The organism is Billgrantia campisalis, assembly GCF_022341425.1.
Taxonomy (GTDB): Bacteria; Pseudomonadota; Gammaproteobacteria; order Pseudomonadales; family Halomonadaceae; genus Halomonas; species Halomonas campisalis.
Window position 1 is genome coordinate 1 of record NZ_JABFUC010000021.1, and the last position, 46,722, is coordinate 46,722.

The window sequence follows — 46,722 nt, forward strand, 5'->3', positions numbered from 1 at the left end:
GTTCGAGGTTCGAGGTTCGAGGTTCGAGGTTCGAGGTTCGAGGTTCGAGGTTCGAGGTTCGAGGTTCGAGGTTCGAGGTTCGAGGTTCGAGGTTCGAGGTTCGAGGTTCGAGGTTCGAGGTCGAGGTTGCTCAGTGCAGGGTCGGTGGCGGCGTCTCGTCGCCGGCGAGCAGCGCTTCCACCTCCGGCGGCTCGAAGCGATAGTGGGTGTGGCAGAAGTGGCACTGGGTCTCGATAGCGCCCTGTTCGGCGAGGATCTCACGTAGCTCGCTCGCCTCCAGGCTGAGCAGGGCGTCGGCGAGACGCTCCCGGGAACAGCTGCAGCCGAAGCGCAGCGCCTTGGGGTCGAAGACCCGCACCGTCTCCTCGTGGTAGAGGCGGCGCAGCACCTCGAGGGGCGCAAGGCCGAGCAGCTCCTCGCGCTTCACGGTGTCGGCGAGATGCACGGTGCGATCCCAGGCATCCCGGTCCCGGTTCTGCGTCTCGTCGGGCAGGCGCTGCAGCAGCAGCCCACCGGCGCGCTCGCCGTCGGCCGCCAGCCATAGCCGGGTGGGGAGCTGCTCGGACTGGGCGAAGTAGGCCTCCAGACAGCCTGCCAGGCTGTCGTGATCCAGCGCCACGATCCCCTGGTAGCGGCTGCCCTCCCGCGGGTCCAGGGTGATCACGATCTGGCCGTCGCCGACCAGCTCGCGGAAACCGAGCCCCTCCTCGGGCAGGGTCTGGTCCTCGGCCAGGCGGGCGATGGCGCGCAGCTCGCCGCCGGGGTTGGACTCAGCCATCAGCAGCGCGAGCACCCCCTGGCCGCGCACCTCGATGCTGAGAATGCCGTCGAGCTTGACGGTATCGGTGAGCAGCGCCACCGCGGCCAGCAGCTCGCCGAGCAGGCGATTGACCGCCGGGGGATAGGCGTGACGGTCGAGCACCTCGCGGTAGGCCCGCTCGAGGGTGACGATTTCGCCGCGCACATTGGTATCGTCGAAAAGGAATCGCTGGATCTGGTCGGTCATATCGAATCTGCGAGGTATGAAGAGTGAGTGGAGACGTATGAGGAACTAGTCCTCACCGCTCTCCTTGAAGCGTCGGATATCGCGACGCTGCTTCTTGTCGGGGCGCTTGAGCGGATGCTGCATGGCCTGGTTGGTGAGCCGCCGCGCGTCGGCCTCCCGCTCCCGCCGCTGGGCGCTCTCCGGCGTTTCACGGTAGAGCTCACGGGCCTCGGGGGCGCCGCGACGCTGGTCGGAGAGCGCCACCACCTCCACCTCCCAGATATCCCAGCCCTGGGGTACGCGAACGATGGCGCCGAGCTCCACGGCCTTGCTGGTCTTGGCCCGGGCGCCGTTGTAGTGCACCTTGCCGCCCTCGATAGCTTTCTTGGCCAGGGCGCGGGTCTTGAAGAAGCGCGCCGCCCACAGCCACTTGTCGAGTCGCACGCTACTCATCGGCGCCCTCCCCGTTCGTCGCCTGCTGCCGCTGCCCAGGCGGCCGGTGATCGGGGAGGATCGCCGCGAATCGGTCCAGGGCGATGAACTCCTCGAGCTCCTTTTCCGGGCGGGTGCTGTCGGGCTGCTTGATGCCCAGCAGGTGGCGCACCCCATATTCACGGGCACTCTCCAGTACCTCGGGATTATCGTCGATGAACAGGGTGCGCTCGGGGTCAAAGGGCTCCACCTCCTGCAGCGCGAACCAGAACTCCTGGGCCTCCTTGGGCACGCCGACATCCGCCGAGGAGACGATGGCGTCCAGATACTCCTCGAGGCCGGTGAGCGGTAGCTTGAGCTCGAGGCTCTCCCGGTCGGCGTTGGTGGCCAGCACCACCCGGGGATGGGCCTGCTTGAGCCACTGGAGGAAGTCCAGGGCATCGCTACGCAGGCCGATCAGGTGCTGCACCTCGCGCTTGAGGGCGAGGATATCCACGCCCAGCTCGCGGCTCCAGTAGGCCAGGCTGTACCAGTTGAGGCTGCCCTTCTCGCGGATGATCCGCGAGCGCAGCGTCTCCTGGGTGGCCTCATCCAGGCGGTGCAGTTCCACGTAGCGACGCGGCAGGTGCTCCAGCCAGAAGTGGCTGTCGAAGTGCAGGTCCAGCAGGGTGCCGTCCATGTCCAGCAGAACGGTATCGATGGCGCGCCAGTCGATCATCGCGGCTCCGGGTGGCATCGAGTCAGGGGGAAGGCATGCTATTGTACCAGCCAGTCCTGTCACGCAGAAATGGAGTTCCCATGCCCGATTCCCAGTGGCCGCCGAAACCCCGGGTGCTGTCCTGCCAGTCGGTGGCCAGAAGCCGCCTGTTCCACGTCGAGTCGCTGGAGCTGCGCTTCGCCAACGGCGCCGAGCGGACCTTCGAGCGCCTGACCGGCAGCGACCAGGGCGCGGTGATGATCGTCGCCATGCCCGACCCCGAGCACGTGCTGTTGATTCGCGAGTACGCCGCCGGCTTCGAGGACTACGTGCTGACCCTGCCCAAGGGGCTGATTGACCCCGGCGAGGACGTGATCAGCGCCGCCAACCGCGAACTGATGGAGGAGTGCGGCTTCGGCGCCGAGCGCATCGAGCCGCTGGTGGAGCTGTCGCTGGCCCCCAACTACATGCGCCACCGCATGCAGGTACTGCTGGCCACCGAGCTCTACCCCCGGCGCCTGCCCGGCGACGAACCGGAGCCGCTGATCGTCGAGACCCACGCCCTGGAAGAGCTGCCCGCCCTGCTGCTGCGCGAGGACTTCCACGAGGCGCGGGCCATCGCCGCGCTCTACATCGCCCGGGACACCCTGCGCCAGCGCCAGGAGCAAGACATGCCGCCGAGCTGGTAGCCGGCTCAGCCGCGGTGGCCGTGCAGGCGACGCAGGCTACCGCCCTCCTTCAAGCGTATCCAGCGCCCCTGGCGATAGCTATCCAGCCCCGCCTCGAGCAGGGTCATCACCGTCAGCGCCTCATCCACGGTCACCGGCGGCGGCCCCTGCCCCGCCAGCGCCGCGGCCATACCGGCATAGTAGGCCGGATAGTCACCCGCGGGGGCAGGGAATTCCCGGCTGACCAGGGCCACGCTGTCGTCCTCGCCCTCGTTGACGGTCAGCGTACCCGGGCGTTCATCGACACCCCAGCCGGGCGCCGGGGCGCGCCCCTCGTGCAGCCAGGCCTCCTGGGGGTCGCCGCTGTACTTCACGAAGCTGCCGCGGGTCCCGTGCAGCGCCGCCCGCGGGGTGGGTTCGGCCACCAGCGAGCTGGCCTGCAGGCTGACCCTCAGGCCGTCATACTCCAGCAGCGCCAGGAAGTCGTCGTCGATCTCCGCCCCCTCGCGGGAAGTGGCCAGCTCCAGCAGGATCGCCCGAGGCCTGCCGAACAGCTGCACCGCCTGGTCGAGCAGATGCGGCCCCAGGTCGAACCAGATGCCGCTGCCGGGACGGTGGTGGTCGCGCCAGCGGTCGCTGACCGCGGGGCGAAAGCGGTCGAAGCGCAGCGCCAGCGACACCGGCCGCCCCAGGCAGCCGCTCTCCAACACCGACTTCAAGGCCAGGAAATCACTGTCCCAGCGGCGATTGTGAAAGACGCTGAGCAGCCGCTCGGCCTTTTCCGCCTGGGCCTTGAGCAGCCGCGCCTCGGACAGGCTCACGGTGAACGGCTTGTCGACGACCACATGCTTGCCGGCGGCCAGGGCCGCCTTGGCCAGCGGGAAGTGGGTATCGTTGGGCGCGGCAATCACCACCAGGTCGATATCGGAACGGGCCAACAGCGCCGCCGTCTTGGCGACCACCGCCACCTCGGGCAGCGCCTGCTGCACGCGTGGCGGGTCGCTGCTGACCACCGCCAGCAGCTCGAGGTCCTCGGCCGCTTGAATCAGCGGCGCATGAAAGACCCGGCCGGCACTGCCGAAACCGACCAGGCCGACACCGTAGCTGTGCTTGATCATCGAACGCGCTTCCCTGCCGGGTGACGGCGAGCCGGGCGGACGGCCCCGCTCGCCGACAGGTCTCAATCGAGCTTGGAGAGGTCGCGCACCGCGCCCTTGTCGGCGGAGGTGGCGAGCATGGCGTAGGCCTTGAGCGCCGCCGAGACCTTGCGCACCCGCTCGATGCTGGGCTTCCAGGCGGCGGCGCCCTTGGCCTCCTCGGCCTCGCGGCGGGCGGTGAGCTCGGCGTCGGTCAACTTGACGTTGATGGCGCGGTTAGGGATATCGATGTGGATGATATCGCCGCTCTCGACCAGCCCAATGGCGCCCCCCGCCGCGGCCTCCGGCGAGACGTGGCCGATGGAGAGCCCGGAGGTGCCGCCAGAGAAGCGCCCGTCGGTGAGCAGCGCGCACGCCTTGCCGAGTCCCTTGGACTTGAGGTACGAGGTCGGGTAGAGCATCTCCTGCATGCCGGGGCCGCCCTTGGGGCCCTCGTAGCGGATGATGACCACCTCGCCCTCTTTCACCTTGCCCTCGAGGATATGCGCCACCGCCTGGTCCTGGGACTCCACCACGTGGGCCGGGCCCTCGAAGACCAGGACGGAGTCGTCGACGCCGGCAGTCTTCACCACGCAGCCGTCGCGAGCGATGTTGCCATAGAGCACGGCGAGTCCGCCCTCTGTCGAGAAGGCGTGCGCCAGGTCGCGGATGCAGCCACCGGCGCGGTCACCGTCCAGGCTCGGCCAGCGTGCGCTCTGGGAGAAGGCCACCTGGGTCGGCACCCCGCCGGGGCCGGCCCGGTAGAACTCCACCACCTCGGGGCTCGGCGAGCGCATGATGTCCCACTCGTTGAGGGCGTCCTCGAGGGTGTCGCCATAGACGGTGGGCACCCGGGTATCCAGCACGCCGGCGCGGTCCAGCTCACCGAGGATCGCCATGATGCCGCCGGCCCGGTGCACGTCCTCGATATGGTACTGCTGGGTATTGGGGGCCACCTTGCACAGCTGCGGCACCTCCCGGGACAGGCGGTCGATATCGGCCATGGTGAAGTCGATCTCGGCCTCCTGGGCGGCGGCCAGCAGGTGCAGGATGGTGTTGGTGGAGCCACCCATGGCGATGTCCAGGGTCATGGCGTTCCTGAACGCCGCCTTGGCGCCGATGGCCCGCGGCAGCAGGTGCGCCTCGTCGCCCTCGTAGTAGCGCTTGGCCAGCTCGACGATGCGGTGGCCGGCATTCTCGAACAGGCGGCGGCGGTCGGCATGGGTGGCCACCACGGTGCCGTTGCCGGGCAGCGCCAGGCCCAGGGCTTCCATCAGGCAGTTCATGGAGTTGGCGGTGAACATGCCGGAGCAGCTGCCGCAGGTGGGGCAGGCGCTGCGCTCGACCTCCGCCAGGGTCTCGTCATCGACGCTGTCGTCGGTGGCCATCACGATGGCATCCACCAGGTCCAGACCGTGGTCGAGCAGCTTGGTCTTGCCCGCCTCCATGGGGCCGCCGGAAACGAAGATCACCGGGATATTGAGCCGCATGGCGGCATTGAGCATCCCGGGGGTGATCTTGTCGCAGTTGGAGATGCACACCAGGGCGTCAGCGCAGTGGGCGTTGACCATGTACTCGACGCTGTCGGCGATCAGGTCCCGGCTCGGCAGCGAATAGAGCATGCCGTCGTGGCCCATGGCGATGCCGTCATCCACGGCGATGGTGTTGAACTCCTTGGCCACCCCGCCGGCCTTCTCGATCTCGCGGGCCACCAGCTGCCCCATGTCCTTCAGGTGCACGTGCCCGGGCACGAACTGGGTGAAGGAGTTGGCCACGGCGATAATCGGCTTGTGGAAGTCGTCATCCTTCATGCCGGTGGCGCGCCACAGGGCGCGGGCGCCGGCCATGTTGCGGCCGGCGGTGGTGGTGCGGGAACGATACTCGGGCATGGTGTCCTCTTTATGCTCAGTCACGCCGTCTTCCGCCATCCGGGATGGCGCACGGTCTGGGTGTCCAGGTGAACCGCCGATTCTGGCATGGGCGGCTCGCGCTTGCCACAAAGCAGGCACGCAACAGGCCTTCCAGCGGGGACTCGCGGCTTTGCCGGCGCTCTCAACCGAACACCACCTTCGCCACGTCCTTGTAGCGCTTGGCGAAGTGCACCGTCATGCCGGCCTGGAGGTAGTCGGGCAGCTCGTCGTAGTCGCGGCGGTTGGCGTCGGGCAGGATCACCTCGAAGATCGCGCTGCGCCGGGCGGCGATGATCTTCTCGCGGATGCCGCCCACCGGCAGCACCTGGCCGGTCAGGGTCAGCTCGCCGGTCATCGCCAGGGCGCGGCCGACGGCCTGGTGGCGGGCCAGCGACAGCAGCGCGGTGGCCATGGTCACCCCCGCCGAGGGGCCGTCCTTGGGGGTGGCGCCCTCGGGCACGTGCAGGTGCACGAAGGCCGAGTCGAAGAAGTCGCTGTCGGCGCCGTACTCCGGCAGATGCCCCAGCACGTAGCTGTAGGCGATATTGGCCGACTCCTGCATCACCTCGCCGAGCTTGCCGGTGAGCTTGAAGCCGCGGGTCAGGGAGTGGACCTTGCCGGCCTCGATGGGCAAGGTCGCCCCGCCCATGGCGGTCCAGGCGAGTCCGGTGACCACGCCCTCCCCCTTGAGCACCTGCTCCTGGCGGAACACCGGCGCGCCGAGGTACGCCTCGAGGTTCTTCACCGACACCTTCACCGTCTGCTGGTCGTGCTCCAGCATCTTGACCGCCGCCTTGCGCACGATGCGGTGCAGCTGCTTCTCGAGCTGGCGCACCCCCGCTTCGCGGGCATAGCCCTCGATCACCTGCTTGAGGGCCGCGTCGGTCAGGTTGATGCGCTTCTTGGGGATCTTGTCGCGCCTGAGCAGCTTGGGCCAGAGGTGGTGCTTGGCGATGGCGACCTTCTCCTCGGCGATATAGCCGGAGAGGCGGATCTGCTCCATGCGATCGAGCAAGGGCCCCGGGATCGAATCCAGGGTATTGGCGGTGCACACGAAGAGCACCTTGGAGAGGTCCAGGCGCACGTCCAGGTAGTGGTCGAGGAAGTCGACGTTCTGCTCCGGGTCGAGCACCTCGAGCAGCGCGGAAGCTGGGTCGCCCTGGAAGGACTGGCCGAGCTTGTCGATCTCGTCGAGCATGATCACCGGGTTCTCGACCTCGACCTCCTTGAGCGCCTGGACCAGCTTGCCGGGCATGGCGCCGATGTAGGTGCGGCGATGCCCCTTGATCTCCGCCTCGTCGCGCATGCCGCCCACCGAGAAGCGGTAGAACTGCCGACCCAGCGCCTCGGCGATGGAGCGGCCCACCGAGGTCTTGCCCACCCCGGGCGGGCCGACGAGCAGCAGGATCGAGCCGCCCACGTCGCCCTTGAAGGTGCCCTCGGCGAGAAACTCGATGATCCGCTCCTTGACGTCCCTGAGGCCGTCGTGGTCCCGGTCGAGCACCTGGCGCGCGTGCATCAGGTCGAGCTGGTCATCGCTGTGCACGCCCCAGGGCATGGAGGTCAGCCAGTCCAGGTAGTTGCGGGTGGTGCCGTATTCCGGCGAGCCGGTCTCCAGCACCGAAAGCTTGTCGAGCTCCTCCTCGATGCGGGTGAGCACCTTGGGCGGCACGACCAGCCCCTCGAGCCGGTCGCGGAAGGTGTCGACGTCGTTTTCCCGGTCGTCCTTGGAGATGCCCAGCTCGCGCTGGATCACCTTGAGCTGCTCACGCAGGAAGAACTCCCGCTGGCGCTCCTGCATCTGGGCGTTGACCTGCTCGCTGATCTCGGTCTGCAGCTGGGCGACATCGATCTCCTTGCGCAGCAGCGGCAGCACCCGCTGCATGCGGTCGAGCACCGGCAGCGTTTCCAGCACGGCCTGCAGCTCATGGCCCTTGGCGGAGGTGATCGCCGCGGCGAAGTCGGTCAAGGGGCCCGGCTCGTGGGGGCTGAAGCGGTTGAGGTAGTGCTTGAGCTCCTCGCCGTAGAGCGGGTTGATCGGCAACAGCTCCTTGATGCCGTTGATGATCGCCATGGCGTAGGCGCGGGTCTCGTCCTCCTCGGCCTCCACCGGCTCGCGGGGGTAGCTCACCTCGACCAGATAGGGCGGCTCCTTGGAGAGCCAGCGAGTGATGCGAAAGCGCCGCAGGCCCTGAGCGATAAACTGCAGCTGCTGATCCTCCCCCTGCAGCTTGTGCACCTTCACCGCGGTGCCGATCGCCGGGAAGTGGTCATGGGCCAGGTCCTCCACGCCAGCATCGCCGACGAAGGCCACCCCCAGCGTATGGTGGGGGGTCTTGCCGACGCGCCGGATGGTCTCCTCCCAGCGCTCGCGGTTGATCACCAGCGGCTGCACCTGGGCGGGAAAGAAAGGACGGTTGTGGATCGGCAGCAGGTAGATGCGCTCGGGCAGGTACTCGCTGGCCGGCACCACCGCGTGCCGTGAGGCATCCTCCCCCTCGCCGTCCGAACGCAGCGCCTCGTCCCGAGGCTCCTCGAAGGCTTCCTGCCAGTCCCGCTCGTCGTGATCGTGTTCGCTCATGGCATCCTCCCAAAGGCAATGCCCTGTGGAATGCGGGCGAGGCACGGCAACTTCAAGTCAAGACGGCAGTTTTCGGGCTCTTCACACTTTGGCGTGAAACGGCTTAGTGGGAGCTTCAGCTCGCGAAGTAGCGCGCAGCGCTACCAAAGGGGCGCCTGCGGCGCCTTCGCCCGGCAGAGTCGAGACGTCGAACCGCGGCCTCCCACAGTCACAGTGCACCTCCTACAGAACTGACGTACGCTAATTTGCGATGAACCAGTTGTCGGGCAGCGCCTAGCGCCATAGGGGCGGCAGCGGGCGACTGTTCACCCGCACCTGACCGCGGCCGATATCGATCTGCAGGGTGCGGGTATCCAGCGGCAGTCCCAGCCAGAGCGCCGCCACGGTGGGCAGGTCGTACCAGGTGAAATCGCCGTCGAGTCGCCGCCGCCACTGGGCCTGCATGGCCGGGTCGTCGAGCTCGACTAGGCTCAGCGGCTCCAGGCGCCGCCCGTCGAAGAACAGCGAGCCGTCGATGCGCGCCGCAAGCCCGGTCATGGGGCTGTCGAGCTCGAGCTGCATCACATCGAGGCGCGGCGAGTCCTGGAGGACATCGAGCAGCTCGGGCTCGAGCAGCGCCAGCGCGGCTCGCCACTGGAGGTCGTGATGGCCGCTGGCCGCCAGGTCGCGCAGCCGCAGCATGGCGACCCGCAGGGAGTCGGCGTGCAGGCGCGACAGCTCTGCTTCGAGCTCGCCGGTGAGCAGCACCTGGTCGGCGCTATACACTTCGCCCAGGTCCAGGTCGAGACGCAGCCGCAGCTCCTGGTCATCCAGCGTCATGCGGTTGCTCAGCGCCAGGTCCCGGGCGTCGAGTCGCAGCTGCGGCTGATGCCAGGCCAGGGAACTGACGCTCAAGCGGTCGGTCTGGGTAAAGGTGTGGGCCCGCGCGGTGTAGGCGTAGCGGCTGTTGAGCACGCTGGGGCCGACCACCAGGCGGGAATCGCCGTCGCTGAGCTGCCAGTCGTCCAGCTCGGCGCGCAGCTGCCAGCTGCCCTGCTCGCCGCTGACGGTGAGCCGCCCGCCGTCGAAGGTCAGCTCCCGCTCCTGCTGAGTGATGCGCAAGGGGGAGAGCCGCAGGCCCGCCTCCAGGGTGCCGGTCAGGGTACGGTAGGTCGCCTCCCAGCGCGGTGCCGAGGAGTCCAGGGAGTCGCCGAACAGGCGCTTGCCCTCGGGACCATGGCGCAGCACCGCCTCACCGCCCAGGTGAGTGCTGAGGATGCCGTGGCGGGCCCGATAGCCAAGCTCGAGCCGCCAGGCATCGCCGAACAGCGGCTGGAGCTCGATGCGGCCGGTGGAGGACCACCAGCCCTGTGAGACGTCTTGGCGCTGCACGGCCAGGTCGCCGCGCGCCTCCAGGTCATCCAGGGCGCGCTCCAGTTCGCGCTCGAACAGCAGGCTCGAGGCGGCCTGCCCGGCCATCCAGCCCAGCACCATCACCGCGAGCAGAGGGACGATGAGACGTTCCTTGCGCATCTTTCTCCTCCTTGTCGCTTCCCTACTTACCTCACGCGCTTTTCAATGCAGCCAGAGCCACAGGTGCATCGTGCTCCAGGCGTAGATCCCGGCCAGGACGTCATCGATCATGATACCGAAGCCACCGGCCACGCGGCGATCCGCCCAGCGGATGGGCCACGGCTTGAAGACATCGAAGATCCTGAACAGGATGAACCCCCACAGCGCCGCTTCCCAGGAGAATGGTACCGCGGCCATGGTGATCCAGTAGCCGACGAATTCGTCCCAGACGATGCCCGAGTGGTCATGCACACCCAGGTCGCGGGAGGTCTTGTCGCATAGCCAGATGCCCGCCACGAAGGAGACCGCCACCAGCAGCAGGTACCAGTTCAGCGGCAGCTCGGACATCAGCCAGTAGAAGGGAATCGCCGCCAGGGTCCCGAAGGTCCCCGGCGCCCAGGGCACGGCGCCGCTGCCGAGCCCGAAGGCGAAGAAATGCACGGGGCGTCGCCAGACGCTTGGCGGACAGCGGTTCATGCCCCCCCCCCGCGGTCGCCGGGCGGGCCGGCCCGGAAGTGCTGCCAACCCGCCAGGCCGATCTCGCCCGCGCCGGTCAGGCCGGGCTCGGCGGTGACCCGCCCGATCGGCGTCAGCGCCAGGCCCTGGCGGGCCAGTCGCCGGCCGGCCTCGGCCACCGCGTCCTCAGGCAGGCTGACCAACAGCTCGTAGTCGTCGCCACCGCGCAGGGCGGCCTCGCGGGCCCCCTCCCGGCCCAGCGCCGCGACCAGGCCCTCGGCCAGGGGCAGCGCCTCGACCTCGACCCGGGCGCCGACACCGGAGGCGTCGAGCACATGCCCCAGGTCGGCCAGCAGGCCGTCGGACACGTCGATGGCGGCGCTGGCCAGGTCGCGCAGCGCCAGGCCGGCTGCCAGCCGCGGCTGGGGGCGCAGGTAGCGGGCCAGCAGCGGGTGGTCCGGGTCGCGCTCGCCGCGCTGCCAAGCCGCCAGGCCACCGGCGCCGCCGCCCAGGGCGCCGGTCACCGCCAGCACCTCGCCGGGGCGGGCGCCGCCGCGGGTCAGGGCCTGGTCATAGGGCACCTCGCCCATCACGGTCACGCCGATGGACAACGTGCCACCGGTCACGTCGCCGCCCACCAGGGCGGTGTCGGTGGCCGCGCAGAGCGCATGGAAGCCGCGGGCGAAGTCGGCCAGCCAGGCGTCGTCGGCGTCGCGCAGCGCCAGGGCCATCAGGCACCAGCGCGCCTCGGCGCCCATCGCCGCCAGGTCGGAGAGGCTCACCGCCAGCGCCCGGTGGCCGATGGCCTCGGCGGGGGCGTCGGCGGGGAAGTGCACGTCGGCCACCGAGGTGTCGACGCTGACCGCCAGCCGCTGGCCGGCGCGCGGCGTCAGCAGCGCGCAGTCATCGCCCACGCCGAGCGCCACGCCGGCCTCCGGACCGGAGGCGGCGGGCGTGAAATGGCGGGCGATCAGGTCGAATTCACTGGCCACCTTGGCACCTTCAGCGACGACGCGCGCTGACCTCGGCGCTGCGCAGCCGCGCGGCCAGCTTGTCGAGAATGCCATTGACGTACTTGTGGCCGTCGGTGGCGCCGAAGGACTTGGCCAGCTCGACCCCCTCGTTGATCACCACCCGGTAGGGCACCTCCAGGCGCTTCGTCAGCTCGTAGGCGCCCAGGCGCAGGATCGCCAGCTCGATGGGGTCCAGGTCCACCAGGCGCCGGTCGAGCAGCGGGGCGATGGCCGCGTCCAGCTCGGCACGGTCGCGCACCACGTTGTGCAGCAGCTCGTGAAACAGCGCCTGGTCGGCGATCTGCATCACCTTGGACCAGTTCTCGTGGTCCTCCAGGTCGTCGTCGGGCAGCTGGCCGCGAAACTCGGCCTCCACCGCGGTGATCGACTTGCCAGTCATCTGCCACTGGTAGAGCCCCTGAACGGTCAGCTCGCGAGCCGCATGGCGCGCCTGCTGGCCCGCCGAGGGGGGACGGGGTGAGCGTGCCGCGCTCATCGCTCGTCTCCTGCGTCGGACTCGTCGTCGCCCAGGCCGCGCAGCAGCGAGACCATCTCCATGGCCGCCATGGCCGCCTCGGCGCCCTTGTTGCCGGCCTTGGTGCCGGAGCGCTCGATGGCCTGCTCGATGGAGTTGACGGTCAGCACGCCGTTGGCCACCGGCGTCTCGAACTCGAGCTGCAGGTTGCCAAGCGCGGCATTGCAGCCGCCCGCCACGTACTCGAAATGCGGGGTACCGCCGCGAATCACCGCGCCCAGGGCGATCACCGCGTCGGGGCGGGCGACCCGCAGGGCGCGCTTGACCGCCAGCGGCAGCTCCCAGGCGCCCGGCACGTGAACGATGTCGATGTGCTCCGGGTCCACGCCGTGGCGGGTCAGGCTGTCGACGGCGCCCTCCACCAGGCTGTCGACCACGTGATGATTGAAACGGCCCACCACGATCACGTAGCGGCCGTCGACGTCAACGAAGTTGCCTTCGAGTTGAGACAGGGTATGCATCCGGAATGTCCTGCTGAATTCGATTTAAGGTTCTAGTCGCCAGCCGCCTCAGGCGTCGGAGGCGGCGTCATGCTCGCCCGGCCCGACGAGCTCGACCACTTCGAGGTCGAAGCCGGACAGCGCGGAAAATTTCCACGGCGAGCTGAGCAGGCGCATCTGCCCCACCCCGAGGTGGCGCAGGATCTGCGAGCCGGTGCCGATGGTCAGGTAGTTGCCGGCGCCGTCGGAGTCGCTGGTGCGCGGCGGACGGCGGCGCTCGAGGAACACCTCCAGGTAGTCGCGCAGGTCCTGGCGCGGCCGGCCGTCGTCGAGCAGCACGAAGACCCCGTGCTCGGCGGCGGCGATCTGTTCGATAGCGCCGTGGGCCGTCCAGCTGCCGCCCTCGCCCTTCTGCAGGCAGAGCAGGTCGCGCATCACGTCGGCCAGGTGCACCCGCACCGTGGTCAGCTGCTCGGGATGCGGGCGCCCCTTGACCAGCGCCAGGTGGTGGGTGCCCTGGATGCTGTCGCGGAAGACGTGCAGGGTCAGCTCGCCGAAGGCGGTCTGCACCGGGGTCGCCTCGAGGTGCTCGACGGTGTGCTCGTTGTGGATCCGGTAGTGGATCAGATCGGCGATGGTGCCCATCTTCAGGCCGTGCTCGGCGGCGAAACGCTCGAGCTCGGGGCGCCTGGCCATGCTGCCGTCGTCGTTCATGATCTCGCAGATCACGCCGCTGGGGTCGAAGCCGGCCAGCGCCGCCAGGTCGCAGGAGGCCTCGGTATGGCCGGCGCGGCGCAGCACCCCGCCCGGCTCGGCCATCAGCGGGAAGATGTGGCCGGGCTGGACGATATCCTCGGCCCGGGCGTCGGGGGCCACCGCGGCCTGCACGGTGCGCGCCCGGTCGGCGGCGGAGATGCCGGTGGTCACGCCGGTGGCCGCCTCGATGGAGAGCGTGAACTTGGTGCCGAAGCCGGAGCCGTTGTCGCTCACCATCAGCGGCAGCTTGAGCCGCTCGCAGCGCTCGCGGGTCATCGGCAGGCAGATCAGGCCACGCCCGTGGCGGGCCATGAAGTTGATATGCTCCGCCTCGACCTTCTCGGCGGCCATGATGATGTCGCCTTCGTTCTCGCGGTCCTCGTCATCCATCAGGATGACCATCTTACCCTGACGGATGTCCTCGATCAGGTCTTCGATGGGGGCCAGGCCCCCCTGGGAAGATTGCGCCATGGAATCTCCGAATGAGTCAGCGTGCGGGGCGTCGCACGGCCGCAACAGCCGTGTTGCCGAAGGTCGACGCCCGGCCTCGAATGGGCGTCAGGGTACCTTGGCGCGGCCCCGGGCGCCAGTAATGAGCCGCCGGGGCTGTTCTGGTGACAGGCCTGCGAGCGGGGCCGGCCTTCCGGAGGCGCTGTAAATACTTCCCTGTACGCTACCGACGCCCTGCTACGCTCTCGCGTCCCGCTCCGCTTGCAGGTCCGGTGCTGGCCATCCATGGCCAGCCCGTTCGGAGCAGTGCTCCTCACCCCTGGCGTAGGACCTCCTCTTAGGCCTATCCCCAGCGCCACTTAGCGGGTGGCCAGTGCAGGCTCAGGCCGGGCGGTAATGCGCCAGTCGCGGCCGATGGCCCGGATGTCGAGGATCTCCAGCGGGCGCTGCTGGGCCATCCGCTCGAGCCCCGGCAACGCGAACAGCGGCCGCGCCTCGCCGCCGAGCAGGGTCGGCGCCACGAACAGCTGCATCTCGTCGACCAGGGCGGCATCGAGCATGGCGCCGGCGAGCGTCGCGCCGGTCTCCAGCAGCACCTCGTTGGCCTGCTCGTGGGCGGCCAGGTGGCGCAGCAGCGCGGCCAGGTCGACGCGGCCATCCTCCCAGGGGGGCAGGGCCAGCACCTCGGCCCCGGCCGCCTCCAGACCCCGGCGCTTGTCGGCGTCGCAGCCGCTCACCGTGGCCACCAGGGTGCGCCCCGGCTCGCGCAGGCAGGCGGCGGCCAGCGGCAGGCGCAGCCGGGTATCGACCACCACCCGCAGCGGCTGGCGCTCGGCCACGGCCTCGGCGTTCGCCAGGCCCAGCTGGTCGGCGCGCACGGTGAGCCGGGAGTTGTCGAAGATCACCGACTCCACCCCGGTCATCACCGCGCTGGAGCGGGCCCGCAGCCGCTGCACCTCGCCGCGGGCGTGGGGCCCGGTGATCCACTGGGACTCGCCGGAGCGCATGGCGGTGCGGCCATCCAGGCTCATGGCCATCTTCAGGCGCACGAAGGGACGGCCCTGGGTCATGCGCTGGATGAAACCGGGATTGATCGCCCGGGCCTCCTGCTCCAGCAGCCCCACCTCCACCTCGATGCCGGCCTCGCGCAGCATGGCAATGCCGTTGCCGGCCACCCGGGGGTTGGGGTCGGCCATGGCCACCACCACCTTCTTTACCCCGGCCTCGATCAGCGCTACCGCGCAGGGGCCGGTGCGGCCGTGGTGGGAGCAGGGCTCCAGCGTCACATAGGCGGTGGCGCCACGGGCGGCCTCACCGGCGGCGCGCAGCGCATGCACCTCGGCATGGGGCTCGCCGGCGCGCTCATGCCAGCCTTCGCTGACGACGCGCCCCTTCTTGACCAGCACGCAGCCCACGCGGGGATTGGGATCGGTGGTATAGAGCCCGCGGCGGGCCAGCTCGAGCGCCCGGGCCATCCACTCGGCGGGAATCGGTCTGGGCATGGCTCAGCGCTCGTCCTCGCCGCCGCCCAGCGCCGGGCCGGGCTCCTGGGACAGCCGGTCGATCTCGGCGCGAAACTCGTCGATGTCCTGGAAGCGGCGATAGACCGAGGCGAAGCGGATGAAGGCGACCTGATCCAGCCCCTTGAGGGCCTGCATGACCGCCTCGCCGATGACGCGGGCCTGGATCTCCCGCTCGCCCCGGGCGCGCAGCTGCTGGCGGATACGCTCCACCGCCGCCTCGATGGCCTCGGCGCTGACCGGGCGCTTCTCCAGCGCCCGCAGCATGCCGGCGCGCAGCTTGGGCTCGCTGAAGGCCTCCCGGGAGCCGTCGGCCTTGACCACCCTGGGCATCACCAGCTCGGCGGTCTCGTAGGTGGTGAATCGCTCGCCGCAGGAGGAGCACTGGCGGCGGCGACGCACCTGGTCGCCCTCGGCCACCAGCCGGGAATCGGTCACTCGGGTATCGTGGGCGCCACAGAAGGGGCAATGCATGGTAGGGGTCCCAACGCGAAGCGGGCCGCGGCGAGGCGGGCCGCACAGGAAACAAGGTGACCGTAGTGTAACCTTTCGAGGGCGGATTTTGCGATAATCCCAGCCTTGGCCCCTGGGCCACTGGCCAGAGATCACCCACAAGGATATCGCCATGCGAGCACACCTCACCCCCGGCGCCCTGGCCTTCGGCCTGCTGGCGCTGGGCGTCAACGCCCCGATCGCGGCCGACGACTGGCCGGCCCCGGTTCGCGCCCTTATCGACCAGGGCCTCGAGGTTCACGGCACTTTCGACGCCCCCGGCGGGCTCACCGGCTTTGCCGCCAGCCACCAGGGCCGCGAGATGGCCGTCTATCTTACCGCCGACGGCGAGCACGCCGTCGTCGGCACCCTGATCGACGCCGAGGGCAACGATCTCAGCGAGGCGCCGCTGGATGAGCTGGTGCGCGCGCCCCAGGAAGCCGGGGTCTGGGCGCAGCTGGAGGCGAGCGCCTGGATCGCCGACGGCAGCGACGACGCGGCGCGGGTGCTCTACACCTTCACCGACCCCAACTGCCCCTACTGCCGCCGGTTCTGGGAGACCACCCGGCCCTGGGTGGAGGCCGGCGAGGTGCAGCTGCGCCATATCATGGTCGGCATCCTGCAGCCCGACAGCCCGGCCAAGGCCTCGGCGCTGCTTGGCGCCGACGACCCCGAGGCCGCCCTGCACGCCCACAGCGGCGGCGACGATATCGCCCCCTCGGCCCAGCCCCGGGATATCGAGGACAAGATCTATCGCAACAACCAGCTGTTCGATGAGCTCGGCCTCTACGCCACCCCCACCAGCGTTTTCCGTCACGGGGACCGCCTGGAGCGGGTGGACGGCATGCCCGAGGAGGAGCGGCTGGTCGAGATGATGGGGGGCGAGGCGCCCTGACCGGAGGCCGGCAGGGGCGAATGCCGTTCCACCACAGTCTGCGATGAACCTTATTCCCGGGCGGGTATCGCCCGGGCCAGGAACCAGCCGGCGACCATCGCCACCAGCATGGCGAACAGCGGCGCGGTCAGCCCGCCAACCGAGGCGATGGCCGGCCCCGGGCAGTAGCCGGAGAGCCCCCAGCCGATGCCGAACAGCGCCGAGCCGCCGATCAGCCGGGCGTCGAGGTCCTGGCGGGTGGGCAGCTGGAAGGCGTCGCCGAGCAGCGGCCGCAGGCGCCGGAAGACCAGCCGATAGCCGATGAAGGTGGTCACCACGGCCCCGCCCAGCACGAACATCAGGGTCGGGTCCCAGGCACCGGCGACATCCAGGAAGCCCAGCACCCGGGCCGGGTCGGTCATGCCGGCCAGCGCCAGCCCCAGGCCGAACAGCAGCCCGGCGATATAGCCCATGACGGTACGCAGGGTTTCGGTCTTCATGCGCCACCTCCCATCACATGACGGACGACATAGACGGTGACGATGGCACAGACCAGAAAGGTCACAGTCGCCACCATAGAGCGCGGCGACAGCCGGGAGAGGCCGCAGACGCCGTGGCCGCTGGTACAGCCGCTGCCAAGCCCGGTGCCCATGCCCACCAGCACCCCGGCCAGCAGCATCAGCCCCACCCCGCCGGCCGGGGCCCCGACCACCTCGCCGGGGGCGCCGGCCACATTGCCCAGGCCGCCGCCCAGGGCCATCAACAGCAGCGGACCGCTGATCAGGCCCAGCACGAAGGCCACCCGCCAGGCGCTGTCGCCCTTGGGGCGCATGGTGATGAGATTGCCGACGATGCCGCTGATGCCGGCGATACGGCCGAGAGTTGCCATCAGCCAGATGGCGGAGAGTCCGATCAGCACGCCGCCGACCAGCCCCTGTAGGCTTGCGATCCAATCCACGTTTAGGTTCCTCCAGAATCAGTATCAGTGTGTTTTTTTTGCGTCACAGCGGTCTTTTAGATTGGCTTAATGGGCGTGCCGACCGGCTGGCCGCAGCGCGCGCCCATGCCCGACTCGGCCCCGTGCAGAGAGCGCCAGGCATCGAAGGTGCTCAGAAACACCCGACCGGTCAGTTCGTGGCAGAAGGCGGTGTGCTGCAGCCGGTCCATCACCGGTCCCTTGACCTCGGCGAGGTGCAGCGACACCCCGGCATCCTTGAGCCGCGCACAGATCACCTCCAGGCTCTCCAGCGCCGAGGCGTCGATGACATTGACCGCCTGACAGGCCAGCACGATGTGCTGAAGGCTCGGCTGGCGCGCTGCCAGCGCCATCACGGTGTCTTCCAGGTAGCGGGCGTTGGCGAAGTAGAGGCTCTCGTCGACGCGCAGAATCGCCAGCCGTTCGTCGGTCTCCACCTGATGGCGCTGCACGTTGCGAAAGTGCTCGGTGCCGGGCACCCGCCCCACCACCGCACTGTGCGGACGGCTGGTGTAGTAGAGATGCAGCGCCAGCGACAGGACCACCCCGGCCAGGATGCCGCTCTCGACCCCGCTAACCAGGGTGACCGCGATGGTCACCAGCATGGCCGCGGCGTCGCAGCGGGAGTAGCCCCAGGTGCGCCGGATGGCCGCCAGGTCCACCAGCGACAGCACCGCCACGATGATGGTGGCCGCCAGGGTGGCGATGGGCAGATAGGCGATCAGCGGCGTGAGCAGCAGTGCCGCCGCACCGATGCCCACGGCGGTGAAGGCCCCGGCCGCCGGGGTCTCGGCGCCGGCGTCGAAATTGACCACCGAGCGAGCGAAACCGCCGGTCACCGGCATGCCGCCGGTGAACGATGCGGCAATGTTAGACGTGCCAAGCCCTACCAGCTCCTGGTCCGGGTCGATGCGCTGGCGGCGCTTGGCGGCGAGCGTCTGGCCCACCGACACCGACTCGACGAAGCCGATGACGCTGATCAGCAGGGCGGCCATGAACAGCTCGCGCCACAGCTGCAGCTCGACACCCGGCAGGGTCAGCGGCGGCAGGCCCGCGGGCACCTCGCCCACCACGGCGACGCCGAGTTCGTCCAGTCCCAGCCACCAGGTGGCAAGCGTGGTCACCGCCACGGCGAGAATCGGCGCGGCCTTGGTGAGCATGTCCGCCGGCCGTGCCGGCACGCCGAGCTTGACCAGCCCGCCCTTGAGCCAGCGCCGTGCGGCATAGAGAAACGCCAGCACGGAGACACCGATCGCCAGGGTCGGGGCATTCACCCCGCCCAGGCTCGCGGCCAGGCTCGCCCCCAGCTCCAGCAGGTTATGGCCGGCGGCCTCCACCCCCAGCACATGCTTGAGCTGGCCGGCGGCGATGATCAGGCCGGTGGCGGTGATAAAACCCGAGATCACCGGGTGGCTGAGAAAATTGGCCAGAAACCCCAGCCGCGCCACCCCCATCAAGGTGAGAATCAGCCCCGACATCAGCGCCAGCACCAGGGCAGCGCCGAGATATTCCGGCGTCCCCTGGGGCGCCACCTGTCCCACCGCGGCCGCGGTCATCAGCGAGACTACCGCCACCGGCCCCACCGCCAGGGTGCGGCTGGTGCCGAAGATCGCGTAGATCACCAGCGGCGCAATGCTGGCGTAGAGCCCCACCTCCGGCGGTAGCCCGGCCAGCATGGCGTAGGCCAGCGACTGCGGGATCAGCATGATGGTGACGATCACCGCCGCCAACAGGTCGCTGCCCAGCGTGCGTCGGCCATAACCGGGCAACCACTGCAGGATGGGCAGGTAGCGCTTGGGGTTCATCGATCAGCGCTTCCCGGCAGCGGCTTCCAGCAGCGGACGGCGCTCCTCGAGATCGTGGCCCGCGGCGCGGGCCGCGGCCAGCAGCGCCGGAATGTCGCAGGACTCGCCCTGGCTACGGGCATGGGCCCAGAGGTGGACGGCACGCTTGCCGGTTCGGCAGAAGGCCAGAACCGGCGCGGGCAGGCTGCCCAGCGCCTCACCGAAGGCCTCGATATCGGCCTCGCTGTACTCGCCCGGAGTCACCGGGATGCAGCGCCACGCCAGGCCCAGTTTGGCGGCCTTCTCGCGCAGGGCGCGGTCGTCCGGATGATCCTCGGCCTCGCCCGGGCGACGGTTGCAGATCACCGCACGGAAGCCGCGCCGGGCGACTTCCTCCAGATCGGCAGGGGTCACGGCATCGGTAATCGCGAAACCGGATTCAAGCTGATGAATCTGCATGGCTTTGTCTCCTGACCAGCTCAGAACTTGTTGATCGGCACCTTGAGGTAGACCTGGCCGTTGTCCTCGGCGGGCGGCATATGGCCGGCGCGCATGTTGACCTGTACCGAAGGGATGATCAGCTTCGGCATGTCGAGGGTGGCGTCACGCTCGGTGCGCATCTTCACGAACGCCTCCTCGCTGGTGCCCTCGTGGACATGCACGTTGTGAGCGCGCTGTTCGGCCACGCTGGTCTCATGCTGGTAGGTTTCGCGACCCGGCGCCCTGTAGTCGTGACACAGGAACAGCCGCGTCTCTTCCGGCAGGGCCAGCACCTTCTGGATGGAACGGTAGAGGGTGCGGGCATCACCGCCGGGGAAGTCGCAGCGGGCGGTGCCGTAATCGGGCATGAAGAGGGTATCGCCGACGAAGGCGGCATCGCCGATCACGTAGGTCAAACAGGCCGGGGTGTGGCCCGGGGTGTGCAACACCTGCCCCTCCAGGTTGCCGATGGTGAAGGTGTCGCCCTCCTCGAAGAGGCGGTCGAACTGGCTGCCGTCACGGGCGAACTCGGTGCCGGCGTTGAACGCCTTGCCGAAGACATCCTGCACCACGGTGATCTTGGCACCGATGCCGGTCTTGCCCCCCAGCTGCTCGTGCAGGTAGGGCGCGGCGGAGAGGTGGTCGGCGTGGACATGGGTCTCGAGGATCCACTCCACTTCCAGGCCGCTATCGCGCACGAAGGCGATGATCTCGTCGGCGGAGCGCACGTCGGTACGCCCGGCGGCGTAGTCGAAGTCGAGCACCGAGTCGAGGATGGCGCAAGACTGGCTGTCGGGGTCCTGCACCACATAGCTGAAGGTATTGGTGGGCTCGTCGAAGAAGTGGGTCACGATGGGATGGGACATGGGAAGCGGCCTCCGTCGATGTCATGACTTCCGGATATGGACAAAGCATAGACCAACTTTGGTTCTAACGAAATACTATTTTGGAATATAAAGACGCCTTCTTGGCCCAAAGACGCCTTCTTGGCCCAAAGACACCTTCTTGGCCCCAGAGGCGAGGGGCGAGAGGCGAGGGGCGAGGGGCGAGAGGCGAGGGGCGAGGGGCGAGGGGCGATATAGAGCGTAGATATAACGCACGAGGCCCACCGCCAGAGCGATGGGCCTCGTCAACGCAGTAGCGGCTCGCCGTTACTTCTTTAGCTTGCAGGTACTGATACCCAGCAGCCGGTAGGCGGGGCAGAAGTTGAGCAGCCCGGTGGCCAGGGGCAGGATGCCGATCCACCCCCAGGCACCGATGACCCCAGTAATCGCCAGGCCGGTCAGCAGCGCCCCGATCACGATACGGGCGATCTTGTCGGGGCCGCCGACGTTGCTTTGCATTTCCATAATGGCTCTCCTTCATGGGCTGGCGCCGCCGAGCCCGACGCCACTCCGGTCGTCAGCGGCTCGGCGGCGCCGGCACAAGGCTTCAGAAGCTGTAAACGGGGATCTTCGGGTCGCGCATCATCTCAGCCATGGGGCCGGGCGCGGCGACGCCGACGCCTTCGCGCAGGTCGTCTTCACCATGATCGCTGTTGGGCAGGTAGATGGCGCAGACATCCACGCTGGCGCCCTCGCCCATCAGCATCTGCATGATGCCCTCGGGCGTCACCTGCTCCATGGGGTGGCCCGGCGGGGTATTGATGCCCTCGCTGCTATAGCCCTCTACGGCCAGGTCGCCGGCGGCGTCGCAGAGCAGAATCTGCAGCTCGGTACCCTGCTGCTGCATGGCGTTGGAGAGAATCATCGCCATGCCCTGGGTCTGCAGCGAATCGCTGGTGAGAATCACCAGCGCCTTGTCGGCGTCGTGCGCATGGTCGTCGGCACCGTGGCTGTCGGCCAGTGCGGCGCCGGAGAGCCCGACAGCGGCGGCGGCAAGCGACACGCATAGCATCTTTTTCATAACAAATTCCTATAAGCTAGTAACCAAATAACAAGCCCAAAGGATAGCCATAAACCACAGTGACAACATGCGGCATAGTGTCGCAGCTTGATGTCAGTCAATGACATTGCCCGCCCTGTATGGCCGAGCGCAGGCCGCTTCGTGCGAAGCCTAGAGCGGCACGCTGTCGCCATAGCCGGGAATCTCGGCAGCGATGCCGGCCTCGGCCAGCGCCGCCTGAAGCGCCTGCTGGGCGCCAGGCTCGCCGTGGACCAGATAGAAGCGGGGGCTGTGGCGAAAGGCGCCGGCCCAGCCGATCAGCTCGGTCTGGCCGGCGTGGGCCGAGAAGCCGCCCAGGGTGTGGACCTTCGCCTTCACCGGCAGCATCTCACCCAGCACCTTGACCTGCTCGGCGCCATCGACCAGCGAACGCCCCAGGGTGCCGTCGGCCTGGAAGCCGACGATCACCACCCGGGTGCTGGGCCGGGCCAGGTTGTAGCGGAAATGGTGGATGATGCGCCCGCCGTTGCACATGCCCGCCCCGGCGATGACGATGGCCCCGCCGTGAATACGGTTGATGGCCATGGACTCCTCCACCGTGCGGGTCATGCGCAGGATCGGCAGGTACTGGCGGGTATCGCCGCTGGCGGCGACGTTGAGCACCTTGAGGTCGTCGGCGTCCAGCGCTTTGCGTGCCCGGTGGTAGAGCTCGGTGACCTTGATCGCCATGGGGCTGTCGAGAAACACCATCTGCTGGCGCAGCCGCCCCTCATGGTAGAGCACGCTCAGATGGTAGAGGATCTCCTGGGTGCGCCCCACCGCGAAGGCCGGGATCAGCACGTTGCCCCCCGCCTTATGGGCCTGCTCCAACACCTCGGCGAACTCCTCCAGGGTCTCGTCCAGGGGGCGGTGGTCACGATCCCCATAGGTGCTCTCCATCAGCACCACATCGGCCTCGTAGACCTTGCCGGGGTCGCGCATCAGCACCGAGCTGGGGTTGCCGAGATCTCCCGAGAACACCAGCCGCTTGCTGCGCCCGCCGGAGGGCACGGCGAGCTCGACGATGGCTGAGCCGAGGATATGGCCGGCATCGCGGAACACCAGGGTGGCGCCGCCGGGCAGGTTGACCGGCTGGCCATAGGGGTGGGACTCGCAAAGCGCCAGGGTGCGCGCCACGTCACCCAGCTCATAGAGCGGCTCGACCAGCGGCTTGTTGTTGCGCTTGCGCCACTTGTTCTCCCACTCCACGTCCTTGGCCATGATGAAGGCAGCGTCCTGGAGCATGATCTCCAGCAGGTCGCGGGTGCCCCGGGTGCAGTGGATGGGCCCGCGATAGCCCTCGCGCACCAGTTTGGGGAGAAGTCCCGAGTGATCCAAGTGGCCGTGGGAGATCACCACCGCGTCGAGCTCCCCGGCCAGACGGCCGAAAGGCCTGGCGTTGGCCTCGTCGGCATCGCTGCCGCCCTGGTGCAGCCCGCACTCCAGCAGCAGCTTCTTCGGGCCACCGTCGCCGTCCGTCTCGATCAGGTAGCGCGAGCCGGTGACTTCCTTCACCGCCCCCTGGAAGGTCAATGTCGACATGGGGTCTCGTCCTTGCCCGTGGCTTGATGATGCCTTCAGCATAACGGACAAGAGCGAGCAGGCGTAGCGGGAGATCGGCGCCGCCGGATCAGTAGCCCTCGGGGTTGGCAGACTGCCAGCGCCAGGTGTCGGCCACCATCTCGTCGAGCCCGCGGCGCGCCTTCCAGCCCAGCTCCCGCTCGGCCTTGCCGGCATCCGCCCAGAACGCCGGCAGATCGCCTGCCCGACGCGAAGCGAAACGATAGGCCACCGCCCGGCCGGTGACCCGCTGAAAGGTCTCCACCATCTTCAGCACCGAGCAGGCCCTGCCGCTCCCCAGGTTGTAGACGTGAACCCCCGGCGAGCCCGCCCGCTCCAGGGCCAACAGGTGCCCCTGGGCGAGATCCACCACGTGCAGATAGTCGCGCTCGCAGGTGCCGTCACGGGTAGGGTAGTCGCTGCCAAAGATCTCCAGCGCCTCACGGCGCCCCACCGCCACCTGGCTGATGAACGGCATCAGATTATTGGGGATGCCACGGGGATCCTCGCCGATCCGCCCGGAGGGGTGGGCACCGATGGGGTTGAAGTAGCGCAGCAGCACCACCGACCAGCGGGGGTCGGCGACCTGCAGGTCCTCGAGCAGGGTCTCGACCATGGCCTTGGAGGTACCGTAGGGATTGGCGGTGGTGCCACGGGGCAGGGTTTCCACATAGGGCACCGGCGCCCCGGCACCGTAAACCGTGGCCGAGGAGCTGAACACCAGCCGATACACCCCCGCCGCCGCCATGGCCTGACACAGCACCAGGGTGCCGTGCACGTTGTTGTCGTAGTAGGCCAGCGGCCGCTCGACGCTCTCGCCAACCGCCTTGAGGCCGGCGAAGTGCATCACCGCCTCGATGGCATGGTCGGCAAACAGCGCATCGAGCAGCGCCCGGTCGCGAACATCGCCCTGGCAAAACGCCAGCGGCTTGCCGGCCAACGACTCAACCCGTGTCAGTGCCTCTGCCGATCCGTTGCACAGGTTGTCGAGCACCACCACCTGATGGCCCGCCTCCAGCAACTCCAGCACTGCATGCGAGCCGATATAGCCCGCCCCGCCGGTCACCAGCACACGCATCGTGTCTGCCCCCTTTTTTGCCATGGCGATTGGCGGCGCTAGCGCCGGGCCGCGCCCACCTCAGCGGCTTTCACCTTGAAGCTGCCCCACAGCACCGCCAGCCAGAAACCGTAGATCATCACGCCGCTGTTATGTGACAGGAAAACCTGAGTCAGGCCGAAGTCGATGTACGCTACCGGGAGGATCACGCCCGCCGACGCCAGCGCCCGGCGCTCCATGTCCGGGGCATGGAGCTGGCGCGCGAACAGTTTCATGGGCACCAGATACAGCGCCAGCAACACCGCCAACCCCAGCAAGCCCCGCCTGGCCAGGGTATCCAGGAACTCGTTGTGGGCATGGTCGTAAACCAAAACCCCCGGGTCGATCACGCCCTGATCGGCGAGCGAGCGCATGGCCTGCTCATAGTGCCCGCTGCCCACTCCCAGCCAGGGGGCGTCGAGTGCCAGCCGGCTGGCCCCCCGCCACATCTCGAAGCGCGACCCAACCGAGGTGACACGGCTCTCCCCACTGACATAGCGGCTGATATCATCGACGGCCTGATGCACACGCTGCTGCACCCCGATCTGCGGGACCGCATAAGCCACTGTGGCACCGCCGATCAAGGCAGCCAGCACGGCCAGCTTCAAGGCGTAGTTGAGTTCACGCCCATAGCTGCGATAGAGCACTATCAGGATCACCGGCACACCGATCCAGCCGCCGCGGCTGCCAGAGAACAGCGACCCCAGCACGCCGCCGAGCGCCCCCAGCAGCAGCAGCGCCACCCACAGGCGTCGCCGCGGCTGCGCCACCGCCCAGCCCAGCCCGGCAAGACACAGCATCCCCATCAGCATGCTGATATTGCCGAACTGAATGGGGTGAGTGAACGCTTCCACTCGCGGCACCCCCTGCACCAGGCTCTGCCATCCCGCCATCCCGCCAGCCAGCACCGCGCCCAGCGCGAGCCCCGACCACAGCCAGGCCAGCCGTGGCGGATATGCCATCACCAGCAACAGCGCCGGCACCGCCAGCAGAATGCGAAGCGGTTTGTCCATGCCGCGCACCCCCAGGCCGGCCCACCAGGCCTCGAGCATGACGATCGCCGCATAGCCGGCCATGGCACCCATTACCAGCCAATCGCGTCGCGTCAAGCCAAGCGCTGGCCGCTTGACCAGCAGCACGGCGCTGCCCAGCAGCAGCATCACCGCCCCCACGGAATAACCGCTGGGCATCACCAGCGCCAGGCCACCCAGCAGCAACACCGCCAGGCTGACATAGGCGCGCCAGAATTCCTCGCTTCGCAACACGTCACCTTCTTCCGCTGGCAGCACCAGCCCTAGCCAAACAGATACTCATCAAGGGGCAACGGCTCGCCCACCAGCCCGCCGTGATAGTGCTCGAGCATGTAGTCGTCGACCCGGCCGCGGCTGGCATCGATGAACTCGGCCGACTCGGTGAATGAGAGTGCCAGGTCCCCGAAACCGAAATCGCCGCCCTGCATCTCGGCCAGCCAATAGGCATAGCCCGGCTCATCCGGGGCCCGGTCAAGCACGCTCTGATACAGCGCCTCGATGGCCTTTTCCGCCGTCGGCTCGAGCATGCCGCCCAGGAATTCATCGCTCATGAAGAAGGCCCCGGCGATGTCGGTCAGCGAGACACCCTCCTCCAGCTCTCCCCGCCAGTAGGCGAAGCCCTCGCTATCCGGCATGCGATCGAGCATGCCGCTATACAGCCGCACCACCGCCTCGGCCGACTCCCGGGCACTTTCGAAGGACGCCACATCAAAGCCCAGGCCGGCAGGGTCCAGCCGCTCCAGGTTGGTCCCCCAGAGCATCAGCTTCGCACCCTGAACCAGGGAGTGGGAGGATGTCGCATACTCGTCAGACGCCGTAAAGGCCAGCACCAGGTCCACCGGCTCGAGGCGGCCGCTCTCCAGCTCGCCAAGCCAGTAATCAAGACCCTGTGGATCGGGGGCGCGATCCAGCACATGCTGATAGAGGGTTTCCACTAGCGCGGCATCGCCGCCGCCGCGCTGGGCCAGTTGCAGGGCGAACTCGCTGGAGGTGAGGAAGCCCTCCGCCAGATCCAGCAGTGAATGGCCGCCATTGAGCTGCCCGACCCAGTACTCGGCGCCTTCCCGGTCAGGCGCGCGGCCCAGCATGCCGGTGTAGAGTCGCACCACCGGGTCGATGACACTCTCCAGATCGGCGTAGGCGAAGAACGTCTCCGTCTGGACAATCTCCTCCGACAGCTCGGATGGCAGCTCCCACCCTTCGGCAGCGAGACGCGCCATGAAGGTCGCCAGCGCGCCATCGGCCTCATCTGGAACGGCGCTGTTGCTCACCTCGGGCGGCAGCAGATGGTCGTTGCCGGCGATCCAGGCCTGTAGCGTCTCGTACTGCGCCTGCACGCTGACCGCCCATGCCGAGGTCGACACCACCCCCACTAGCACAGGCTGGCCGTTGTCGTCATACCAGACCGGGCCTCCGCTGCTGCCGGGGCCGATATCCAGCGACTCGATATCCAGTACCCCATAGCGGGCGTTGTCACCGACCCAGCCGCTGTCCTGGCTCAGGCGTGGCCCGTTGGCATCGGCATACTGACCGGGGTAGCCAGCAACGTGATACGTCTCCCCCGCCGCATAGGGCCCCAGGGCAAACCAGCCGGTCTCCAGGCCCAGCGACGTATCGAAGCCCAGCAGCGCCAGATCGTCCTGGCTCTCCTGAATGGTCAACTTCCCCGACTCAGCCGGCTCCAGCTGATAGTACTCGGCATAGCCGGCCAAATACCCGTCCGCCGGGTCGATCCGGCCATCGTGCCCGGGATAGACCGTCACCTGTTCAGCCAGACCGCCATTCTCCGGGCTGTAGACCAGATGGGCCGCCGTCAAGACGTCATTGACCCCGACCACGGCACCGGCCCCGGAGACCCGGGTGCCGTCGGGGAAGGTCGCCTCCACATAGGTCACCGCGCTAAACGGGAAATTGGCATGCTCGTCGACATTGAACATTGGCAAAGGCCCCTCGAAACCTGGCGGTCATCATGGACACTGGGCAGACAGCACAACGGGGTGCCCTTGGCACCCCGCAGTCACATTACCACGCCACGCTGTCCCGCCACCTGAACAATCCGCTGGTTGGCAACGCGACCCGGCTCCTGCTCAGTGAGCGGTCGCCTCGGCACCGTTCAGCTCGCGCTCGAGGGCGTTGGCTTGGGCGACGCGGGCAGTCTGCGCAATCCCCAGTTGCTGATCGAGGCGGACGCCCCCCGCTGGCGATGCGAAATGGCCGAATAGCATACCGCATCTGGCCCACCCGACACAGACGGCCGAGTTAAAGAATCCTACCCGGCTGCCGATTTAGATAGAGTGCCCAGCTTGCCCACCGGGGGGCTGATCCCGATCGCCGCCATCACCGTCACCGACCGCTGGTAATGCCATGACACGTCTCTCGCTTTTGCTGAATGCCCTGTTGCTTTCCAGTCTGATACTGCTTAGCGGCTGCAGCAGCAATGCTCCCGTCGAGCAGCCCGAACCCGGCCTTCATGATCTGATCGACGAGGCGGCCCGGGGCATGCTGGATGCCAACCCTGACCTGACGCGTTACAGCCCGATGATCGCCGCCACCTTCGTCAGCATCGACAACCTGTCACAGTCCTCCACCCTGGGGCGCATGGGCTCGGAGCTGTTCGCCTCGGCGCTGTCGAGGGGCGGCATGCAAGTGCGCGAGGTCAAGATGCGAGACAGCCTCTACATCGAGAAGGATGTCGGCGAGTTGATCCTGTCGCGGGAGGTACAGCGGCTCAGCCGGGCTCACGATGCTCGCTCCATTCTGATGGGCACCTACGCCCAGGGGCAAAACACCCTGTACCTAAGCGTGCGGCTGGTGCGCTCGGGCGACGCCATGGTGCTTAGCAGCACAAATATCGCCGTACCGCTCGACAACAACCTGCGCTCCATGCTTGGCGGCGGCTGGTGAAGTAGGGGACATCCAGAAAGCCCTGGCGCAATACATCGATACCTCGAGGTCTTCGCAAAGCAAGCCATCAGGTCCGTTTCCCTGCCCGGCATCGCATCAGGATTGTTGATCTTGGCGCCGACAGCGCCCTCGACATGGCTGCGCCTGCCAGATGCAGCAACGGGGCGCCTGGGGATGTTCTGGATCTGTTGTCGAAGGTGTCACCCCCCCTTCATTGCCGTTCAAATCGCCCCGCGAGGCCGTCCAACAGCGCCTTTCCCTTGTCGAGGTCGATGGCCACCGAGGGCCGAGTCGGGTGTCGAACGCCGAATGCCTCGCGAATCTCGGCGGCACTCACTGCCTGGTCCATGTCGGGTGTGTAGGCGGCCCAGGTGACCTCCAGCCGATGGCGAAGATCGCCACCGGCCAGGTCATCGGGCGACCCTTCGTCGACCAAGCGATAGCCGCTGGACGTCTCGACCCGCGCCCACCCCACTGCCCCCTTGCCACTGGCATAGGCAATCAGGGCATCACCGGGCCGATAGCGCTGCATCAAACTCTCGCCAGCATCGCCCGGGGTATTGTCGAAACCCACCGCCAGCTGGCCGCTAGTGACCAGGTAGCGCCACCAGGCATTATCGGCGAGCCCGATGTTGTGCCAGAAGACGCGCGAGACGGGTGCTGCGGCAGGCGAATCGGCCGCTGCGGATGGCTGGCCAGGCAGGGCAGCCTTCAGCTCGCCGGCCAGGCTTCCCGAATAGGCGGCGCGGGCCGTCTGCAGCATGGCCAGACGATGCTGAATACGCTGAATGTACTGATCGGTCACCTGCAGGTTGGACAGGTCCACCTGCGCTTCCTTCGACAGGTCTTCCAGCCGATAGGAGACGCCATCTATCGTCACCCTCTGACCGGGGTGGGATGTCACACGCTGAGCCATGAGCGCCCTCACTGTTGCCTAACTTATTTCGGTGGCGAGTCTATCATGGGGCGAGCGAGCAGCGCCCCGTACCGAACCGAAGCAGCTAGGTATTGCGAAGCGTCATTTTTTCGCGGAGCGGCTGAGCTGTCGGGCGAGCTTGAGCAGCAGATCGATATCGGAGGGGCCGAGCTTGCCCTGCCGGACCAGCCCAGCGATAGCCTGCAGGTGGCGGCGCCCGCGGTCGGGAAGAGCACTGAGGTCCAGGGTCATAGCGCTCTTGGGATCCGCCTCATCGGCCGGTTCGCCGCCCTCCGGCTCATCCACCTGCTGCCAGAGACGCGCGTGAGGCAGGATGCCGACTTGCTGAAACAGGCGCTTCTCCACCGGTCCAAGGCCGGCCTGTTCAATCAAGGCATCGGCCGTGTCGGCCACCAGCACCTCATGGGCAAACACCGGCGCAGGCCCCGACTCCTGCTTCGGGCGCGCCTTCACCGGCTGCATGCCGCGACGATGCAGGACCCAGGCGCCAAAGCGCTCACCGTAGAGAGTGAGTGCCAGCGTCGCCCGGCCGCCCTGCTCGGCGGCATTATCGACCTCGCCCAGCCAGGTGGCCTCGATGGCCAGGTCGCTCTGGCCACTACGTTCCAGCACACGCGACTCCAGCGGCCCGAAGTGACCCACCGGCCCGCACATGGCGGTATCGATGGCCTCTCCCAGGGTTGCCACGGGAAAATCATGCGTGAGCCACTCGGCCAGGGCCAGTTGCAGGGACTCGGCAAGCGGCATTGGCTCACTGGCCGAGTCTGCTGCCCCTACCATCGCCTTGATCGGATGCAGGTACTGCAGCCAGCTTCGCTCACCGCTGACCCGAACCGGGGCCCCCAGCCCGGCGAACGTAAACGGCAGGGGAACGGAGGCAACGGCTGGCAGGTCGGGTGTTTCGCCCTCCAAGCGCTGCTGGACCGGCGGCAACGGTGCCAGCGGCGACCAGCTGGCGCTAACGAGCTCGCCCCGCAGCCGGCAGGGCGCGGCATCGCCCTCGGCCAACAGAAAGAGCTCCACGCCGATCCGCAGACGACGCAGGCGAGCATTGCCCTCCACCGACAACTTGGCGGCAGCGATATGCCCGACCCGCCAGTTCGGCGAGTCCCAGGCGTCCGGAAGGGAGACGCGTAATGTTGCCGCCAGGTCGTCCAGCATCACGGGCATGGTAGTAGGATGGGTACGGAATCGGCCATCGGCGCTTAGTGCGGCTGCTGGCTCGGCAGCTTCTCACCCAAGGCACGCGCATAGGCCGCCCTGGCGGTCTGATAGATGGCCAACTGCTGCTTGAGCTTGGCGATTTCCTGGTCGGTCACGCGAAGGTTGATCACCTGAGCGCGCGCCTCCTCGGAAAGCTCCGACAGCTGATACTCCACGCCATCGATGGTGATGGTCTGGCTGGCCTGGTTGGATTCGGCGGCGACCTGGGGTTGATCCGTCATCTGATGCTGACTCCTAAGTGTTCATGATGTTGCGGTAAAGGCCTACTAGTGTCTCACTGCTTGGCGCCCAGCCCAAGTGCTGCGTAATGGCCATGGGCGCGCACTGAAGTGAGCCAATTGGTGCCAACACGCCGATAAACCTGATAATGAAGGCAATGAAGAGACTCGTAACCAAGAAGGCGCGACGTCGATTTTCCGATACGTTCAAGTCGGATCAACCATGGGCCTCGAGAGTCGGCGGCCGGGTTTCAGCGTTAGCGGCCGGGTGAGCCGGGGGTGAGATAATAGGCCATCATGACATCATCGCTCCTCGATCACGGCCCCCTTGACGAGCGAACTCCACGCCGAACTGCAGGGCGGCGGCGGCCAGCAGGGTAGCCCCGGCAAGCTCGAGCGACTCCTCGACCAGGAAGTCCATCAGCCAGAAATAGTGGCTATGCCCGCCCACTTCGGTAACCCGCAGCGCGTCGTTCAGCAGGCCATGATGCAACCAGTGGCCGAGGGGCTCATAGAGGCGATAGCGGAAGGCGGAACCGCCGGCCGCCAGGCCGTAGCAAGCGAAGCCCCCCAGCAGGTAGAGGCGGGTACGCGGCAGGCGCAGCACGCTGCGCCCGAACAGCAGCAGCGCCGAGAGGGGCACGCAGGCCAAGGCACCGAAATAGAGCAGCTCAACGTAACGGGGCGAACGCCCCCCCAGGAAGTGGTAAGCCGTGTCCCGCAGCCAGTGGCGCATATTGCCGGCATCCTCGAGCACCATCAGCATCAAGGCCCCGCCCATCAGCAGCCAGAACAGCGCCGCACTGCGCTCGAGGCTGCCTGGCGCCGCCCCGGGCGATAGCCTTCCATAGCGCATAAAGGCAGTGGCCGCCGCCAGCGCCAGGGTCAGCCACTGCAGCATCTCGATGGGGCCGCCTTCGCTGAAGAGCATGACCCATGCCCAGGCACGGGTGGCGCTACGCTCGCCCATGCGCTCATAGAGCCGATCCCCAGCCCCCCAGAGGTTGAGGATATCCACGCCGATGACGGCCAGCCAGGCGAGACCTAGCAGGCCGAAGCCGACTATCAATTGGCGAGTCGCGCCAGACGGGGCGCGGGAGACATCGTTAGGCATAGGCAAGCGTACCAGCGGAAGGGGACAGATCAGCGTGCACGGGGATAGCGGGTCGAAGCCAGAAGGAGCCCGAAGAAATAGAGAGGCAATATCGGGCAGATTGTCTACCGCCACAGCCTATCACAGCCCCACCCGAGAGCCGTGGCTCGCCGGGCGGGGAAACACTACTGCGTCAATTGAAAGTGTAGCGAAAACCGACGGTGAGCGAGGTGCTGTCGTCATCCGCTATGAGGCCGGTGACCATTGAGAACGCCGGGCTGCTCCAGTAGGCGAAGCCAACATTCAGCGCCGTGTTGCTGTCGAAGTCGTCATAGTTCACATGGGTGACGCCGCCGTTGAGCTCGAATGCCGCATTCACCCAGTGACGCACCCCCATACCGAGCAGCATGCCATTGTCATCAACTTTGCCGCAGACCCAGGTGCAGACTTCCACCTCGGTATTGACCACGCCTCCCTGGAAGACCAGATCGGTACGCTCGCCGGCGGGCAACGCATAGCCAAGCGAGAGACCCACATCGGTCACATTGATCTCGGTATCGCCGCGACTGGCGCGATACGTGCCGCTGAGCGCGACGAACAGATTGTCGGTAAACTGATAGCTGCCCGACAGGCCGAGGCCTCCCATACTATCGTGTAACTCATACCAGCCGTTGCCAACAGGCAGCACGATGTCGTCGTCCAACCAGGTGGCGACAAAAGCCCCGGAAAGCTGTGTGTAACTGAAATTCGACCCTGCAGCCTGCGCAGTGAGTGGCAGCGCAACGGCGATTGCCAGCGCAGCGGATGCACCCAGCTTCTTCATCTTGACGATCCTTGTTTCTGATTTTTCTAGTAGGGTTCCCACCCCGCCAGCGCGGGACCGAAGTATTCTATACACTCGGAACAGTAATGTCTTGCATACCTTTCGCACCCGACAAGGCCATGGCACCCTATAGCCGAGCGGGCCTTTCCTTGAACAGCCGGGTGGCATACAGACAGAAGTGATCCCGAAGTGATACCGCAGTGCAATGCATGAGGGCCTATACATATAAAGTGCAACATCCCGCCGTCAATGAACATTGCCAGAATGGACTCCACCGATGCCGACACCCAAGCTCCCGCTCGCCGCCCTCGCTACCGTTGCCGGCCTGCTCATGGCCAGCCCATCTGCCATGGCCTGTAATGACCAGCCGTACATCGGCTCGATCTGCGCCACTGCCGCCACCTTCTGTCCCATCGGCTACGAGCAAGCCAACGGCCAGACGCTCGCCATCGCCCAGAACCAAGCCCTATTTGCCCTGATAGGCACCACCTATGGCGGAAATGGCCAGACCACCTTCGCTCTACCCGACCTCCAAGGCCGCAGCCTGGTGGGCACGGGCCAGAGCCCCGGCTATAGCTCCGTGACCCTCGGCCAGCAGCGCGGCCAGGAAGAGGTCACCCTGACCCAGGCCCAGATGCCCCAGCACACCCACGGCGCCCACTATTCTCCCGGCGACTTCAGCGGCAAGATCGTGGCTACCACCTCGGAAGATGGGCATAAAACACCGGCCTCCGACCGAAGGCTCGGCAGCGTTGGCGGCGGGCGAGAGAATACGCTCTATTCCGACAGCAACGACAATCTGGTAGAGATGCCGGGAATGGCTATCAGCCAGCAGGGGGCCGAGGTTACCGTGGACGCAGCCGGAGGCAGCCAGCCCTTCAATAACCTGCCGCCTCAGCTCGGGATCAACTACTGCATTGCGGTTCAGGGCATCTTTCCGCAGCGAGACTAGCCCTGGCCCGCGAGGCGGGTACCTCCGATCACTCCAACTGATACCAGGATGATCCGCCGCCCAGCGGCGGATTCAGCTTTACTTGTCCTCATTGAGAAGAGCCGTCCAGTGAGCGGCCATGACCCGATCGGTACTCAGGGAGTTCAGCCCCATGGAAAGCAGCCCGTTTCAATCCGAACGATTAGCCGACGACACCATGGTGCCCTCGTCGCTGGCCCGGGCCGTCCCCGGCCTCAACCAGGGGCGGCGCGATGTGGTCTTTATCGACGCAGCCCTGGAACACCCAGATGCTCTGATCAAGGCGATTCCCTTAGGGGTAGAAGTGCGCTGGCTCGATGCCAATGGCGACGGCCTCGCCCAGATGGCCAGATGGGCCTCTGTTCACCATGGGTACGATGCCATCCACCTTTTGTGCCATGGGCGCCCCGGTGCCTTGCGGCTTGGCGCCATTACCCTGGACGGCCCGGCACTGGAGCACTACGCCTTGGGCCTGGCGGTGATCGGCAAAAGCCTGGCCCGCCAGGGAGCCTTGCTACTTTATGGCTGCCGCCTGGCGGAGAACGATCAGGGAGAAGCTCTTGTAGAAGCCATCGCCAAGCATAGCGGCGTGGCGGTCGCCGCCTCCCGGACCCTGACCGGTGCGAAAGAGCTGGGGGGTGACTGGACGCTGGATATGGAAATTGGCGACATCTCCCCGGCAGCCAAGGGGCTGCTTGGCACCCCGTCCTATGACGGCCTGCTAAACCAGTTCCATGAGGATTTTGCCGACTTTGACGGCGCCGAACAATTCACCAGCGATGTCGATGATCCGGACTACGATCACTTTCTTGAATTCAGCCACCATGGGGTCGACTTCCGGTTGACCCTGCTGTGGGACGATCCCTACCAAGATGCCGACACAGGTGCCGACCTCCGGCTCCAGGGCTTTTCCTATACTTACTCATATGTCTCAGCAGACGATGTCCCTGATGACATGGATGACGGCCCCAGTCTTCATGTCAGCCACCGAACAAGTGGCGATATTCCGGATGACAACCTGGATCGCATCGGCTATTTCGATATCGCCCGAGTGGATGGTGAGCCCTTTACCTTCGATAATATCTGGGTGCTTAACCCTCGCAGTACCGAGCCAACGTTGATCCAGGCCTTTCTGGATGGCATGGAAGTCGGAAGCTTCACTGTGCCAGGCCAACCCGACGAAGACCCAGACCTCAGTCGCGAAGCTTATGTGGTTGACTTCGAAGAGGACGGACTGGGCGTTGACAGGTTACTATTCACCAGCGATGACTTCTTCAGCTTTACCCTCAAGAATTTTTACGGCAGCACCAGCTACGCGCCCCTCAGCCCACCCCCCACCCTGACCCTGGCCGAGGACACTGGCGCCAGCGACAGCGACGGCATCACTCGAAACAACACGGTACTAGTTGGCGAGCTGGTCGACGACGCCAGTTGGGAATACAGCTCTGACGGCGGCGACAGCTGGAATACCGGCAGCGGCGACAGCTTTACCCTGTCCGATGATGAATATGCCGCCGGTCAGGTGAAGGTACGCCAGACCGCACCCTCGAGTGATACCAGCGAACCCACGAGCAACGACACCACCTGGGTGATCGATACCATCCCACCGGAGGCCCCCACCCTGGCCCTGGAAGAAGACACCGGCGCCAGCGACAGCGACGGCATCACCAACAACGGCAGCATCGCCGTGGACGGCCTCGAGCCCGACGCCAGTTGGGAATACAGCTCTGACGGCGGCGAGACTTGGCAGGAAGGCAGCGGCGATAGCTTCGAGCTGCCCGAAGGCGACTATGCCGCCGATCAGGTGCGGGTGCGCCAGACCGACTTGGCGGGCAATGTCAGCACCACAGGCAGCAATGCCGAGAGCTGGACGGTGGATACCACCCCGCCGGCCGCCCCCACCCTGGCCCTGGTGGAAGACACCGGCGCCAGCGACAGCGACGGCATCACCAACAACGGCACCATCACGGTGGGCGCGCTGGAGGACGACGCCGGCTGGGAGTACAGCCTCGACGGCGGCGATACTTGGCAGGAAGGCAGCGGCACCAGCTTTACACTACCCGAGGGCGAGTATGCCGCCGATCAGGTGCGGGTGCGCCAGACCGATCCTGCCGGCAACCTCGGTGACGCCGCCGGCAATACCGACGCCTGGACGGTGGACACCTCAGCCCCCGACGCCCCCACCCTGGCCCTGGAAGAAGACACCGGCGCCAGCGACAGCGACGGCATCACCAACAACGGCACCATCACGGTGGGCGCGCTGGAGGACGACGCCGGCTGGGAGTACAGCCTCGACGGCGGCGATACTTGGCAGGAAGGCAGCGGCACCAGCTTTACACTACCCGAGGGCGAGTATGCCGCCGATCAGGTGCGGGTGCGCCAGACCGATCCTGCCGGCAACCTCGGTGACGCCGCCGGCAATACCGACGCCTGGACGGTGGACACCACCCCGCCGGCCGCCCCCACCCTGGCCCTGGTGGAAGACACTGGCGCCAGCGACAGTGACGGCATCACCCAGAACGGCACCATCACGGTGGACGCGCTGGAGGACGACGCCGACTGGGAGTACAGCCTCGACGGCGGCGACAGCTGGCAGGCCGGCAGCGGCGACAGCTTCGAGCTCCAAGAAGGCAGCTATGCCAGCGGTGACGTGCAGGTGCGACAGACCGACTTGGCGGGCAATGTCAGCACCACCGCCAGCAACGGCATCGACTGGGTGATCGATACCACCCCGCCGGCCGCCCCCACCCTGGCCCTGGAAGAAGACACCGGCGCCAGCGACAGCGATGGCATCACCAACAACGGCAGCATCGCCGTGGACGGCCTCGAGCCCGACGCCGGCTGGGAGTACAGCTCTGACGGCGGCGAGACTTGGCAGGAAGGCAGCGGCGATAGCTTCGAGCTCCAAGAAGGCAGCTATGCCAGCGGTAAGGTGCAGGTGCGCCAGACCGACCTCGCCGGCAATATCAGCGCAGCGGGCAGCAATACTGACGCCTGGACGGTGGACACCTCAGCCCCCGACGCCCCCACCCTGGCCCTGGTGGAAGACACCGGCGCCAGCGACAGCGATGGCATCACCAACAACGGCAACATCGCCGTGGACGGCCTCGAGCCCGACGCCAGTTGGGAATATAGCCTCGACGGCGGCGAGACTTGGCAGGAAGGCAGCGGCACCAGCTTCGAGCTCACCGAAGGCAGCTATGCCAGCGGTGACGTGCGGGTGCGCCAGACCGACCTCGCGGGCAATGTCAGCACCGCGGGCAGCAATGCCGACGCCTGGACCGTGGACACCACCCCGCCGGCCGCCCCCACCCTGGCCCTGGAAGAAGACACCGGCGCCAGTGACAGCGACGGCATCACCCAGAACGGCAGCATCGCCGTGGACGGCCTCGAGCCCGACGCCAGTTGGGAATACAGCTCTGACGGCGGCGTTACTTGGCAGGAAGGCAGCGGCGACAGCTTCGAGCTCCAAGAAGGCAGCTATGCCAGCGGTAAGGTGCAGGTGCGCCAGACCGACCTGGCCGGCAACCTCGGTGACGCCGCCGGCAATACCGACGCCTGGACGGTGGACACCACCCCGCCGGCCGCCCCCACCCTGGCCCTGGTGGAAGACACCGGCGCCAGCGACAGTGACGGCATCACCCAGAACGGCACCATCACGGTGGACGCGCTGGAGGACGACGCCGACTGGGAGTACAGCCTCGACGGCGGCGAGACTTGGCAGGAAGGCAGCGGCGACAGCTTCACGCTCCCCGAAGGCAGCTATGACAGCGGTAAGGTGCAGGTGCGACAGATCGACCTCGCCGGCAATATCAGCGCAGCGGGCAGCAATACTGACGCCTGGACGGTGGACACCTCAGCCCCCGACGCCCCCACCCTGGCCCTGGAAGAAGACACCGGCGCCAGCGACAGCGACGGCATCACCAACAACGGCAGCATCGCCGTGGACGGCCTCGAGCCCGACGCCAGTTGGGAATACAGCTCTGACGGCGGCGAGACTTGGCAGGAAGGCAGCGGCGATAGCTTCGAGCTGCCCGAAGGCGACTATGCCGCCGATCAGGTGCAGGTGCGCCAGACCGACCTCGCCGGCAATATCAGCGCAGCGGGCAGCAATACTGACGCCTGGACGGTGGATACCTCAGCCCCCGACGCCCCCACCCTGGCCCTGGAAGAAGACACCGGCGCCAGCGACAGCGATGGCATCACCAACAACGGCAGCATCGCCGTGGACGGCCTCGAGCCCGACGCCAGTTGGGAATACAGCTCTGACGGCGGCGAGACTTGGCAGGAAGGCAGCGGCGATAGCTTCGAGCTCCAAGAAGGCAGCTATGCCAGCGGTAAGGTGCAGGTGCGCCAGACCGACCTCGCCGGCAACCTCGGTGACGCCGCCGGCAATACCGACGCCTGGACGGTGGACACCACCCCGCCGGCCGCCCCCACCCTGGCCCTGGTGGAAGACACCGGCGCCAGCGACAGCGATGGCATCACCAACAACGGCACCATCACGGTGGGCGCGCTGGAGGACGGCGCCGACTGGGAGTACAGCCTCGACGGCGGCGACAGCTGGCAGCCCGGCAGCGGCGATAGCTTCGAACTGCCCGAGGGCGACTATGCCGCCGATCAGGTGCGGGTGCGCCAGACCGACCTCGCGGGCAACCTCGGTGACGCCGCCGGCAATACCGACGCCTGGACCGTGGACACCACCCCGCCGGCCGCCCCCACCCTGGCCCTGGAAGAACACACCGGCCCCATCGACGGCATCACCCAGAACGGGAGTATCGTCGTGGACGGCATAGAGTCCGAGACCAGCTGGGAGTACAGCCTAGACGGCGGCGAAAGCTGGCAGGATGGCAGCGGCGACAGCTTCGAACTGCCCGAGGGCGACTACCCCAGCGGCCAAGTGCAGGTACGCCAGCGCGATATCGCCGGCAATACCAGCCCCGCCACCAGCAACGACATCGACTGGGTGATCGATGCCGCCCCGTACGTCCCCCCCGAGGAGGAACAGGACCGCGTCCCCAACCCCGATGGTACAGGTCAGGGCGATGGTAACGGCGATGGCATTCCCGACCGCCAACAGGAGCATGTGGTCTCCCAGGGACTGCTCTATACCAGCACACCACGCAGCCGTCCTGGCGATGCCCGGGAGGTCTTCATTACCCTGGCCGCCGAGCATGACAACGCGGACCAGGAGGGCGCACGCCTGTTTAACCTGGCCCAATGGGATGCCCCTGATGATCCGCGCGAAGACCTCGAGATGCCAGTGGGAATGATCAGCTTCGAGGCCAATCTTCCCACTCCCGGCATCCAACAGAACTTCTCGCTATTCCTCGAAGGCGGCGTCCTGGTGAACGGCTACTGGAAGCAGGACGCTCAAGGCGACTGGATCAACCTGGCCAGCCCCGAGCATGGCGGACGCACCTACCACATGGGCAACAAGACACGCCTGGACTTCGTCATTGAGGATGGCGGCCCCTTCGATGCCGATGGCCTCGCCAATGGCACCATCGTCGACCCCGGCGCCCCGGGCATGGATCTGGTTCGTCAGTTCGAGCCCGGCCCCATCAATGCCGGCCTCTTCGACGACGACCACCCTCTCCTGCCCCAACTCTACCAGGACCTGCTGGGCCGCGACGCCGATGCGGAAGGACTCGCCTTTTGGGAAGCGGAACTGGAGAGTGGCCAAATGGACCGCTTCGAGGTACTGGCGGCCATGTTGGACTCCCCCGAGTTCCAACAGGGGACCGGCCTGATCCTGCAACTATACCAGGGGCTGCTGTCACGCAGCGCCGATCCCGATGGCCTGGCTTACTGGATGGGAGTCAGCCAACAAGAGCAAAGCGAAAGCCATGTGGTCGAGCACTTCATGCAGAGCACCGAGTTCACCTTGGCCTGGGGTCAGCAGGACGATAGCGCCTTTGTCGAGGCGCTCTATCAGGAGCTACTGGACCGCGATCCCGATGCCGAGGGGGAAGCCTACTGGCTCTCACAGCTGACCCAGGGACAAGCGCGTCATGAGGTCATCGCGGCCACACTGCTGGGCGAGGAAGCTCAACAGGGCATGGCGGCGAGTCTCGCCGTAGATGCCCTGTCACTTCGCCTGTTCAAGGATCAACTGAGCCTGACCGACCAACTGTTACTGCGTCAGCAGTGGGAGGATAGCGGCGACAACGCCAGCTTCCACCGCAGCCTGCTGGAGGACGCCACGGTGGAGATGGAGCTAGCCGAGCTGATCGGCACGGCCCCGGAGCTCGACGGCTAGCGGCGGGGGAGACAGGTAGCGGCGGGGAAATGGGGGGCCTTCATTAACCGGCCCCCCTTATAACCCATGGCAGTTTTCGTACAAAACCTAGCGAGCCGCGCAGGGCACCAGCCTAGCCTCATTGGTCAAAATCGAACTCCAAGTCGTCGTCGCCTTCGCCGAACAGACCATCGAGATTGGTCGAGGTGGCCTGAGTCTGGCGGGCGGCATGGGCGGCATGGAGCTGAGCGAATTTGTGCAGCACGCCAAGGCGCGAAGTGGAGAAGCGCTGCCCGTAGGCGATGGGCAGCGCCTGGGCGTCGCGCAGCTCGGCCAGGGTTGGGCCATCCAGGGCAGCAAGGGCCTGGTCATCGATGCGCTTGAGCCCCATGAGCAGCGGGCGTGCGGGGTCGGGGTTCTCGACGTCCAGCGTCCAGCCGGTAAGCAGGCCAGCCTTCTCCAGGGCATCGACGGCCCTGTCGGTCAACGCCTGGTTGCTGGCGCACTGCTTGAGGAAGCCAAACAGCTTGACCACCAGCGGGGTGGGCTGGCCCTGATCATCGAAGAAGCGCTGCTCGCCCTGATCGGTCTGGGGGCGCTCCCGGTAGAGGCCGCTGGCGTGGTCGAAACACAACAACTGACGCTCCTGGCCACCGGCGATCACCCGGTTCAGGCTGAAGGGGTAGCCGCGATAATAGCTGGGCACATAGCCCAGCGCCCAGCGACCGCTGGGCGCCACCAGCAGGTTTTTGTCCTGGTGCAGGCCCTGCAGGGCCACCAGGCGGTGACCGCCCCGGAGACGGGGGGCGAAGGCCAGCGGGTAGACCGCCAGCGCCGTGGGCAGCTCGGCCAGCAACAGCGGTGCCCAGGCATCCTCGGCGGCGAAGCGGTAGTCATCCTGGCGTTTCCAGCCATGGGTGAGATGGCGCTCGGGATCAAGCGGTTCGAACTGACTCATGACTCTCTCCTGACGCTGGGGTATCCATCATAATGCAAGGTCGCCAACGCCCTGAGCCTCCGTCTTTTCATCGCCCCCCTCTCCCCGCCCGACGCCAAGAACCACCCCTGACCATCGTCCCTCAACGGGGGAGAGTATCAACAACGGCTCTTAGCCCATCGCCATATCGATATCCGTGAAGAACCCATCAGACTGCATAATGGCAAGCGCCCAGTCATACACATCCGGGGTAATGGTTGCCGCAACCGGTGTTTGATCACTGCCACCCGAATCGATGCGTCCGGTGTAAAGCCCGAGCAACTCCGCGCCGTCATCATCCATTTTACGGAAGAGCGGCGATCCGCTCGCGCCGCTGCGTCCCATAAGGCTGTCGCTGAGCACAAGCTGCCCGTCGTCGTCCTCGTATTCGTCGATCGTGCCGAAGGCCTGCCATTGGAAAAAGTCCGGGTCATTGGTGGCCGGGTCATTCTGCTCCATGCCCTGAACGGGATAACCGGCCCACATCGCGTCCTCGCCGGTGAGGTCGCGATCGCCGCCGCCCTCGTTCCAGAACAAGTCGAAATAACCGTTGGTCAGATCGTCGATGGCCTCGTCCAGGCGGACGATGGCGATATCATCCGCGGCGGTGTTGAACTGCTGAATATCGCCCTCTAGGGACCAGATGCCGTCATCCAACTCGGTATCACCGGAAAGGAAAGCGCCGTCGGCGAAACGTTCCTGCACACTTCCATTGAGGCCATTGAAGAAGTTGATTTCCTCGATTTCCTCCAGCGAGTTCGAGCCCTGCAGGACATGGTGGTTAGTCATGATATGTTGGGGCGAGATCATCACACCGCTGCCCGCGGAAAACGAATCCGATCCCTCGTGCTTGACCTGAACCTGACCGATGGCCGAGAACGGAAAGGGATCGGTGTCATCCGCCCAGAGCAGCTCGAGGCCATCGGCGATCACCACCTCGTCGTGAGGCATCGTGGTGATCGTGAAGCCGGTCGTGGCACTGACCTCGCTGGCATTGTCGGCGTTGATGTGGATTTCCGCCTCGTAAAAGCCGGCCTCGTCAATGCTCAAGTCGCCGGACTCCACCTGCACCAAGCCGTTGGCGTTCAGGGCGTCAGCATCCAGCGCCACGTTAATGCCGGCGTCCTCGATCACCAACTGCACGCTCAGATTGTTCACATCGTTTCCGGCCACTTCGGCCAAGTCCACAGTCACGTTGAAGAATTCATCGGGCTCGAGCTGGGCCGAGTCGCTCACTTCGATGGATTCCACGATGACCGATGCCTCGCCGGCGAGAATGGCCAGCTCCCGCTGAAACTCCACCGGGTCGGCATTATCCGCATCGAGCATAAACTGGGCGTCAAAGTTACCTGCCTGATCAATCGCATCAGCGTCAAGAGTGAAGGCAACGCTGTCACCCTGGAAGGGGCTCAGATGATAGGTCCGGCTCGTCACACCGGGCACACCGAAGGTGAGCTGCAGGTTCTCGGGCTCGACGTCTTCGGATTCTGTCATAGTGATCTGGAACGTGAAGTCCTCGTCCACGAAGGGCTGTTCCGGGTTGAACGTCACGTCATCAATGCTCAGCTCGGGAGAGGGGGTGACTGCCGCCACGCTGAGGCCGCTCGCCCGGGTCTCGCTGGTATCGTCGGTGGCCACGCCCAGGTCATAGTCCCCCGCGTCCAGCCCCTGGGCGGCGGCGTCGATGGTGAACTCGACACTGGTGGCCTCACCGCCGGCGATCGTCACGTCCGACTCGGTCAGCGTCTCCATGAGGGTGCCGTCGCTGAGGGTGAGCACCACGTCCTGGGTGCCCGTCTCGTCACCGGTATTAGCCACCTCGACGGTGACGGTGGTGGTGGCGTCGGCGTTCACGCTAGCCTCGCCGATGGACGTCACATCGAAGAAGGCGGGGTCGGGCAACATATCTTCGTCCATCACGAAGTTGTCCAGCTTCTGCAGCGCTTCGAGCTGATCCCGCGGCACCTCGGACTCGGTCACCCGTACCTCGTCAGCCCCGGACATATGCGCCGGGATATCGGCATCCACCGCGGCCAGGATAGTGTCGGCACTGTCCTCGACGCTCCACTGAAACAGGTCGCCAGAGGTCAGCTCATCGGTATTCTCGGCATGCTCGACCACGGCGGTCACCTCGGCCAGGGCCGCCTGGGCTTCAGCCACCGTGACGGTGCCGTCGTCAACCGGGGCCGCCGGGTCCAGGGTGAAGCTGGCCGGTAGCTCCTCCAGGTCCAGTGCCTCGGCCAGCGTCAAGAGAGGTGTGTTGAACTGAGTGACGGTCTCTTCAAGGGCTTGCCTGTCGATACCCCTTGCCCCCTCTGCCACTGTAAAAGCGATTTGTGAGAGGGCCAGTTCACCGCTCTCCAGCTTGCCAGACCAGTACGCCAGGCCTTCCGCCTCGGGATCGCGGTTGAACAGGTTCTGGTAAAGCTTGGCTACCTGCTGTTCGCTGTTCAGGGATCCGTAAAGTTCGACATACTCCTGGGAGTTTCCAAACGCCTCGATGACAGCCGATACATCCCCGGCGGAGGCCTTCAGCTCCTGAATCCAGAAGGCTCTGCCTTCCGGATCGGAGCCTCTCCCGTAGTAGCCGGCATAGAGCACATCGATGAACTCCCCATACGTCTGCTCCTGGGCGCTATCGATACGCTGAGCAAACGCCTCTCCATCATCGCCTTTGGCCGCCTGACCGATGTCGCGGGCTACTGTCGCGACGGGCTCTCCGGCATCAATCTTGGCGGCCCAGTACGCGAGCCCCTCTTCATCCGCCTTCCGGCCCAGCAGGTGCTGGTAAATCTTTTCTACCTGGGCGTCGGAAGAGAGGCCACCATACATCTCCTCAAATTCAGGCGCCTGGGTGAAGGCAGCGCTTATGGCCTCGAACCCCCGGCTTTCCAACTGATCGGCCCAATACAGCAGGCCCTCCCAGTCCGCGGGGCGGTTATAAACGGTCAGATACAATGCCTGAATATGGGTGTGCATCCACATGCCTGGCCTCAAGAAAAAGAATTGACTTGTTAGCACTTAGCGGAACAGCAATGCTAATTGTCAATTCTAGAACCCACCCTCACCAGTGTCACCTACGTATCGGATTCCGCATGACTGGCCACACGCTTGGTAAATAATTCAGGACCTTAGGCCTGCCTTTCCCTCAATACCGCAGTCGGTGATTGATAGTGCAGCGTCTTTACGGTGCATGGTATTTATCCAGCCATGAATGGTGGTCTGAGATCAGCAGGATCGGGAACTCAGGGGGCATGGGAAAACACCGAGGCCAGAAGCCAGATAGGAAAGAAGCCAGCAGGACTGGCTTCCGGTGTTGGGTAAAGAGCGCGCGGTCAACAAGCCCTGCCAGGGACGGAAGCCATCACGGAATAGGCTCAGTGCTTGGCTTCCCCACGCAGCCGGACCACCTCGTCGATGGAGAGCCCAGCGATCTCCGCGATCATGGCGTCGTCCATCTCGGTGCGGGCTATCAGATTGCGGGCCGTCTTCTCGGCATGCAGCCGCTCACCTTCCTCGCGGCCTTCCTCGCGGCCTTCCTCGCGGCCTTCTCGCTTGGCTTCATTCAACAGCGACACCTCATCCCGCAAGGCACGCTCGCGCACGAACGCCAGGCGACGGGCTTCCTCGTCGGCACTGAGATCGCGGATGCGGCTCATCGCTCGCTTGACGGGCTCGTGGGCAACCTTGGCCATGGTGAGTTCCTCCTGCCAGTGCGTGAAGAAGGCGATCCCCCTATTTATTTTTCGATCAGGTTCATCTGCAAGATGTTCCCAAGTGACACCTTGGGCTGGCGTTCATCACGCATCTCGAAACGCCACACCGCTTGCGCACGCTCTGCTGCGGTCTCCGTGAACAGATCGAAGTCCAGCAGATGCAGGCCCACCGAGGCACGCAGCTCCTGATAGTCCTCTCCGCTGCCGAGCTGCAGGCCCAGGGTGCGGGCCAGGTAGAACAGCCCCCGCTTGTGCCAGGCCCCGTAGCGCCGTACCTGAATCTCGACATTGTAGCAGTGGCCCTCCCCATCGCGGGCCAGGACGTCGAGGATGATGTACTTGCCCGTCAGTTCACTGGCTTCGATGGTGGGGTTGAGCACCTCCACCGAGGCAATGTCCGGGAGATCAGGACGCAAGTCGTTGATCAGATCCACCAGCAAATCCGGGGCATCAGCAAACAGCCGCTTGAAGACGTAGTCGTTGGTGGGATCAAGGAGGTCGGTCATCGGTTGCCACCCGCCGGGCATCTATGGGTAGAGAGGCCCAGCATAGCACAGCCCCACCAGGCCTCTGCCGGCCACCATGACCGGCTCGGACAGCCAGGATTTCCCCTCGCCGGGCGGCTGGGGGATAATCCTCACGGTATCGCCGCCATGCAGGATGCCTCGCACCGCCCCATCCCCTTTCCGTGCCGGCGGCCACCCTGATCGCTCGTCTTTTCTTACTTGGTACCCGAGACCGCATGCCTGACTACCTGACACCGCTCTCTCGTCTCCGGGCGCCCTGCCCGATCTGTGGAAGCCCTTTCCACCAGCCTCTCAAGCGGCGCTGGTGGCATCGCCTGACCGGCAAGCGCCCTCGCCTGCGCTGTCAGGGATGTGGGGCAAGGCTGAAATCCGGCACTCGCGATTGAGGGCCGGCCCCCGATGGCCGGCTGGCTTCCGCTCGGCTCCTCTACCCCGCTGTCCACTACCCACAGGCCCGCATCCCGAAGCCAGATAGGGAAGAAGCCAGCAAGGCTGGCTTCCGGTATTGGGATAGCGCGCGGCGTCAACGGGACCCGGATGGAAGGGAAGCCAGCGCCACCGAGGGGATGGTCCTCAGTGCCTGGCTTCCTCACGCAGGGCTTCCACGTCATCCATCGTCAAGCCAGTGGCCTGGGCGATCTGTTCGTCGCTCAGCACGCCTAGCTTGATCAGGTTGCGAGCAGTGTCTCGCTTCGCCTTCTCAGCACCCAGCTGCTCACCTTCCTGACGGCCTTCTCGCTTGGCTTCATTCAACAGCGACACCTCATCCCGCAAGGCACGCTCGCGCACGAAAGCCAGGCGACGGGCTTCCTCGTCGGCACTGAGCTCGCGGATGCGGCTCAGCGCTCGCTTGACGGGCTCGTGGGCAACCTTGGCCATGGTGAGTTCCTCCTGCCAGTGCGTGAAGAAGGTGATCCAGGCGCGCAGCGGGCCTTCCGGCAAGCCCATTCGATTCAGCAACTTAGACCATGACGACGACCAGTGGAGTCAGCATGATTACGGGTCTGCAGAGGAAGCAAAGCCTTGCGCAGTGGCGCTGTGGCATCGCTCAGACCCCATCGCTCGCTGGGAGAATATCGCCCTTGAGTGGGCGTCTCGTCATTTCCCAGCAGTTCCCGGTGGAACAGCCGGGTCAGCTGCTGTAGGTGTCGTGCGGTATCACGGCGACACACCGGGTACTGGCTAAGCAGCTCAAGCACACAGAGCGCCCGTTGGAAGTCCTCGCGAGGCATCACGCCGCGCAGCCGCTCCAGTTCCGCCTGTGTCGGGCGATAGCCCCGGAACCAGACGGCTTCAGCAAGCTGCTTCACGTCATCGACAGCACGCTCGAGTGGGCGCGAGCCGACCCGATACAGCCGCTTACGTGTGAAGGAAACCGCCATGACTAGCCCTCGCTGCGGTGATAGTCGTCTAATACCACGTTCAGATTGCCCAATATACGGAGCTCGTCGCCTACATAGTAGCTGATTGCTTCTCGAGCCAATCGTTCGAATTCGCCGATACCAACATGAGGAAGCTGAAGGAGCGCCTGGATATCGTGTTGGTCGCGGTCGCCAAAACGACCGAGCTTGGAGATGGCAACATCCAGTGCGCTGACGACATAGACCTCCACGTTGGGGGCGTTGCTGTCAATGGCCATCAGAAATGACCCACCAGCGGTCAACAAAATTGACCCACCCATGACCGTCAGCTGAGCGTCTTCTGCTTCAGCCGGTAGCTCTCCCCGCCGAGCAGGTAGAGGTGTGAG

The 46,722-nt window shown here is 66.3% G+C and carries 42 protein-coding genes; 5 read left to right on the forward strand and 37 right to left on the reverse strand.

Translation table 11 applies throughout. From position 1 onward, the window contains the following. Positions 1–130: 130 nt before the first annotated feature. Genes hslO through yrfG form a run of 3 tightly spaced genes read right to left on the reverse strand, consistent with a single transcriptional unit; the run spans position 131 to position 2,135 of the window. Complete coding sequence (gene hslO / locus HOP52_RS18440) at positions 131–1,006, reverse strand: Hsp33 family molecular chaperone HslO (protein WP_238979000.1); 876 nt, start codon at positions 1,004–1,006, stop codon at positions 131–133. A gap of 45 nt (positions 1,007–1,051) precedes the next feature. After that, entirely contained in the window at positions 1,052–1,438 is a 387-nt protein-coding gene (hslR, locus tag HOP52_RS18445) for a ribosome-associated heat shock protein Hsp15 (protein ID WP_238979001.1), read from the reverse strand. Then, positions 1,431–2,135, reverse strand: a complete 705-nt coding sequence (gene yrfG, locus HOP52_RS18450; protein WP_238979002.1) for a GMP/IMP nucleotidase — start codon at positions 2,133–2,135, stop codon at positions 1,431–1,433. Before yrfG ends, hslR begins: the two co-directional genes overlap by 8 nt. An 80-nt stretch (positions 2,136–2,215) precedes the next feature. On the opposite strand from yrfG, the gene nudE reads away from it, so the two are divergent. Then, positions 2,216–2,803 carry an ADP compounds hydrolase NudE gene (gene nudE / locus HOP52_RS18455; protein WP_238979003.1) on the forward strand — a complete coding sequence of 196 codons (588 nt, stop codon included), beginning with the start codon at positions 2,216–2,218 and terminating at the stop codon, positions 2,801–2,803. A gap of 5 nt (positions 2,804–2,808) precedes the next feature. On the opposite strand, the gene HOP52_RS18460 is transcribed toward nudE, so the two are convergent. The 11 genes from HOP52_RS18460 to nrdR all read right to left on the reverse strand — a co-directional run bounded on the left by HOP52_RS18460 (position 2,809) and on the right by nrdR (position 15,604). Further along, entirely contained in the window at positions 2,809–3,900 is a 1,092-nt protein-coding gene (locus tag HOP52_RS18460) for an oxidoreductase (protein WP_238979004.1), read from the reverse strand. Positions 3,901–3,962: 62 nt separating this feature from the next. Continuing rightward, on the reverse strand, positions 3,963–5,807 hold the full coding sequence (gene ilvD / locus HOP52_RS18465; RefSeq protein WP_238979040.1) for a dihydroxy-acid dehydratase: 1,845 nt from the start codon (positions 5,805–5,807) through the stop codon (positions 3,963–3,965). Positions 5,808–5,970: 163 nt separating this feature from the next. Further along, a complete protein-coding gene (gene lon / locus HOP52_RS18470; RefSeq protein ID WP_238979005.1) occupies positions 5,971–8,409 on the reverse strand; it encodes an endopeptidase La in 2,439 nt (812 codons plus the stop codon). 273 nt (positions 8,410–8,682) lie between these two features. Further along, a complete protein-coding gene (locus HOP52_RS18475) occupies positions 8,683–9,921 on the reverse strand; it encodes a DUF945 family protein (protein ID WP_238979006.1) in 1,239 nt (412 codons plus the stop codon). A 42-nt stretch (positions 9,922–9,963) separates the two neighbouring features. Beyond that, a complete protein-coding gene (locus tag HOP52_RS18480; protein ID WP_238979007.1) occupies positions 9,964–10,437 on the reverse strand; it encodes a phosphatidylglycerophosphatase A family protein in 474 nt (157 codons plus the stop codon). Beyond that, the gene (gene thiL, locus HOP52_RS18485; protein ID WP_238979008.1) at positions 10,434–11,408 is read right to left on the reverse strand and encodes a thiamine-phosphate kinase; all 975 of its coding nucleotides are present in this window, start codon (positions 11,406–11,408) and stop codon (positions 10,434–10,436) included. The genes HOP52_RS18480 and thiL overlap by 4 nt, the downstream gene beginning before the upstream one ends. A 10-nt stretch (positions 11,409–11,418) precedes the next feature. Then, positions 11,419–11,925 (reverse strand): transcription antitermination factor NusB, encoded by a 507-nt coding sequence (nusB, locus tag HOP52_RS18490; RefSeq protein WP_238979009.1) that lies wholly within the window; start codon positions 11,923–11,925, stop codon positions 11,419–11,421. Beyond that, positions 11,922–12,425: a 6,7-dimethyl-8-ribityllumazine synthase gene (gene ribH / locus HOP52_RS18495; RefSeq protein ID WP_238979010.1), complete on the reverse strand. Its 504-nt coding sequence runs from the start codon at positions 12,423–12,425 to the stop codon at positions 11,922–11,924. Before ribH ends, nusB begins: the two co-directional genes overlap by 4 nt. A 48-nt stretch (positions 12,426–12,473) precedes the next feature. Continuing rightward, complete coding sequence (ribBA, locus tag HOP52_RS18500) at positions 12,474–13,631, reverse strand: bifunctional 3,4-dihydroxy-2-butanone-4-phosphate synthase/GTP cyclohydrolase II (RefSeq protein WP_238979011.1); 1,158 nt, start codon at positions 13,629–13,631, stop codon at positions 12,474–12,476. Between the two features lie 338 nt (positions 13,632–13,969). Continuing rightward, the gene (ribD, locus tag HOP52_RS18505; protein ID WP_238979012.1) at positions 13,970–15,112 is read right to left on the reverse strand and encodes a bifunctional diaminohydroxyphosphoribosylaminopyrimidine deaminase/5-amino-6-(5-phosphoribosylamino)uracil reductase RibD; all 1,143 of its coding nucleotides are present in this window, start codon (positions 15,110–15,112) and stop codon (positions 13,970–13,972) included. Positions 15,113–15,115: 3 nt separating this feature from the next. Then, positions 15,116–15,604 (reverse strand): transcriptional regulator NrdR, encoded by a 489-nt coding sequence (gene nrdR / locus HOP52_RS18510; protein ID WP_238979013.1) that lies wholly within the window; start codon positions 15,602–15,604, stop codon positions 15,116–15,118. 151 nt (positions 15,605–15,755) lie between these two features. On the opposite strand from nrdR, the gene dsbG reads away from it, so the two are divergent. Continuing rightward, on the forward strand, positions 15,756–16,517 hold the full coding sequence (dsbG, locus tag HOP52_RS18515; RefSeq protein ID WP_238979014.1) for a thiol:disulfide interchange protein DsbG: 762 nt from the start codon (positions 15,756–15,758) through the stop codon (positions 16,515–16,517). A 50-nt stretch (positions 16,518–16,567) separates the two neighbouring features. On the opposite strand, the gene HOP52_RS18520 is transcribed toward dsbG, so the two are convergent. From HOP52_RS18520 to HOP52_RS18570, 11 genes are all read right to left on the reverse strand, one after another. Further along, on the reverse strand, positions 16,568–16,996 hold the full coding sequence (locus HOP52_RS18520) for a DUF6691 family protein (RefSeq protein WP_238979015.1): 429 nt from the start codon (positions 16,994–16,996) through the stop codon (positions 16,568–16,570). Continuing rightward, positions 16,993–17,454, reverse strand: coding sequence for a YeeE/YedE family protein (locus tag HOP52_RS18525; protein ID WP_238979016.1), 462 nt, complete (start codon positions 17,452–17,454; stop codon positions 16,993–16,995). The genes HOP52_RS18520 and HOP52_RS18525 overlap by 4 nt, the downstream gene beginning before the upstream one ends. 56 nt (positions 17,455–17,510) lie before the next feature. Then, the gene (locus HOP52_RS18530) at positions 17,511–19,277 is read right to left on the reverse strand and encodes a SulP family inorganic anion transporter (RefSeq protein WP_238979017.1); all 1,767 of its coding nucleotides are present in this window, start codon (positions 19,275–19,277) and stop codon (positions 17,511–17,513) included. 3 nt (positions 19,278–19,280) lie between these two features. After that, positions 19,281–19,715 (reverse strand): protein tyrosine phosphatase family protein, encoded by a 435-nt coding sequence (locus HOP52_RS18535; protein WP_238979018.1) that lies wholly within the window; start codon positions 19,713–19,715, stop codon positions 19,281–19,283. A 20-nt stretch (positions 19,716–19,735) separates the two neighbouring features. Continuing rightward, positions 19,736–20,602, reverse strand: coding sequence for an MBL fold metallo-hydrolase (locus HOP52_RS18540; RefSeq protein WP_238979019.1), 867 nt, complete (start codon positions 20,600–20,602; stop codon positions 19,736–19,738). Between the two features lie 285 nt (positions 20,603–20,887). Further along, positions 20,888–21,085, reverse strand: a complete 198-nt coding sequence (locus HOP52_RS18545; RefSeq protein ID WP_459076826.1) for a YgaP family membrane protein — start codon at positions 21,083–21,085, stop codon at positions 20,888–20,890. A gap of 82 nt (positions 21,086–21,167) precedes the next feature. Then, positions 21,168–21,641, reverse strand: coding sequence for a DsrE family protein (locus HOP52_RS18550; protein WP_238979020.1), 474 nt, complete (start codon positions 21,639–21,641; stop codon positions 21,168–21,170). Between the two features lie 150 nt (positions 21,642–21,791). Further along, the gene (locus HOP52_RS18555) at positions 21,792–23,201 is read right to left on the reverse strand and encodes an MBL fold metallo-hydrolase RNA specificity domain-containing protein (RefSeq protein WP_238979021.1); all 1,410 of its coding nucleotides are present in this window, start codon (positions 23,199–23,201) and stop codon (positions 21,792–21,794) included. 88 nt (positions 23,202–23,289) lie between these two features. Then, positions 23,290–24,297, reverse strand: coding sequence for a UDP-glucose 4-epimerase GalE (gene galE / locus HOP52_RS18560; RefSeq protein WP_238979022.1), 1,008 nt, complete (start codon positions 24,295–24,297; stop codon positions 23,290–23,292). Between the two features lie 38 nt (positions 24,298–24,335). Continuing rightward, positions 24,336–25,580, reverse strand: a complete 1,245-nt coding sequence (locus HOP52_RS18565; RefSeq protein ID WP_238979023.1) for an O-antigen ligase family protein — start codon at positions 25,578–25,580, stop codon at positions 24,336–24,338. Positions 25,581–25,609: 29 nt separating this feature from the next. Further along, positions 25,610–27,283 (reverse strand): DUF4214 domain-containing protein, encoded by a 1,674-nt coding sequence (locus tag HOP52_RS18570; RefSeq protein ID WP_238979024.1) that lies wholly within the window; start codon positions 27,281–27,283, stop codon positions 25,610–25,612. A gap of 427 nt (positions 27,284–27,710) precedes the next feature. Between HOP52_RS18570 and HOP52_RS18575 the strand changes: the two genes are divergently transcribed. Next, positions 27,711–28,250 carry a FlgO family outer membrane protein gene (locus tag HOP52_RS18575; protein WP_238979025.1) on the forward strand — a complete coding sequence of 180 codons (540 nt, stop codon included), beginning with the start codon at positions 27,711–27,713 and terminating at the stop codon, positions 28,248–28,250. 211 nt (positions 28,251–28,461) lie between these two features. Here the strand turns inward: HOP52_RS18575 and HOP52_RS18580 are convergent, their stop codons facing one another. The 5 genes from HOP52_RS18580 to HOP52_RS18600 form a co-directional block, all read right to left on the reverse strand. After that, positions 28,462–29,166 (reverse strand): DUF6447 family protein, encoded by a 705-nt coding sequence (locus tag HOP52_RS18580; protein ID WP_238979026.1) that lies wholly within the window; start codon positions 29,164–29,166, stop codon positions 28,462–28,464. A 102-nt stretch (positions 29,167–29,268) separates the two neighbouring features. Further along, the gene (locus tag HOP52_RS18585) at positions 29,269–30,357 is read right to left on the reverse strand and encodes a hypothetical protein (RefSeq protein ID WP_238979027.1); all 1,089 of its coding nucleotides are present in this window, start codon (positions 30,355–30,357) and stop codon (positions 29,269–29,271) included. Between the two features lie 35 nt (positions 30,358–30,392). Next, positions 30,393–30,632 carry a DUF6447 family protein gene (locus tag HOP52_RS18590; RefSeq protein WP_238979028.1) on the reverse strand — a complete coding sequence of 80 codons (240 nt, stop codon included), beginning with the start codon at positions 30,630–30,632 and terminating at the stop codon, positions 30,393–30,395. 292 nt (positions 30,633–30,924) lie between these two features. Then, positions 30,925–31,698 carry a hypothetical protein gene (locus HOP52_RS18595; protein ID WP_238979029.1) on the reverse strand — a complete coding sequence of 258 codons (774 nt, stop codon included), beginning with the start codon at positions 31,696–31,698 and terminating at the stop codon, positions 30,925–30,927. Positions 31,699–31,915: 217 nt separating this feature from the next. Continuing rightward, the gene (locus HOP52_RS18600; protein ID WP_238979030.1) at positions 31,916–32,545 is read right to left on the reverse strand and encodes an outer membrane beta-barrel protein; all 630 of its coding nucleotides are present in this window, start codon (positions 32,543–32,545) and stop codon (positions 31,916–31,918) included. A 277-nt stretch (positions 32,546–32,822) separates the two neighbouring features. Between HOP52_RS18600 and HOP52_RS18605 the strand changes: the two genes are divergently transcribed. Continuing rightward, on the forward strand, positions 32,823–33,497 hold the full coding sequence (locus HOP52_RS18605) for a phage tail protein (RefSeq protein WP_238979031.1): 675 nt from the start codon (positions 32,823–32,825) through the stop codon (positions 33,495–33,497). A gap of 151 nt (positions 33,498–33,648) precedes the next feature. Then, positions 33,649–39,777: a DUF4347 domain-containing protein gene (locus HOP52_RS18610; RefSeq protein WP_238979032.1), complete on the forward strand. Its 6,129-nt coding sequence runs from the start codon at positions 33,649–33,651 to the stop codon at positions 39,775–39,777. A gap of 118 nt (positions 39,778–39,895) precedes the next feature. On the opposite strand, the gene HOP52_RS18615 is transcribed toward HOP52_RS18610, so the two are convergent. From HOP52_RS18615 to HOP52_RS18645, 7 genes are all read right to left on the reverse strand, one after another. After that, positions 39,896–40,714 carry a SapC family protein gene (locus HOP52_RS18615; RefSeq protein ID WP_238979033.1) on the reverse strand — a complete coding sequence of 273 codons (819 nt, stop codon included), beginning with the start codon at positions 40,712–40,714 and terminating at the stop codon, positions 39,896–39,898. Positions 40,715–40,864: 150 nt separating this feature from the next. Continuing rightward, the gene (locus HOP52_RS18620) at positions 40,865–43,717 is read right to left on the reverse strand and encodes a DUF4214 domain-containing protein (RefSeq protein ID WP_238979034.1); all 2,853 of its coding nucleotides are present in this window, start codon (positions 43,715–43,717) and stop codon (positions 40,865–40,867) included. Positions 43,718–44,109: 392 nt separating this feature from the next. After that, the gene (locus tag HOP52_RS18625; RefSeq protein WP_238979035.1) at positions 44,110–44,427 is read right to left on the reverse strand and encodes a hypothetical protein; all 318 of its coding nucleotides are present in this window, start codon (positions 44,425–44,427) and stop codon (positions 44,110–44,112) included. Positions 44,428–44,471: 44 nt separating this feature from the next. Continuing rightward, on the reverse strand, positions 44,472–44,954 hold the full coding sequence (locus tag HOP52_RS18630; RefSeq protein WP_238979036.1) for an Rpn family recombination-promoting nuclease/putative transposase: 483 nt from the start codon (positions 44,952–44,954) through the stop codon (positions 44,472–44,474). Between the two features lie 594 nt (positions 44,955–45,548). Continuing rightward, the gene (locus HOP52_RS18635; protein WP_238979037.1) at positions 45,549–45,917 is read right to left on the reverse strand and encodes a hypothetical protein; all 369 of its coding nucleotides are present in this window, start codon (positions 45,915–45,917) and stop codon (positions 45,549–45,551) included. An 11-nt stretch (positions 45,918–45,928) separates the two neighbouring features. After that, positions 45,929–46,357, reverse strand: a complete 429-nt coding sequence (locus tag HOP52_RS18640; RefSeq protein WP_238979038.1) for a hypothetical protein — start codon at positions 46,355–46,357, stop codon at positions 45,929–45,931. Between the two features lie 2 nt (positions 46,358–46,359). Continuing rightward, a partial coding sequence (locus HOP52_RS18645) for a DUF6036 family nucleotidyltransferase (RefSeq protein ID WP_238979039.1) occupies positions 46,360–46,722 on the reverse strand: 363 nt, incomplete at its 5' end.

Bases quoted from the DNA above. Each gene is read 5' to 3' on its own strand.
- hslO (WP_238979000.1), bottom strand. From the start codon at position 1,006: ATGACCGACCAGATCCAGCGATTCCTTTTCGACGATACCAATGTGCGC.
- hslR (WP_238979001.1), bottom strand. From the start codon at position 1,438: ATGAGTAGCGTGCGACTCGACAAGTGGCTGTGGGCGGCGCGCTTCTTC.
- yrfG (WP_238979002.1), bottom strand. From the start codon at position 2,135: ATGATCGACTGGCGCGCCATCGATACCGTTCTGCTGGACATGGACGGC.
- nudE (WP_238979003.1), top strand. From the start codon at position 2,216: ATGCCCGATTCCCAGTGGCCGCCGAAACCCCGGGTGCTGTCCTGCCAG.
- HOP52_RS18460 (WP_238979004.1), bottom strand. From the start codon at position 3,900: ATGATCAAGCACAGCTACGGTGTCGGCCTGGTCGGTTTCGGCAGTGCC.
- ilvD (WP_238979040.1), bottom strand. From the start codon at position 5,807: ATGCCCGAGTATCGTTCCCGCACCACCACCGCCGGCCGCAACATGGCC.
- lon (WP_238979005.1), bottom strand. From the start codon at position 8,409: ATGAGCGAACACGATCACGACGAGCGGGACTGGCAGGAAGCCTTCGAG.
- HOP52_RS18475 (WP_238979006.1), bottom strand. From the start codon at position 9,921: ATGCGCAAGGAACGTCTCATCGTCCCTCTGCTCGCGGTGATGGTGCTG.
- HOP52_RS18480 (WP_238979007.1), bottom strand. From the start codon at position 10,437: ATGAACCGCTGTCCGCCAAGCGTCTGGCGACGCCCCGTGCATTTCTTC.
- nusB (WP_238979009.1), bottom strand. From the start codon at position 11,925: ATGAGCGCGGCACGCTCACCCCGTCCCCCCTCGGCGGGCCAGCAGGCG.
- ribH (WP_238979010.1), bottom strand. From the start codon at position 12,425: ATGCATACCCTGTCTCAACTCGAAGGCAACTTCGTTGACGTCGACGGC.
- ribBA (WP_238979011.1), bottom strand. From the start codon at position 13,631: ATGGCGCAATCTTCCCAGGGGGGCCTGGCCCCCATCGAAGACCTGATC.
- ribD (WP_238979012.1), bottom strand. From the start codon at position 15,112: ATGCCCAGACCGATTCCCGCCGAGTGGATGGCCCGGGCGCTCGAGCTG.
- nrdR (WP_238979013.1), bottom strand. From the start codon at position 15,604: ATGCATTGCCCCTTCTGTGGCGCCCACGATACCCGAGTGACCGATTCC.
- dsbG (WP_238979014.1), top strand. From the start codon at position 15,756: ATGCGAGCACACCTCACCCCCGGCGCCCTGGCCTTCGGCCTGCTGGCG.
- HOP52_RS18520 (WP_238979015.1), bottom strand. From the start codon at position 16,996: ATGAAGACCGAAACCCTGCGTACCGTCATGGGCTATATCGCCGGGCTG.
- HOP52_RS18530 (WP_238979017.1), bottom strand. From the start codon at position 19,277: ATGAACCCCAAGCGCTACCTGCCCATCCTGCAGTGGTTGCCCGGTTAT.
- HOP52_RS18535 (WP_238979018.1), bottom strand. From the start codon at position 19,715: ATGCAGATTCATCAGCTTGAATCCGGTTTCGCGATTACCGATGCCGTG.
- HOP52_RS18540 (WP_238979019.1), bottom strand. From the start codon at position 20,602: ATGTCCCATCCCATCGTGACCCACTTCTTCGACGAGCCCACCAATACC.
- HOP52_RS18545 (WP_459076826.1), bottom strand. From the start codon at position 21,085: ATGGAAATGCAAAGCAACGTCGGCGGCCCCGACAAGATCGCCCGTATC.
- HOP52_RS18550 (WP_238979020.1), bottom strand. From the start codon at position 21,641: ATGAAAAAGATGCTATGCGTGTCGCTTGCCGCCGCCGCTGTCGGGCTC.
- HOP52_RS18555 (WP_238979021.1), bottom strand. From the start codon at position 23,201: ATGTCGACATTGACCTTCCAGGGGGCGGTGAAGGAAGTCACCGGCTCG.
- galE (WP_238979022.1), bottom strand. From the start codon at position 24,297: ATGCGTGTGCTGGTGACCGGCGGGGCGGGCTATATCGGCTCGCATGCA.
- HOP52_RS18570 (WP_238979024.1), bottom strand. From the start codon at position 27,283: ATGTTCAATGTCGACGAGCATGCCAATTTCCCGTTTAGCGCGGTGACC.
- HOP52_RS18575 (WP_238979025.1), top strand. From the start codon at position 27,711: ATGACACGTCTCTCGCTTTTGCTGAATGCCCTGTTGCTTTCCAGTCTG.
- HOP52_RS18580 (WP_238979026.1), bottom strand. From the start codon at position 29,166: ATGGCTCAGCGTGTGACATCCCACCCCGGTCAGAGGGTGACGATAGAT.
- HOP52_RS18585 (WP_238979027.1), bottom strand. From the start codon at position 30,357: ATGCCCGTGATGCTGGACGACCTGGCGGCAACATTACGCGTCTCCCTT.
- HOP52_RS18590 (WP_238979028.1), bottom strand. From the start codon at position 30,632: ATGACGGATCAACCCCAGGTCGCCGCCGAATCCAACCAGGCCAGCCAG.
- HOP52_RS18600 (WP_238979030.1), bottom strand. From the start codon at position 32,545: ATGAAGAAGCTGGGTGCATCCGCTGCGCTGGCAATCGCCGTTGCGCTG.
- HOP52_RS18605 (WP_238979031.1), top strand. From the start codon at position 32,823: ATGCCGACACCCAAGCTCCCGCTCGCCGCCCTCGCTACCGTTGCCGGC.
- HOP52_RS18610 (WP_238979032.1), top strand. From the start codon at position 33,649: ATGGAAAGCAGCCCGTTTCAATCCGAACGATTAGCCGACGACACCATG.
- HOP52_RS18615 (WP_238979033.1), bottom strand. From the start codon at position 40,714: ATGAGTCAGTTCGAACCGCTTGATCCCGAGCGCCATCTCACCCATGGC.
- HOP52_RS18620 (WP_238979034.1), bottom strand. From the start codon at position 43,717: ATGTGGATGCACACCCATATTCAGGCATTGTATCTGACCGTTTATAAC.
- HOP52_RS18625 (WP_238979035.1), bottom strand. From the start codon at position 44,427: ATGGCCAAGGTTGCCCACGAGCCCGTCAAGCGAGCGATGAGCCGCATC.
- HOP52_RS18630 (WP_238979036.1), bottom strand. From the start codon at position 44,954: ATGACCGACCTCCTTGATCCCACCAACGACTACGTCTTCAAGCGGCTG.
- HOP52_RS18640 (WP_238979038.1), bottom strand. From the start codon at position 46,357: ATGGCGGTTTCCTTCACACGTAAGCGGCTGTATCGGGTCGGCTCGCGC.